We start from the raw sequence: 57671 nt of genomic DNA, 5'->3' as shown, positions 1-57671 counted from the left end.
AAATCAAGTATTAGGCCCAGTACCTCGTGCAGGTTTAGAGAATTTTTCCAGATTAGAAGTTGGACAACCTCTATTCTACTTTTATGGTTATCAAACCAATGGTATTTATCAAAATCAGGCAGAAGTTAATGCTGCCTTAGGTTCAACTCAAACTGTTTATAAACCTGGTGATATCAGATTTGTAGATCGTAATGGCGATCAAGTAATTAACTCAGACGATAAAACAAACTTAGGAAATCCATATCCGGATTTTAATTATGGTTTAAATTTAAATGCAGCTTATAAAAATTTAGATTTCAACTGTTTTATATCAGGGGTACAGGGAAATGATATTTTTAATGCAAATAAATTTGATTTAGAGAGTATGGATCGTTTGTTTGGGGCAAGCACTGACGTTTTAGGAAGATCGATTGTTACTGGGAATGTTGTTACAAATCCTTCAGCTACCCTACCAAGAGCAGGTGGCGTATCTCAAAATGCCGGTTCAGCTAGTGAAAGATACATTGAAGATGGTTCTTATACAAGATTGAAAAACGTTACTTTAGGATATACATTCTCGGGTGACTCATTTAGTAAATATTTTTCAAAAGTAAGGTTTTATCTGAGTGGACAAAATTTGGTAACTATAACTAATTATTCTGGTTTAGATCCTGAAATAACACGTGGTACAGATGGTACTTCTGCTTCTGCCGGAATAGATTTAGGTAGATATCCACAACCTAAATCAGTTATTTTTGGTTTTGAAGTTTCATTTTAATATATATCAATAATGAGAAAAAAAATAAAATATATAGTTGTAGTGTTATCTGGAATTTTGGCAATAAATTCATGTGACACTAAGGATTTAGAATTAACTAATCCAAATGCATTATCACCTGATACTTTCTTTAAGACTGAAAATCAGGTACAATCTTCTGTAAATGCAGCCTACGCTAACTTGCAAACAAGAGGATTGTATGCCAGACATATTTTCTTTGCTTTAGACCTTATGTCTGCAGAAAATCAAGGAAATGGTGGATTAGAAGGTAACAAAAAACCTTTTGCGAATTTTTCTTTCGATGCCAGCAGTGATATTATTCAATACTACTGGGAGGCTTGTTTTTTAGGAATTGCTAAAGCCAATTTCGTATTAGACAATGAAGAAAAGATTCAGGCATTGCCAAACTCAGTCTTAACACAAGAGAAAAAAAATAAATTTTTAGGTGAAGCCCACTTTTTAAGAGCCTATTATTATTTTCTATTAGTCCCTCGTTTTGGAGATTTACCAATTTATACTACACAAACCATCGACGGTGCCGCTAGAAGCCCTAAAGAGGAAGTTTATAAATTAATTACAGATGATTTTGATTTTGCTTCGAAAAACTTATTAAGTAAAGACGTCGAAGAAAAAGGAAGAGCAACCAAAGAAGCTGCTTTTGCTTACTTAGGAAAAGCGCTTCTGTATCAAAAGAAATATGATGAAGCTTTAGCGGCTTTTAATAAAGTCACTGGATTTACATTAGAGCCTAAAGGTCAGTTCTATAATAATTTTATGGATGAAACAGAGCATGGTCCGGAATCCATTTTTGAGATTGAGTATGATGAAGCTCTGGGAGTGGGTGATAAATGGGGTAGTGACACTTCAGGAGAAGGAAAAGCTGAATCGACTCTTAGAGGTCAGGAATATGGTAACCTGGATTGGTATAATGTCTTCCCAACGGATGATCTGTTAGATGAATATGAAGCTGGTGATCTTCGTTTCGGGGATACTTTTTATGTACCGGGATCAAAATATAATAACGGAGCAAATACTATGACGGCTGCAAATTTTGGTAATGGTACTCGAAGAGCTGGCTGGAAAAAATATCAAAATTACTATAAGAGGGTATCCGAATTACAGCAATCGAGCATTAACTTCAAGGTTATGCGTTATTCAGATGTACTGCTTATGAAAGCAGAATGTGAAAATCAAAGAACAGGAGGTTCACAAACGGCTGCTATAGCTTATATCAAAGAAGTTAGGGACAGGGCCGGTTTAACAACTAATATCCCAGCAACAAAGGATGACGTTTTTAACGCCATTATTCATGAACGCAAGGTAGAATTAGCCGGAGAGCAGGTTCGTTTTGATGACCTTATAAGATGGGGGTTAGCAGCTGAAGAACTAAAAGATAAAGGTTTCCAGGTTGGTAAAAGTGAATTATGGCCAATACCAAACAGGGAAACATCTTCTAATCCGAATATAAAACCAAGTGATAATAATCCTGGTTACTAAATGAATTAAGTTAGTTAGGTTAAGTTAGTGTTTGATAAACAGCGTATGCAAATGCGCTGTTTATTTACTATGCAAAGCATAATTATCTGCCATAATATTTAAAAAAACTTTATACACTTATTTCATTTTTCCATAAGAACAGCTACAACGGTTGTAAGTTGCTTTTAGTAATTGCACGAATCAGATTGCCCAATTCTTAAATAATAGTAAGAACACCGATCAGTTTTTATTTCATATGAAAAAAATTGCATTGTTTTTTTTAATCGTGACGTTGTTTTACAATGTTTTAGGATTTTATATCATGTTTGCTGAACAACAACAGCAAGTGTGGGTGAATGCTATGGAAAAGACTGATAATGGAAATTTTGAAGTAATTGAAATTAAAATTAATCCTTACGCCTATGTCGTAGATTCCGGCTTTGAATATGCAAATGAAGATTTTGTAATCGAAAATAAGACTTATCATGTTTTTAAGAAAAGAATCATAAATAACGTTTTAAAATTATATTGTCTAAAAAACTCACATCGTACGGTGCTGGGTTATGATTTAAAAAAAATTGTCGACAGTCAGATATTTGATACCGATTCAAACAAAGAAAATCCCAGTAAAAAATTAATGAAATCCTTTATACAGGATTACATTCCTAATGATCGAATTAATCTAGTTACAACAGCTAAGTTAGTTTACACCGTTACCTTAAATTCATACAATCCAAAAGGAAAACTCCTTTCAGGGTATTTTACGACCAACTACCCTCCTCCTGATATGGTATAATAGTATTTCCAGATGTTGAAATTAAACAGGCCTGATTTTTAACAAATCATCCTCTGGCATTGAATCTTAGTACTTCACTTAAGATTGAATCTGTTTATTCAAGTTTAACATCAACTCTCAATTATTAATTGAAAAGAAAAACTATCAAAAAACCATAAACCACCAAAATGAAAATTCAGAAACTATTATATAAAATACTACTTTTTAGTATTTTAACCACTACCCTATTGGCTCAAACCAAAAATAAAGCTAAAGAACCAACAGGAGAAAATAATATAGCATATAAATGGTCGCAAATTGCAGTTACTGCCACCGGTAATGATACTGACAGATTTAAACCAAGACCAACAGTTACTTCCCGCTATTTAGGACTAACATTTGTTGCTGTTTTTGATGCATGGAGCCGTTATGACCAAAAGGCTATTCCGGTATATTTAAAAGATACTGAAAGAAGACCTGCTAAGGAACAGACACTCAAAAACAAAGAGATAGCTGTTAGTTATGCCGCTTATAATGCGTTATGCGAATATTATTTTTCAGATAAAGATTTATTTACCGACTTTATGGCCAAATTAGGACTTGATCCTAATGATAAATCACTAGATCCCAAAACGCCGGCAGGAATAGGAAATTTAGCAGCAAAAGCAGTAATCGAAGCAAGAAAGCACGACGGTTCAAACCAATATGGAGAAGAAGACGGTTCAAATGGTACTCCCTATTTCAACTATGGAAACTATAAGCCGGTCAATACTCCGGATGAAATGAATGATGTAATGCACTGGCAGCCAAAATATTTCTCAGATGGAAAAGGCGGAAAGTTTGCACCTGGCTGTGCTACGCCGTTTTGGAACAAAGTAAAACCTGTCGGATTAAAATCCGGCGACCAGTTTCGCCCTGGACCACCTCCATCTTTAGATTCTGAACAACTTAAAAACGAAGTTAAAGAATTACTTGATTTGCAATATAATCTTACCAACGAGCAAAAAGCGCTGGTAGAATTTATGCGTGATGGCCCAAAATCAGTGCAGCAGGCAGGTCACTGGCTAAAATTTGCTCAGGATGTTTCCAGACGTGATCATCATACTTTGGATCAGGATGTCAAAATGTTTTTCTATAATCAGGTGACTGCTATGGATTGTTTTATAGCATGTTGGGATACTAAAATGTTTTATGATTTTGCCCGTCCTTATGCCTTAGTTCATCATTATTATAAAGATCAGACTATAAAAGCCTGGGGAGGACCCGGTTTTGGAAATATAGAAATGAAAGGACAAGACTGGAGACCTTACTCACCGGATATATTTTTATGTCCTGCGTTTCCGGGCTATGTTTCAGGACACAGTACAATCAGTGGCGGCTGCGGTGAAGCATTAAAATTATGGACCGGAAGTGACACTTTTGGAGAATCTGCAACATGGAATGAACCTGGTGCAATGACAGAACCAAATAATATTGGAAAACCTGTTGTGCTTAAATTTCCAACCTTTACCGAAACAGCTAATATGGCTGGAATTTCCAGAGTAATGGGAGGTTATCACATCCAGTCTGATAATGTTGAAGGCCTTAAACTGGGCAGAAATGTCGCTCATGAAGTCTGGAAGTTTTATAATCGTCACATTGGAAATAAAAATTTCGAAAAATAGCCGGGTTAGTCCAATCTAAAAGTTCTTATTATGAAAGTTCAACCATTAATACTGCTGTTTATAGCTTCTGTTTTGATACAATCCTGTGATTATTTTTCTAATTCTAATGATAAAATGATTCGGATTTTAGACGCCCGGTATAAAATGTATAATGTAAAAAATAATCCATTTGCCGAAAAAGCAGAAGTCGCTTATTATGACTCAATAATTAAAAGTTCTGATGAAGGTTTTTTTAAATTAATGAACGAATTAAATAAAGGGAACGCATTGTTGAAACTTGGAAAAGAAACTGAATCTGTAACAGTGATAGAAAATGCTGTCAATAGAATTATGAAAATGGGCGGAAAAGTTGACTCTGAATCATTAAAATCATTGGCAATTGCTTACATGAGATTGGGAGAAAAACAAAATTGTGTCAATTACCATAATTCCGAATCCTGCATAATACCTATACAAAAGAGCGGAATATATACAGTTAGACAGGGTTCTCAAAAGGCAATTGAAATTTACAGGAAATTACTGGATATAAACCCTCATGACTATGAGTCCAAATGGCTGCTTAATATTGCTTACATGACTATTGGAGGTTATCCGTTACAAGTTCCGAAGCAATGGTTAATACCTGACCTGAACCAGAGCAATGAAGGATACAGCATAAAACCTTTTCTGGATGTTGCTGCTAATGTTGGCATAAAAAACAGAAACATGTCAGGAGGTGTTATCTTGGATGATTTCAATAATGATAACTATTTAGATATTGTAACTTCTGACTGGAGTCTGAATGGAGCTATGCATTATTATCAAAATGATCAAAAAGGTAAATTTATTGACTATTCCAAAGTATCAGAAATAGGACGCTTTAAAGGAGGTTTGAATATGATACAAGCCGATTATGACAACGATGGTGATACTGATATTTTTGTACTGAGAGGGGCCTGGATGCGTAAATTCGGAAGACAGCCCAATTCGTTGTTACGCAACAATGGAGACGGATCTTTTACAGATGTAACTATAAAAAGCGGATTATATTCTGAGTTTCCTACACAGGCGGGTACGTGGAATGACTTCAACAATGATGGCTATTTAGATTTATTTATTGGAAACGAATCCTCACCTAACGACTCCTTCCCTTGTGAGTTGTACCTGAATAATCAGGACGGAACATTCACTAATGTTGCCAAAGCTGCAAAATGTGATATCATCAGCTATATAAAAGGCGTAACGTCTGCAGATTATGATAATGATGGCGACATTGATTTGTTTCTTTCCGGAATGAATAAAAGGAAAATATTATTGAAAAACACCGGCACTAAAAATGGTATTCCGTTTTTTGCAGATGCTACTGTCGAGGCTGGTTTGGCAGGTCTAACTGTAATGACTTTTCCAACATGGTTTTGGGATTATGATAATGATGGATGGCAGGATATTTTTGTTTGTGGTTATCAATTTAATGGCTCCATTGGCGGTCAGATTGCAATGGAAGCTTTGAATGTACCCAATGAAAGTAGTAAAATGTACTTGTATCGTAATAATCATGATGGTACATTCTCCGATGTTTCTAAAGTTTCGGGTTTAAGTAAAACAGTGTTTGCAATGGGCTCAAATTTTGGAGATATAGACAACGATGGTTTTCTCGATATGTATCTTGGCACAGGAAATCCAGACTACAAATCCCTTATTCCTAATAAATTATTTAGAAATATGGGAAATGGAAAATTTACAGATGTTACTACTTCGGGGCGGGTAGGCAATTTACAAAAAGGCCATGCGGTGGCACTAAATGATCTGGATAATGACGGAGATTCTGATATTTTTATAGAAGTTGGGGGCGCCTATATTGGAGATTCTTTCTATAATTCTTTATACCTTAATCCAGGTCAGAACAACAACCGCTGGATAAAATTGAAATTAGAAGGCACAGATAGCAATCGTTGCGGAATTGGAGCCAAAGTAAAAGTCACTTTCAAAGATAATGGTGTTACAAGATCTGTGTACAGGATATTGAATTCCGGCGGCAGCTTTGGAGCATCAGCTTTAAGAATGGAAATCGGAATTGGACAAGCTGCTATTATTGATCAAATCGAAATTAGCTGGCCTAAAAGCCATAAAAAGCAAGTGCTTAAAAACATTCAACCAAATCAATTTATCAAAATTAAAGAGGGAGAAAAAAACTTTTCAAAAATAAATATCAAAAAAACGGTTTTTCCATCCACTGGAGTAAAATCCTCTATATGTATTTGACATAAAAACCGGGATTTTAGACATTGAAGAAACAAATGATAAATTTTATTATTATAAAAATGAAAAATACAAAAAAAATAAAACTGGCTTTTTTAAGCCTGCTGAGCTTAATATTGCTTGTTAGCTGTTCTGATAAAGAATCAGGTGAAAAGATATTTTCTACTCTTGACCATGCTGATACAGGAATCGATTTCAGCAATAATCTGACAGAAAATGATTCACTGAATTATTTTACTTACTCGTATATATATATGGGCGGGGGGGTTGCTACCGGAGATATAAACAACGACGGACTCGCAGATATTTTTTTTACAGGAAATCAGGTATCTAATAAATTATACTTAAATAAAGGAAATTTAAAATTTGAAGACATTACCCAAAAAGCCGGCGTTGGCGGAGATTCCCGATGGTACACAGGAGTTACAATGGCAGATGTAAACGGTGACGGACGTCTGGATATTTATTGTAGCGTTGGCGGAAAATTTGGCCCTAAAAACAATGAACTGTACATCAATAACGGTAATGGTACATTTACAGAAAAAGCCAAAGAATACGGTATTGATGATATTGGAAACAGTGTTCAGGGCACCTTTTTTGACTATGACAAAGATGGTGATTTGGATCTATTCGTAGCCAACTATCCTCCTACCAAATTCAACTCAGCAACAGGAGATTACGTACAGATGATGATTCATGTTAAAGATAATGAATCCGGGCATTTGTATCGAAATGACGGCAATCATTTTGCCAATGTTACACAGGAAGCCGGAGTAAAGGCTTATGGTTTATCATTAAGTGCAACAATTGGCGACCTCAACAATGACACCTGGCCAGATATTTATGTTTCTAACGATTTCAACTCACCTGATTTCATGTACATCAATAATCAGGATGGCAGTTTTAAAGAAGTTGTAAAAGAAGCAATGCTGCATAATTCTTTCTACGGAATGGGTGTGGATATTTCTGATTTTAACAACGACGGCAACTTAGATGTTTTTCAGGTTGATATGGATGCCAAGGACAATCGCCGCAAAAAAGCAAATATGTCCAGTATGAATCCACAACTTTTTTGGGATGTAGTGGATGCGGGCTTTAATTACCAGTACATGCACAACTGTATGCAGCTGAATACAGGAGTGAATGAAAACGGAATACCACATTTTGGAAATATATCCCGTATCACCGGAACCTCCTCTACTGACTGGAGCTGGGGACCTTTATTCGCAGATTTTGACAATGACGGAAACAAAGATTTGTTTGTAAGCAACGGAACCAGAAGAGAAATCAATAATAATGATTTCTTTAATAGCTTAGAGGCTCTGGATTTACAGCCTAAGGACCTCCTCAAAAAATCTCAGGAAATCCCATCTGAGAAAATCGATAATTTTATGTTTCAGAATAAGGGAAATTTACATTTTGAACAGGCAAATAAAAAGTGGGGAATCGAATATAAAGGCTTTTCAAATGGTGTAGCTTATGCTGATTTGGATAACGATGGTGATTTAGATTTAGTAGTAAACAATATCGATGATTATGCCTCGGTTTTTGAAAACTCAAGTTCGAAAATCAATAATTACATCAGAATTAATTTCAAAGGAAATTCAAAAAATACTTATGGTTTGGGGAACCGTGTTTACATAAAAACAAAAAAAGGAACCCAGATGCAGGAACTTACCTTAACAAGAGGTTTTCAGTCATCAGTAGCGCCTGAATTGCATTTTGGTTTAGCAAAAGACAAAACAATAGACGAGGTAAAAGTAGTCTGGACAAACGGTAAGGTTCAAAAGTTATACAATGTAAAAGCAAATCAAACGCTAAGTTTTAAAGAGCTGGATGCCAAAGAAGAAACGGCTTCAAAACCAATTGCCAAAAATGCTCTTTTTAAAACAGAAAATGCAGTATTCCCGGTTTTTAAACATGAAGAAAACAAATACGATGATTTTAAAGATCAGGTACTTCTGCCTCATAAAATGTCTTCATTTGGACCTGTTATTTCTGTTGGAGATCTAAACAAGGACGGACTTGATGATTATTTCGTTGGAGGTTCTGCAGGCTATACAGGAAAAATATTTTTACAGACTCAAAAAGGGTTTACAGAAAAAAATATTCCGGCTTTTGAGGAAGACAAATTTAGTGAAGATACGGGATCATTGATCTTTGATGCTGATAATGATGGTGATAATGATTTGTATGTAGTGAGCGGTGGCTACGAATTTTTGATAAACGATCCAAAATTACAAGACAGATTATACCTCAACAACGGAAAAGGCGAATTTACCAAAGCGCCAAAAGGAGTACTACCAATGATGCTGACAAGCGGTTCAAAAGTATATCCAATTGACTATGATAAAGACGGGAAACAGGATCTTCTGGTTTTAGGAAGACAAGTTCCGGGACAATATCCGTCACCAACTACAACTTATCTTTTGCAGAATCGCAGTACAGCTACTCAGCCGAAATTCGAACTTTCAAAAAAAGCACCTAAAGAGTTTGTTAATATGGGTATGGCAACCAGTGCTGTAATTACGGACTTTAATAATGATAAATCAGACGATATTATTATTGTTGGCGAATGGATGCCCATACGTGTTTTTCAAAATACGAAAACTGGTTTTAAAGAAGTTACCAAAAACATGGGACTTACTGACGACACATCCGGCTGGTGGTGGAGCATTCAGCAAGGCGATTTTGACAAGGATGGTGACATGGATTACATTGTTGGAAATAATGGTCTGAATTATAAATATCAGGCCACTCCTGATGAAACTTTTGATATTTATGTAAAAGATTTTGATAACGACAAACATAAGGATATTGTATTGAGCTATTACAATGACGGCAAGCAATATCCGGTGCGGGGGCGTGGCTGTTCCTCTCAGCAAATTCCAAATATCAAGAAAAAATTCAAAGATTACGAAAGTTTTTCACAAGCTACACTGGTTGATGTTTATACCGAAAAATCACTTAAAGAAGCCTTGCATTATAAAGTAAAATCTTTTGCAAGCATTTATCTGGAAAACAGAAACGGCAAATTTGTCATCCATAAATTACCTGTCGAAGCACAAATCAGTTCTATCAATCAAATAGCGGTTGATGATTTTGATAAGGACGGAAATCCGGATGCTTTAATTACGGGCAATATGTTTAATTCTGAAGTGGAAACACCAAGAAATGATGCGGGTCATGGATTGCTTTTAAAAGGAAACGGCAAAGGTTCATTCGTACCGGTTTCAGCAGTTAAAAGCGGATTCTTTACTCCCGGAGATGTGAAAAACATGGAAAAAATCAAAGTAAAAGACAAAAATTACTTTCTGGTAACCAATAATAATTCGTTTTTACAAAGTATCCGAATTAATTAAACTCTTTCTTTTTGAATTTGATTTAAATCATTTTCAAACTTAATCAATTTATATACAGCAAAACCTGACGCGAACATATCAATGTTCTGGTCAGGCTATGCTATAAACTTGTAAAAAATGAAACAACGCTATATATTCCGTTTTTTGACATTGTTCAAAAGCGGTAATAGGTTCTCAATACTCTTTTTTTTCTTAGTTCACCTATCGGTTTTTGGGCAAAATAATACCATTGAAGGACAAATTACTGATCATAATGGAGGTGCAATTGCAGCTTCAACTATTCAAATAACCGAAACTAATGAAACTGTCATGACAGACGAAAATGGTTATTTTTCTATTGCAACAAAAGCTAAATATCCTATTGCAATAAAAGTTAGCAGGATGGGATACATCAGTCAAAATTTAGTTGCAGAGTCAGATAAAAGCCTGATAGTTATACTGGAGGAGAACTCCAGCCAGTTAGATGAAGTCGTGATTTCGAGCGGATATTTATCACAAAAAAAATCCGAGTTTTCAGGTTCAGTTTCCACAATTTCTGCCAGGCAATTACAGAACCAGCCTACTACAAGTTTCGACCAGTTATTAGGCGGTCAGGGAACAGGAATCGATGTAATTCAGTCGACAAGCGTATTGAACAACACACCTGTTATTAGGGTTCGTGGCTTAAATACCATTACTTCCGGGCTTTTTCCTCTAATTGTGGTCGATGGAGTTGCTGTTTTTACCGGATCATTGGGCGGATTTATTGGCAACAATCCGCTATCAGGAATCAATCCTAATGATATTGCCTCTGTCGATGTACTGAAAGATGCCTCTGCTTCTGCGATATACGGATCCAGAGCAGCAAACGGCGTCATGGTTATTACCACCAAAAGAGGAAAAAAAGGTAAAACCAGATTCAATTACAACAGCTGGTTCAGCCGAAGTACTCCCTATAATCTGCCTAAATTATTAAATGCTGAAGATTATACGATGATAAAAAATGAAGCCCTGGTCAATGCAGGCAAAGCACCCGGATTTTTTCTTTCTCAAAATGCAGACGGAAGCACCGTAGATACAAACTGGTATGATGTTGCTTACGAACCTGGTTATTCCAGTAATCACAATATTAATGTTTCCGGGGGTAATGAAACGACACAATATTATTTTTCATTAGATTACACCAACCAAAATAGTTTTATAAAGAATAATACGTTTCAAAATTACATGACCCGGTTAAACATCAGTCATGACCTCAATAAGTTTATCAGGGCCGGTGTGAATCTTTCTTACAGCAGGGCAAAAAATGTTGGACCAAATACAGGTGCCGTAGCCGGTAACACTTTATCCTCATCAACCTATAACACAGAGTATATTACGAATGAGCCACTAGGCAGGATGACTTATGTTTTGCCTCCCAATGTACCGGTTTACAATCCGGATGGATCTTACAGCATTCAGAATGGTATAAGTGTGGGCTATGGTGCTAATATCCCGGCTATTATCGGTACAATTAATGCCTATAATTTAGCTATGGTTCAGGAGCTAGATCTTACAACTTCAATTAGCAAATCGCTTTTAGGAAATGTGTATGGAGAGCTTGATATTACCAAAAAACTAACTTTCAGAACGAGCTTTGGTTTAAATACCATTGGACTCGAAAACAGACTATTTTTAAATCCAGTTCACGGAGGTGGTGCCGCTTACAACGGCGTGGCAACCAATATCGCTACTGATTTATCAAGAACTGACTGGGCAAACACGATTACATACAAAGACTCTTTTAATGAACACCATAATTTTATGATTCTGGCAGGTTACGAAAGAATTAAAACAACGCTGGAAAGCTGGGGTGCTACACAAAGCAATGTTACCGACACTTATTATAAAAATTATCAGGGAAGTTATGCTAATATTTCACCAATAGGAAACGACCTTTCAGAAAATGCCTTGGTATCTTATTTTACCAACTTAAACTACAATTATAAAAACAAATATTTCCTGACCCTGAACTACAGAATTGATGGTTTATCAGCATTGTCTGAAGGAAATAAATACGGTAATTTCGGAGGAGGTTCTGTAAGCTGGAATCTTTCGGAAGAATCTTTTTTGAAAGACTCCCACTTAAACGGTTTTCTTAACAACTTAAAGTTAAGAGCCAGCTACGGAATTGTAGGAAACAGTGAAATAGGAAATTACCCTGCTATAGGAACCTATAATTCATCTACTTATGGCGGTGCACCAACATTGGGTTATTCGCAAACTGCCAATCCGAATCTAAAATGGGAAACCAGTTCGAAACTTGATTTAGGACTGAATTTCTCGATGTTAAACAATCGTATTTCAGTCGAGTTTGATTATTACAACAATAAAATCAGGGATTTGATCCTGAAAACGCCACAATCGCTTTCTGCAGGAATTCCGAACAATTATATCAACGAAAATTTGGGCGGCATGTACAACACCGGATTTGAAATTGGGATAAATGCGCTTGCTGTTAATGCGAGAAACTTCAATTGGAACATAAATCTAAATCTTTCTACACTTAAAAATAAAGTAACATCATTAGCGAGCGATGTATTTGTACCAAGTGTATTTGGAGTGCAAAATATAACCAGAGTAGGTTATTCAATCGGATCTGTTTTTGCTGTACCAAATAAGGGTGTAAATCCCGAAAACGGTCAAATGATCTTTATAAACAGTGAAGGCAAAGAAGTACAGTACAATCATATCGGATCACCAAAATGGACGTATCTCGATGGCAGCGCTGCTCCGGCAATAGACAATTACAAAGATGGTGTCATACAAGGACCTTCATTGCCAAAATTATTTGGAGGATTAAACAACACTTTCAATTATAAGAATTTTGTTTTAGCAGTAAACCTGACTTTCTCACAAGGTAACAAACTCTACAACGGAACCCGTGCCACCAATTCAGACCAGCGTTATTTTAACAATGGGGAATTTATAAAAAACAGATGGACAACACCAGGCCAGATTACGGATATTCAAAAGTTGTATTATGGCGATAATGTCTCGGCAGGTTTTTCATTTTCAAGCACTTCAAAAGTAGAAGACGGTTCTTTCGTAAAACTGAAGAATGTTTCTCTGGGATACAATGTACCTCTGGAAGCTTCTTTTCTAAAAAACACATTCAGCTCTGTTTATGTGTATTTGCAGGGAAATAACCTGTACACTTTTACCAAATACAGAGGTTCGGATCCCGAAGTTTCTATCAATGGAAACTCTATCAACTCAGGAAAAGATCAAAATGTGCCGCCTAATGCCCAGGTATATACTTTGGGGTTGAATATTGGATTTTAATTAAAAGCAAAAACAATGAAAAAATATATTTTTATAAGCTGGATTATTTTACTTTTCACCTCCGCCTGCAATGACGATTTATTAGACACTGAGCCTGAAACCAGTATTCCCGAATCAATTGCATTCAGTACTCCGGAGAAAATTCTGGCTCAGACCAATAATTTATACAAACAGCTGCAAAACCAAAGTTTTTACGGAGGCCGGTTCATTGTTTTTAACGAAAAGCGCGCCGATCAGTTTGGACAGAATGACGGAAATGCAGCAACCGGTTCTGCTGTGTGGAATCAAAACGTGGCATCAACAAATGATTTTGTAAATAATGTCTGGTCCATTGGATACACCGCCATTAATGCATCCAATATTTTAATCAGTAAAATGAATGAAACTACGGTAATTTCAAAAGAACTGGCCAAAAATTATAGTGCCGAAGCCAAATTTGTGCGTGCCTTGTGCTATTTTAATCTGGTTCAGACTTATGCCAAACCTTATAATCAGGACAAAAGTGCTTTAGGGCTGCCTTTGCGATTAACACCTATAACTACATCCGGCAATAATGATCTGGCGCGAAGCTCTGTAGAAATGGTGTACACCCAAATCCTAAAAGATTTAGATGAAGCCGAAGCAGATTTGCCAATTAGTTACGCAACACAATTGCTCAATACTTCCAGAGCCAAAAAATGTACAGCTATTGCATTAAAAACAAGGGTTTTATTGGTTCAGAATAATTTTGAGAAAGTAATTGCAGAATCTGAAAAAATCGTTTCTGCTACCCTGCCTTTTCAATATACAGAAGGAAATTTAACTCAAAAATTAGAAACTAATTATGCTGCTATTTTCGGAGGAAGCTACACCGGAACTGAAGCCGTTTTTTCTATTCCTTTTGCGAACTCGACCACCGAAACACCTTCTGCACAATATGCTCTTGCCTATAACTATTTAACACAGCCCATTATTTTTTTGACAGCAGAAGGTATTGTTAGTGATCCGGTATTCAGTTCTGCAACGGATGCCCGTTCGGGGCTTATCGGTAAAAGTGCAGCGAATCAAAAAGTACTAAAAAAATTCAGTGTCACAACAGCACCTTTTAGGGACTATGTGCCGGTAATTCGTTATGCTGAAGTACTATTAAACTATGCCGAAGCAGCTGCTCATACCAATGATTTAGAAAAATCAAAAGCATTGCTCAAAGCGGTAAGAAACCGTGCAGATCCAGGATATGTTTTTCCGGAAGATGAGATTGCAACGAAGGAAGCCCTGATTGCAACAATACAAAAAGAGAGAGATATTGAATTTTTAGGCGAAGGTTTCCGACTAATGGACTTGCAAAGAAAAGTACAAACCCTGCCTGCAAAAAAAGGGACTATAGGTACTGCTCCACTGGTCTTGCCAACCAGCAGCAATTATATCTGGCCAATACCCAGCGGAGAAATATCGACTAATCATTTGATGGAACCCAATCCTTAAAACGTAAAACAGTCTATCTGAGATCAGGTAAAATTTCCATACTGAATAACAAGCATGATGCATTTATTATAACGATTTGAAAATTTGGATTTTTTCTTTTAAGTCTGCTTCATTTATTATATAAAATGCTCGATTTGTAGGATTCCAATACACGTCATTCGGCTACTTTTGAAAACTTTTAACCGGGTTTATTTCCGAATTTATCATTAAATCAATTATTTAATTTAACCAAAAGGTTTTCTAAAACATATCAAATGAGATTACGATTTATGGCTATTGTTTTGTTTTCAGCATTTCAAAGTTCTTTTTCACAAACAGATAATGCTGTTGAGAAAAAAATTCAGCAGTTAATTAAGAAAATGACTCTGAAAGAAAAAGTCGGCATGCTGCATGGGAATTCTAAATTTTACACGGAACAGATAAAACATCTTGGAATTCCGGAATGGGCTTTATCTGACGGCCCACATGGGGTCAGGGCAGAAATGAATCGTCATAACTGGAAATATACGGGGCAAACTGATGATTTCTCTACCTCCTTTCCTCCGGGAACAGCTATGGCTGCAAGCTGGAATCTGGAACTGGCAAAACAGCGCGGAATTGTTTTAGGCGAAGAAGCACGTTTTCGAAAAAAAGACGTTTTACTTGGCCCGGGAATCAATATCATTCGTTCTCCGCTTTGCGGGCGAAACTTTGAGTATCTGAGCGAAGATCCTTTTCTTATTTCCCAACTTTCAATAAGTTATATTAAGGCCTTGCAAACACAGGATGTTGCAGCTTGCGTAAAACATTTCGTAGCCAATAACCAGGAAGAAAATCGTTTTGTAGTAGATGTAACTATGAGCGAAAGAGCTTTGCGTGAAATTTATTTACCGGGTTTCAAATCTTCAGTTGTTGATGCCGGAGCATTGGGTGTAATGGGCGCTTATAATAAATTCAGAGGGGAATATTGTACCGAAAATAATTATCTGGGAAGAACGCTTTTACGAAAAGAATTCAATTTTAAAGGCGTTTACATGTCGGATTGGGATGCTGTTCACAGTACAGAAAAAGCAGCTTTGGCTGGTCTGGACTTAGAGATGGGAACTGAAAAAGAAAACTACAATGACTGGTACTTTGCTGATCCTTTGATTAAAGCGGTACAGGAAGGGCGTATAAAGGAAAGCATTGTGAATGAAAAAGTAGCAAACATTCTGAGGGTTATGATTAAAACCAAAGTTCTGGATCCTCAAACCCGTATAAAAGGGTCTATAAATACAAAAGAGCATCAGCAGGCAGCCTATCGTTCTGCTGTAGAAGCAATTGTTCTGTTAAAAAACGAAAAGCAAACACTGCCCTTAAATATGAGTACCTTAAAATCAATAGCTGTTATTGGTGATAATGCTACCCGTACACACTGCGGAGGAGGATTTAGTTCAGAAATCAAAGCTTTATATGAAGTAACACCTCTTCAGGCTATAACAGATAAATACGGAAAGTCGATGCAGATTAATTTTGCACAGGGCTATGAGAAACAATCTCATGTTGTGGAACGAAGCAGCGCCGGGCAGTTAAACACAGATAAAGCAGACTGGAAATTAATCGATGAGGCAGTGGCTCAGGCCAAAAAATCTGATGTCGCAATTGTCTTTGCAGGTTTGAACCACGATTTTGATTCGGAATCGTTTGACAGGCTACATATGCGTTTGCCTTATGGACAGGAAACTTTGATTCAGGAAGTAGCGAAAGCAAATCCTAAAACAATTGTCGTGATTATTGCCGGTTCTCCACTTGAATTGGCGGGTATTGAATCCCGTGTTTCTGCCTTAGTGTGGGGATGGTATGGCGGAATGGAAGCCGGCAACGCAATTGTTGATGTATTGAGCGGCAAAGAGTTTCCTTCAGGGAAACTGCCTTTTACAATTCCGGTTACCTTAAGCCAGTCTCCAGCCCATGCGTTAGGAGCCTATCCCGGACATGACTTAAAAGTGAATTATGATGAAGATATTCTCGTGGGTTATCGCTGGTTTGATACTAAACAAATTGAGCCTCAATATCCTTTTGGCTATGGCTTGTCTTATACTTCTTTTGAAATTTCGAATGTCACGGCTGACAAAAAAGTTTATGGCGTTGATGATGAAATAACAGTAAAATTCAACATTAAAAATACAGGAAAAACAAACGGTGCTGAAGTCGTTCAATTGTATGCAGGTCAAACTGCACCGTCTGTTTTAAGACCTAAAAAAGAGTTAAAAGCATTTGATAAAATATTTCTGGCGCCGGGAGAACAAAAAACTGTAGACTTAAAAGTAAAAGTAAAAGACCTGGCGTTTTACGATGAAAAAACTTCAGGCTGGAAAACTGAATCGGGAGAGTTCATGCTTTATACCGCTACATCAGCCAAAAATATTGTGAATAGTCTGGCAGTGACTATCCAATAACAATTTTTTAAACTGATTAAACCAATTTTAAATAATGAAAAGAGCTGCTTATTTGCAGCTTTTTTCATATTAACTATAAGTAAATCACATAAATATTAATTCAAAAGAAGTACGCCGCCGTTGCACGGAATCATAATTTCTGTCTCCTTGCTGTTTTTTAAAGTGATTTTTTTTGTTTTTCCATTTAACTTTTCATCATCATAATAACATTTTAATAATGCTCCGGCTGCAATCATTGGCAGTTTAATTTTAAGCTTTAAGGTTTCTTTTTGGGCATTCACCCCTGCTATATACCATTTTGTTCCTTTTCGGCGTGCAAGTAAAACGTATTTGCCGGGATATCCATCTAAATAACGAACTTCATCCCAGGTTGTCGGTACTTCTTTCATAAAATTAACTGCCCACTCCGGAGCATCAGCTAAATTATTAGGCGCTAAAGCAAAATGCTGAACCCCACTTTGAAACAACACAGCGGTTGCTAAAGCAAATACATCCGAAGTTTTTCGTTTTGATCCTTTATTGGGAGTGTTATCTGCATTGTAAAATTCATTAAGGGCACTTCCTCCAAAATCCATGCTGCCTACAGTATTCCGGATAAAAGTATGCATAGAGGCGTTCATTGCTTCATTATTGCAGCTTGCTTGTCCAAAATACAGGTTTTCACTGGCTAAAACTGCTTCACTGGAGGCGTAGTTTGGATACATACGCTCCCAGCCTCTTGGCAATGTGCAGCCGTGAAAAATAACCATTATCCCAAAATCATTGGCATCGGTCAGGATATCTTCATACAACTTTATAGTGACCTGTTTATCGCCTCCAAAAAAGTCAACTTTAATTCCTTTTACGCCAATACTTTTCATCCAGGCCATTTCCTGACGGCGGATTGTCATATTGTCCATCATGCCTCTCGGTCCCTGGGGAGCGTCATTCCAATACCCATTGGAATTATACCACAAATACAAACCAACACCTTTTGCTGCACCATATTGAGCCAGTTCAGCAATTTTATCCTTTCCTATCTGAGTATCCCAAAGTGCATCAATCAAAATGGTTTCATATCCCATGGCAGCACTAAAATCGATGTATTGCTTCTGTACCGGAAAAGTAGTATTACTATCCATTTTCATGATCCAGCTCCAGGTTCCTTTTGTATATTGGTATTCTCTTGAAGCCTGATACTTTGGCTTAACCAAATCAAACGGAATAGTCGTTTCTACAATTGGTGCAAGGGTTTCTCCAATTGTAATAGTGCGCCAGGGAGTTTCACCAATTAGCGGTATTCCCGGAGCAACTGTTCCGTTTCCGTTATTCTCTCCCTGCATTGGAAATCCGATTGTATATAATCCTTTATCATGTCCGATCAGCCTGCTTGCGCAATAACCACTGTCCACACCAGTTTCTGATATCAAAACCCAACCCTTATTATTTACTTTAAAAAGACAAGGAAATGTATATCCCTCACCTATACCGTTTTTACCCATTGGAGCATCTAATGTGTACGACGTTTCATAACTTGGGGCTGTCCTTGCATATCCTGTCATTGGCTTGCTCTGCGGACAAAGAAATGTAGTTGTTCCTTCAGGCAGAAGAAAACCGGAAGCCTCTTCTTGTACCACACAAGAGCGGGCATCTTTTTGAGGATACACTTTATATTTAAAAGCTACATTATTATTGCTTACCCTGAATATTACATCAATTGCGGCCGTATTATTTTTGCTAAAAGACAATACACCTTCATTCGCTTCATAATGTACAAGACTTTGCTTTATATTAGGAAGCTGATAGGTTTCATCTATTTTATTTTGTACTGCAGCTGCTTTTAAAATTAATCCTGATGTAAAATCTCCAACATTGGTTTTCAGACCCAAAGGTGAATTTTCTAAGAAGACTTTTTCATTATATGAAATACTGTACAAAGGCATTCCATTCTCTACAGAAACCGAAACCCTGAGTTTTCCATCGGGACTGTTTACAATTGATTGTGCACTTAATTTTAAAAAACCAAACACACATAAACATACGATATACTTGAAATTCATAACACGTTAGATTAATTACTCAATTGAATTGCAAAGGAAAAATAATAATCAGAAATTATTTTTATAATTTAAAAACAGAATAATTTATAACAAACAATTTTAATTTTTAACACTGCCATCAGGAATCACATCACTTTGAGGTGGTCCTAAATAAGAAGGTTTCAATCCTCCGGTGTCTATCAAAATTTTCTGCAAAACTATCCCGGGATCCAGCACCCGAAAACGTAAAACATGTTTTCCTGCTCCTGAAACGGAATGTTTAGTAACAGAATGTATCAGATGTTCTGCCTGCCACTTCCCTAATTCACCACGGTAATGCCCATTAAAATTTATGATCTGTGGCTTTTCTTTATCAAAAGAAACTTCATAACGAAGACCTTTGTTGCTGTTAAAATTAAGTGTCGGAGCCAAAAGCAATTCTACAGTAAAGTCTCCCGTTGAAACAAAATCTATTTCGTATTCGACAAAGATGTTATCGTTATTTGACGGATATCTATTTTGTGGAAATGTTGTGATACCGCTTCTCGTTTTTCCAAAATCCGGTATTACCTCCCAATGAATTTTATCAGAATTGTTTAACGCAGAAAAATTTTCTGCTTCTATAGAAACATAACCGTCTTTTTCCCGGAATACTTTTACTCCGGATTTTTCTTTTTCCGAAATATAAGTCACATCTGGCAGAATATTTTTGGGTTCATCATGCCAGCTGGTATATCCAATTCGCATTTGGTCCATAATATGCGTCCACTTTCCACCGGAAATTTCATTATTGTATTTGTGCTGAAGAATAGAATCACGGGCAAAGAAGGTTTTTACTTTCGCCGCAAAAAAATTGGCCTCTCTGTTTTTTTCGGCAGCCAGTTGTTTATTTTTTGCCTGAGCAAAATACATTTCATACAAATTACTGCATGCATCTATAGGATATAATACAAGCTGAAAATAAGCATCTTTAAATTCGTTGGGAATATCATTGTATATGCGATAAGCATCAAGAGATAAATTTTTGTAATCGTTAACTACCCTTTCAAATTCATTGTAATTTGCAAGACTGTATATTTTACTAGTCAGCATTTCCGGAGTAACGCGACGATTGTATTTTGGATAAGTGTTTAACAATTCGGCTATTTCTTTAGCGTGCTTTTCTCCAAATTGCTGACTTGCCCAATTTTTAGTATAATCAAAAAGATTCTGCGAATTGAATTGTTTTGGATTCCACGCCATGTCCAAAAAGAAACTGACAGGGAATTCCATTGGCTTCAAATCGCCTACATTCACAATCCAGATTTTATCGACACCGTGTTCATAGCTTAGATTCATTTGTTCCCAGACTCTTTGTATCGGACTTATATTGATCCATTTCGAGTTTCTTGGTCCTCCAACGTAATCAAAGTGGTAGTACATTCCGTAACCGCCTTTGTGCAAAGGTTTCGCAGGATCCGGAAGCTTGCGGACATTTCCCCAGTTATCATCACAAAATAATAACGTTACATCGTCAGGAACCCGCATTCCTTTGTCATAATAATCCTGAACTTCTTTGTACAAAGCCCAAACTTGAGGCGTTTTTTCGGCTTTTTGACCCGTTACTTTTTCTATGATACTGCGTTGATTTTTTACAATGTTCTCAAGCAGTGTTATGTTTGTTCCTTCGCCCATGGCTTCATCCCCGTCTCCACGCATTCCAACTGTCACTAGTTTTTCCCAGTTTTTACTGCGTACGATTCCGCTTTTCCAGAATTCGTCTAAAACGGTTTTATTTTTAGCATAATCCCAAACATTTGGAAGGTTGTTTTTTTTAATGTAGCGATGCCAGTCTGTTTGCGCCAGGGCCATTGGTTCATGGTGCGAGGTTCCAACGATAATTCCCATTTCATTAGCGAGAGGTCCGCTTGCTGCATCATCATCATAAAAAGCATTTCCCCACATGGCTGGCCAGATATAATTGGCTTTAAGCCGAAGCAATAATTCAAAAACCTTTTCGTAAAACTTACTGTTAAAACCACCAAAAGTTGCTTTAGACCAGCCACTTAATGCCGGTGCCTCATCATTGATAAAAATCCCTCTGTATTTTACGGCTGGTTCACCATCAGTATAGGTTCCTTTTACGAAATAAATATTTTCTTTTGGCGCAACAGGTACATCAGCCCAATAGTACCATGGAGAAACCCCGATTTGTCTGGACAGTTCATAGATGCCATAGATTGTTCCCCGTTTGTCGCTGCCAGCAATTACAAGAGCTTGCTCCACTCCGCTGAATGGATTTTTCACACTTTGTATAACGAATTTTTCGTTTTTCCCTTTAAGAAGCTTCCCGTCTATTTTTTTCTGTTTTATTAAATCGTCAATAATAGAATTGGTTCCTGTTATCCCAATTATGATCAATGACGATGAAGAACTTGGTATTTGATTAAAAACAGCTGGCTTCTGACCTGTTACTTTTTCAAAATCGGACTGCAAATTGCTTATTGCGCGTACAATACCTGGATCTGTTCCGGTATTCACAAAAAAAGAAAGAGGTTTTGATTTCTCTTTCAGAACAAGAATATCATCACTCTTTTTATCTGTTATAAAAGGCTGGGAGGCATTTGACGTTTCGGATATACAAATGGTGAGCAGTGTTATGATAAATATTGAAAATCTATTCATTGTATTTTATTAAAAATGAATTATAAAAAATTACTCCTTCTATTTGAACAACAGAGGCGCAAACATAAATAAATCGTGTCTCCATACCGGCCAGGTATGACCTCCCGGATATTCACTGTACTTATATTTAATACCTATCTGGTCAAATTTGCTCATCATTATTTTGCAGTTTTCAAAAGCTATATCTTCTTTGCCACCCATCGAAATCCAAAATTCTTTAATATTAGAATTAATAGTAGCGGTATTGTTTTTCATAAATTCATACTGAGGTCCGGACAGCGTTTGATTATTGGACCACCAGCCTGAACTGAATACACCTATATACGAAAACATATCTGAGTTTTTAACACCCGTATAAAGAGTCTGCAATCCGCCCATTGATAAGCCGGCTAAAGCTCTGTTTTTACTATCGGACGCAACTTTAAAATTACTTTCGACAAATGGTATTGCTCCCGACTTCAATTCATTTTCGAAAGCCTTCAGGGTATTTTCATTGAAACCTTCAGATCCACCCATATTGCCGTCAATCATTGCTATCACCATTGGTTTTGCTTTATTTTCAGCTATCAGATTGTCTAAAATTAAATTAGCCTTACCTTGTGTTGCCCAGCCTCTCTGATCTTCACCACCACCATGCAGCAGATATAAAACAGGATATTTTTCTGCAGCATTTTCATAACCCGGCGGAGTGTAAACATACATTTCTCGCCATGAATTAGCAGCTTTTGAAAAATATTTCTTAATCCTTACATCACCATGAGGAATATCTTTTAAGGCGTAGAACTCACCTTCTTTATTCGGGATTTCAATTCCGCTGGCCATACGTCCCATACCATAAAAACTTTCGCTTGACGGATCGGCAACAGCAACACCATCAATAAGCAGTGAATAATAATTAAAACCTTTATTAATAACATCAGTAGTTACATTCCACGTTCCCTCTTCATCTTTTATAAGGTCATATTTTTTCCCTAAATCAATTTGCACTTTTGTGGCTTCCGGTGCCATAACTTTAAAAACTACCCGATTGTCCGGTAATACCTGAGGGTATTTTGCATTGCGGATATTCGTTTCTGGCTGAGTTCCCAACAGAGTATATTTTGCAAAATTTGAAGTATCTACATTTTTAAACAAAAACTGTGAGAACATATACAAGCCGTTTTTCCATACCTTAAAATCATGAACTCCCGGTTCTATGTAATACACATGCGGAACATCATTTTTATATAAATAATCGTGGGTACGTTTGCTGTTGTTAATAAGCCAGTCGTTATCACCACAGGAAATCCAGAGCAGTTTTAATTTCTTTTTGGCTTCTTCAGGATTAGGAAGCAGTTCTTTTGGCAGTTTAGTATTTGGAGCTGCAGAAAATGCGCCAACCCAGGCAAATTTATCTAAATTACCTAATCCGAAATTCAGGGACTGCCCGCCTCCCATGGACAAACCTGCAATAGCCCGGTGTTCTCTGTCTTTCAGAACCGGAAATTTTTTTTCTATAAAAGGAATCAGGTCATTCAACAAGTCTTTTTCGAAAGTAGAAAATGCCTGTACTTTATCGGGAGCCATTATATTGCCAGTAGCGCTGTCGTCTTTCATTGCCCTTCCGTTTGGCATCACCACAATCATAGGTTCTATTGTTCCTTCTTCGTAAAGGTTATCCAGAATAACCTGCGGATTACCTCCGTTGAGCCATTCTTTTTCATCACCTCCTATTCCATGTAAAAGATATAACACAGGATATTTTTTCTTTTTATTAAATCCCGGAGGTGTGTACACAGTAGCTTTTCGGATAGAGCCCACAGTTTTAGACTCATAAGTAATAGTCTCTATTTTTCCGGACGGAATGTTTGCATTTAACTGATCAAAACCAACGGGAGCCTGTATCCGCAAAGACATTCCGCCATCTGAGATTTTATATCCTAATAAAGAAAGCATTTTCTGTGCATAACGTCTTCCTAATTCTCTGTAGCCTGCTGCATTGAAGTGCAAAAAGTCAGGCTCGGCTGTACATCCTTTAGATGAAATTACATAAGAGTTAGTTATTGTCTGAGGCAGTGCAGCAATGATTTTATTCATACTCCCACATTTGCCGTTCTGGTCTTCATGAACTGTCTCTCCGGAAAGCAGTGGCACTTTTTTTGGATCCAGATTGAGGTCTTTCATTAAATTATCATAAACAATTTTTACTTTTTCAGGCCAAAGTGTATCCCCGGTATTAGATTCTCCCTGATGGAGCAAAATCCCTTTAATAACTCCTTTTTTTTGTGCTATTTTCGCCATTTCAACAAGTCTCCCATAAGGATTTCCGTTGTATTCTTTAAGTATGTCTTTCATCCAGTCCGGGGCAGTTGCCACATATTCGGCTGACTTATCCTTATCAAAAAGTTCAATTTTGCATCCTCCAACGGCTACGTTAATAACGCCCACTTTTATTTTTTTTGGAAGACTGGCTATCAGATTTCTTCCAAAATAATCAACTGGGGTTAATCCGGTATTACATCGGCATAAAGGAGGAACTGCAGTGTACCAGTTCCCCATTTTACGTCCTGTCTCAGTGCAGTTAACCGCTGCCAGAACCTGAAATCGATCATCAATCCCTACTTTGTCCTGAGCCTCTATTTTTGCATATCCTTCCATATTAGACTGGCCAAAACTCAGATAAACGTGAAAATCAGGATCCTGAGAGTATCCTTTCTGTGCTACTGAAAAAAGGATTGCAAATGCTAAAAATTTAGTTATTAATTTCATACAGCTATTTTTTTGTTAAATCATTTAAAGTCCTGTTTAAAAAGATCCAGATCTACAGCTTCTCCCATTCTGAGGTAGCCTGATTCGTTGGGATGCAAAAAGTCGCCGTCATGCATATCGGACAAAATAGTTTTCTCTTCGGTTTGAGAAACCATTACTTTATCAAAATCAATTACGGCATCAAAATTACCTTTGCTTCGAATCCATTCGTTGATTTGGTCTCTGGCATCTTGTTTAAAAGGCGCATCGTAAAATGATTTTTTGAAAGGTAAAATCGTACAGCCATACACTTTTATGTTTTTTGCATGCGCTTTATCAATCATGAGTTGATAAGCATCGGTCATTTCTTTTACAAGAGAAGGAACATCTTCTGCTTTTTTCAGGCTTCCGATATCGTTAATTCCTTCCAGAATCATCAGCCATTTTACTCCTTGCTGAGAAAGAACATCTCTATCAAAACGGTTTAAAGCAGTTGGTCCTAAACCTCCTTTTAAAACACAATTTCCGCCAATTCCTAAATTTAAAACACCAATATTTTTAGTAGCATCATTAGCCAATAAACGTGAAGATAAAATGTCTGTCCAACGATTTTGTCTGTTGGTTCCGGAACCGCGCCCATCTGTAATTGAATTTCCTAAACAAACAATACTTGCCGATTCTTTTGTAGCCATCACATCGATACCCATAATAGAATACCAGTGATCTGTTTTAATTGCTCCGGAAAAATCTACATTATTTATTTGGTCGCCTTGCAAAATATACGAAGTGGTTCTGGACCCCGGATGGCCAGAGGTTTTCTTAGAAGTTGCTCCATAATGAATGGTAATTGCTAAAAGTTGACCGGCTTTCAGATCATAATCAAAATTATCTGAAAAAATCTGCTGATTAGGATTCATTGTGATTCCTGAATTTCCAATAAAACTAAGCAGTTTTTGACTTTTGGAATCAATAACTGAACCCTCAACTGCATTGGCAACACTTACTGATTTTATAACCGTTGATTCATCACTAAAGATATTAGAAAATCTTAGTCGCAATTTTTTTCCACCAATAGAAACCCTGACAATTTGGCGAATGGTATTATTGGTCAAACCTGGTGCCGGGGGCATATTATTGGGTTCTACCAACTGTTGCGCTGTTGCCCATGTACCAACCCATTCTTTATTTTTTAATTTGTCTGCTCCAGTTGTAAACGACTGATTCGACTTACATCCCATAACCAAAAGCAAGAGAGGTATAAACAATAAACTATTAAAATATTCTCTTTTCATATATAGCTGTTCCTACTATTTATCAGTTCTAATTTTTTGGCTGAGCATCATTTGCAGCTGTAGCATACAACCCAACCAGCGCTCCTGTAAAACCTCCGGCTACATTTGTTGAAAGTATATCTCCGGAAACGCTTCCTCCTAAGTTTTCAAAATCGGCACCGTTTAAAGAATAACTAAATTCATAACTGTCTCCCTTGGCTTTTACCTGAAGACGAACTGGCTTTTTAATTTCAATTTTAGTGCTGGCAATAATTTCTGACTGCCCTTTTTCTGTTCTTTCCAGCAAAATATAGGTATCCTTTCCTTTTTTTGTTATTCCAAAAACATAATTAAAACGCTCATTTTGTAAACATACAATTCCTGCCAGATCCTTTTCAGATGCCGGTTTATAATCTATTGTTGCCGCAAAAGAAAAAGTGTTGTGCATTTGTCTGTGAAAAAGCGTCGAAGTTGGTTTCATTTCTTTAATATTTACTGCGAAAGGATTAACATGAAGTCCTTTTTTAGTTATCGAAATGAAATTTTCACGAGGCCCCCTGAGTCCTATCCATCTGTAATCTAATTTTTCAGAAGTAAAATTATCGGTAAACGTAAAATTCCCATTTGGAAAAAATCCAGCTTTGCCAGCTTTATTTTCAGTAACTCCTTTAGGCATTTTTATTTTTGGTTCAAGAGGCACTAATCCATTTTCAAAAACAGGAAAAAAGCCTGACCAGTCCACAGGCAGCATAAAAGTTTCGCGTCCGGTATTAACCCTGTCCTTGTCATTAGGACGAACTCCTAAAAATACACCATAATATTTATTATCAGGCCCAAGAACCAAGTCTGCATGACCAGCCCAGTCAACTTTATTGGCTCTGTCCTTTGGGAAATATCTTTGGGTCAGAATCGGATTATTAGATGCCGGTATAAAAGGCCCTTTTGGATTATCACTGACAAAAACAACTTCGCTATGGTTTCCGCCAGTCCCTCCTTCAGCGCACATCAAATAATAACGCCCGTCTTTTTTATATAAGTGAGGTGCTTCGATCCATATTGGTTTTTTAGAAAGATCGACGCCTCCATCTACTATAATTTTATCAGTGCCCGGAATTACTTTATCATTTTCAAGATCATATTCCCAAATTTTAATAACGCGATGACCTTCGTATAATTGTTTTCCTTTATCAGGAGCATCGTTGTGAACCACATAGCCTTTTCCGTTATCATCAAAAAAGATGCAAGGATCGATTCCTTCAAAAGCTAATTTTATCGGACTTCCCCATCCTTTCATAGGGTCTTTTGTTTTCACTATAATATTACCCAAACCTCCCGAAAATGCTGTTACAATCATATAAAAAGTGTCATTATGAGGATTATATGTTATCCCTGGAGCATATACCCCGGCACTAATACCGGTATCATGAGGGTTAAATTCTGAAACCTTGTTTAATACTCCCCCTAAGTCAGTCCAGTTTACTAAATCTTTTGAATGGAAAATTGGGACACCCGGAAACATGGCAAATGAGGAACAAACCATATAATAGTCATCTCCTTTTCTGGTAATGGCCGGATCCGGATAACACCCCTGTAAAACCGGAGAGTAAAATTCATCTGGTTTCAATGGATTATTTTTATAGATGTCATCATCGCCCTGATAAATAACATTGGAAAAAATCGGGCCTCTTTCAGTCTTTATTTTTGGAAGAGTATCTGCTTCATTAAAAGAAAAAAGAAACAATAATGATATTGATAATAAGAAAAATATGGGCTTCTGTTTCATTTGTACTGGTTTATTTTTAACATTTATTTGAAAATGTCCTATATCTAAAAGTATTCAATTTTATGTCAACTACATTAGTGTTTATTATCTATAAGTATAACACCTGATAAACCTGCACTTCATGTGTTGAATTCAGAATTTAAAAGCCGGGGAAATTAATCCCCGGCTTCAAACTAAGCAAACTTACATAACTAACTTATAAGCCATTCTGTAAAATTAACACTTATAACTACAGTTAAATTTGCTCATAGTATTATCAATTAGTTATATCCTGGATTTTGATATTCTGCTTTTTCAGCAGCACTCATTTCCATTAAATCTATCTGACCCTGTGGAATTGGGCGTAAATAATGATATGGTTCAATAGTTCTGGTAACAACTTGTGGCGTGTGCTGACCGTAGTTCGATCCACCAATTGAGTAAGTACCTGCAAGTTCATTCCATTTTTGAGTTCTTACTAAGTCGTACCAGCGGTATCCCTCGCCGTAATATTCTCTGGAACGTTCCGCCAAAATATAATTAATAGTAATTACAGCCGGAGTTGCACTGGTTAATACAGCACTGTTGTCTGCACTCTTCGCTGTATTGCCATTGTTATCCCAACGCCATTTTCCTGCACGGGCACGTATTACATTTATCAGGCTTCTGGCTGTCATAGAACCGGTCGCTCCTTTTACTGCAGCTTCTGCGGCAACAAAATAAAGTTCAGAAAATTTAGCTATCGGGAATGGTCTGGTACTACCAGCATTCGGCTGTCCTAATCCTCCTGCATTGTCAGTACGGTATGGACCTAATTTCCATAAACCCGGATAAACTATTCTGCTTATTCCGGATGGTGAAATAACATAATCTGCTCTTCCTGGTAAAACTCCTGCACCAACACCGCTGTCACCCGCTCCGGCAGGATAAGTAATTGGTGTAGCCGGTTCATCATTTAGGAAAGTTAAAATTGCTCCATTTGGTGCTACAGCTAATCCATTAGCATTATTAAGCGTAGCTACATTTGTTAGTCCTGTTCCCAGCAAATTCCAATTTCCGCGATAAACAGAAGTAAATGTTCCGTCATATCTTGAATCATTAGTTTTATCGGCAAAAGTGTTTGTAAAAACTTCAATAGGCGGCACCATTCTTACCCATGGACGTCCTAAGAATTGATCAGCAGCTCTTTGCACAGACGATACAGAAGCTGTTCCGTTTTTACTTCTTATAGCGGTGTAATTAAAGGTACCCATCCATCCTGCAAAATTATCAGGCGAGCCTCCGCTTCCGTAAGTTAGACTGGCTCCATTGTAATATTCACTTTCTTCAGTGTGATCAGCATAAAGCATCATTTCTTTATTGCGGTCATTTGAGCCTAAGTTAACATCATAATAATAATCCAACAATCCATATGAACCCGGATTATTAATTCCTTCTAAAGCGATGTCATAAGCTTTCTGAAAATACCATTGTGCGTTGTGTCCATCAGGATCTGTTCTTGGCGTATCCGGATAAGTTGGAATATTATTTGGATTTTCTAACCACCAGGCATAAGTCAGGTAAGCTTTTGCCAAAAATAGGCGGGCTAATGTTTTAGTCGCTGTACCTGTTAATCTTGGTGCATCAGGTAAATCATTTACAGCTATTACCAAATCCGGAAAAATAGCTTTAGTGTAAACTTCTGATACCGTGTTTCGTTTAGAAGATCTCGACGGTTTAGTGTTAAATTTCAGTTCACCTGCTCCCAAATCCAAAGGAACACCACCAAAATTCTGTACCAATAAAAAGTAATCAAATGCCCTAAAAAATCTGGACTCAGCAATAAGACTGTTTGCAACACCTACAGATGCACCGTTTTCAATAATTCCACTGGCAGTATTGATATCATTGTATGAATTGTTCCAAACTACATCAGCTCTGCTTGAATTTGGATTAATTACTCCAACACCTGATAAATCATGATCTTTGAAGTTTCCGTCAGCCTGTTGTCCATAAGTATTTTCATCTGTACCGGTCTGAACAGAATTGTAATAATAGGCCTGTCCGTATATCCAGCGTAAATGAGCATAATGTGAAGTTAATCCCTGTTTTACACCTGCTTCTGTTTTAAAATAGCCCGGTTCATAAAAGTCATGTGGTTTTTCTTCTAAAATATCAGAGCAGCCTGCAAGGGAGAACAATACTACTGATCCTATAATTAATTTTTTATAAATATATCGTTTCATGGTTGTTCCTGATTAAAATGTTAAGTTAAGTCCGAATAAATAATTTCGGGTTGAAGGTGTGTTTGTTCCAATAACCAAAAACCTGCGTTGGTATGAATTGACTGCCTGGTTTTCATCTCCAAATGAATTTGTTTCAGGATCCATTCCAGACTGCTTGTGGTACGGAGAGAAAAGTACAAAAGGATTTTGTGCGGTAACATACAGTCTTAGTTTTTCAATACCTAAATCTCTCATAAACTGCTGATCCAATGTATAACCAAGTGTTATCGCTCTGATTTTTACATACGATGCATCGAAATAGCCCATTGTTGACATATATTTTGGGTTATCACCGCTTCTAATACCTCTTGGATTAGGGAATTCGGCATCTCTGTTATCCGGTGTCCAGTAATCTACGTCAACATTACTTCTTCGACCGTTAAGAAGGTTAAGATAACTTGCTCCTCCATAAAGTGTACTGATTAAGACACCACCACTTTTAAACGCTCCAACGGCAGAAAAATCAAAACCTTTATACGTTAAATTTGTATTGAAACCTCCCTGAAAATCAGGATCAGTGTCTATAATTTGTCTGTCGCTTGCATTAATTGCACGTGTTGGTGACCCATCCGGATTAAAATCGCCTGTATATTTCACTTTAATAGATCCTACTACAGTTCCTTGTTGATTGATTCCAGTTGGTCCAGGCTCATATATTGACATGTAAGGATCACCCTCTTGCCAAATACCCACTTTTTGATAATCGTAAATAGAATTGATATTATGACCTACAAACCAGGAATTCCCCTCATCTCTTGTAGCTCCAGAAGCAAGTTTGACCAACTTGTTATCGTTTGCATATAAGTTAAAACCAACTGTCCAGGTCAGTCCTTTTGGATTATCAAGAATTACTCCGTTTAATGCTATTTCAAAACCTTTATTCTCAGTCTCTCCAACGTTTCCAATATAACTGCTCACACCTCCTGTTGGCGGTAGATTAACACTTTGCAGAACATCAGTTGTGTGTGTTGTATAATATTCAACTGTACCAGATAAACGATTATTGAAGAATCCGAAATCTAATCCGTAATTCCATGTTGTAGAGAATTCCCAACCTAAATTCGGATTCGGTGCTTGTGTAACATATACTCCTGTAGAGTTTGTACTTCCAAAATTATAAGGTCTTGTACCCAATGCACCTAAAGTAGAGTACGGAGCTACAGCCTGATTAGAAGTTGTACCATAACCGGCACGCAATTTTATCAAATTAACCCATGAAAGCTTTTTCATAAAAGATTCATTTGAAACTGTCCATCCTGCAGATACAGCCGGATATGTAAACCATTTATTACCTGGTGCCAGTCTTGAAGAACCATCTGAACGAACTGTTCCGGAAATAAAATATTTATTATCATATGAATACATTAATCTGGCCATATAAGAAGTTAAACCCCATTGAGTATAATCTTGTTCTCCAGGGTTTATAACTGCTTCTTCTTCACTTTGCCCTAAGTTGTAAAACTGAAACGCATCAGAAGTAATTCCGTTTCTTGTTATACGGGAACTGTTGCTTGTACGCTGTTCATTCGAATACAACCCGACAAAGTTAATAGTGTGTCTGTCAGCAAAAGTTTTATCATAGGTCAATAAATTCTCAATAAGCCATTGGGTAGCCAATGAGTTGCTAATAGCTGCATTTGAAATTGTTGTTGGATTTACATCAAACACTCCGTATCCTTCATAATATCCACTATTAGAAGTACGAAAGTTCAATCCGGTGTTCATACGGTATTTTAAACCCTCTACACCTGGTATCTTTACCTCTGCGAAAATATTATTATAAGAACTAAAAGCTCTGGTCTGGTTAACATACGATTCTCCCAAATCTTCAATCGTATTTCTTGTATAAACCCAGTTTTCATCAGCTGCCATTCTTACTGTTCTTTTCAGGGATCCATCTGCATTATAAGGATTGGCCAAAGGAGATGTACCTAAGATAGTTCCTGTTCCAATATTATCACCATTTGTAACAGTATAATTACTATTGGTAGTAAATCCCATACGAAAAATTTTTCCAATCTGCTGATCTAAACCTCCTCTAAGACTGAAACGCTCATATTTTTGACCCGGCAAAACAGATTCTTCTTTATAATACCCTAAACCCGCATTATAAGAGCCACGCTCTGTACCCCCAGAAACGCTCACATCATGACTAACCATTTCACCAGCCCCATAAAGAGAATCCTGCCAGTCTGTATTAGTATCTCTGGATTCATCAACTCCGTCTGTATACAAAGTTGAATAATCACGAAGTGCTGCAAATTTGGCACCGTCCATCATATCGTATTTACCAAAAACCTGCTTGATTCCGGTAAAACCGTTATAAGAAAATGTAGCTTGTTGATTTTTTCGACCTTTATTCGTTGTAATCAATATAACTCCATTTGCCCCTCTTGAACCATAAATAGCAGTTGCAGAGGCATCTTTTAAAACATCAACGGATTTAATATCAACAGGATTGATGTCACCTATTTGTCCGCCAAACGGAACACCATCAAGTACAATCAGAGGATCATTATCCCCGGTAAGTGATCTGGTTCCACGGATTCGGATCTGCATAGCGGCTCCTGGTTTTGACGATGTTTGAGTTAACTCAACCCCTGCCAGCCTTCCTTGCAATGCTTGTGTAATATTGGCAGACTGTACTTCATTTAACTCTTTTCCTCCAAGGGAAGCTACAGATCCTGTCACCGCTTCTTTTCTTTGTGTTCCGTATCCAATAACAACAACTTCTTTTAAAACGGCTGAATCTTCTTCGAGGCTTACATTAATTTGCGTTTGCCCATTCACTGCTACTTCTTTGTTTTTTAAGCCAATAAAGCTAAAAACAAGTACTCCGTTTGACGGAACATCAATAGTATAGGTACCATCAAAACCGGTACTTACCCCAGTTTTAGTACCCTTTAAGTTTACATTAGCTCCAGGAATAGGACCATTGGCATCAGATACTGTTCCTTTGACTTTCGTTTGCGCACCCGCATTGAGTGAAAAAGCAAACATTAAGATCAAAAAACAAAAGCATTTCAAATGCTTCGATTTAATTGTAACAAAATAGTTAGTCATAAAAATTGGTTTAATAATTAAAATTCATTTTTGGTTTAGTCTTAAGTGTATTTGAAACAAATGTAAAAAAAAACAATTAACACACAATCGGTTGTTTAATATTTTTTTTAGATAATTAGTAATAATTAGTAAATAAAAAACAGTCTGTGTAATATTTATATCAAATAAATAGAATATTAATATTTATAGAATTAATTATCCTTTTAAAAATAATGATTTATAGAGGAATTTATTAATTAGCTGAATAAATGATAAATCTTTGTTTTCTGAAAAAAAAGATAGAATTAAAAAGTAAAATATTGTTAAATCCTCACCAACAAACAAAACAATTGGTTGCACACCAACAAAAAAGAAGTCTTTTCAAACAAGTCAAAAACCTTATAATTAAAGCAGAATACAATCGGTTGCTTTAGTTATATGCAAAAAGCTCCTTAATATCATTAATTGTACTAAGGAGCTTTTGTTTTTCCAATAAGCTTCACTATTTTGTTTTTCCAATAAGCTTCACTATAAGTCAGAGGTAAGCAATATATTATTTAGCTTACTCTACATTTTTACAAAATCTACTGAAAAAAAATTATTGCAGAATTAACCTTTTACGACTATCACAAAGAGTAATAATCGAATTATCAGGATTAAATTTAATTTTTCAAAGTTCTCAAATCATAAAATCTAATTATGATATAAACGCTGCACAAACTATTTTTTGGTTTCTTTCAGCGTCATCACACTCTGATAGGCTTTTTTGGGTTTTAAGTCTTTATCAAATAACAATGGGTAATTTGTCCTTCCTTTTATCGGCCAGTCATTTAGCCACGATTGTCCGTCATGAACCCCCCAAAATGTTACGCGACTGATTTTATCCTGATGCTTTAAAAACAATTTAAAGATCGAGGCATAACGTTCAGCTAATTTTACCTGAACAGAATCCGGAAGTTTTTCCGGGTAAGGATTCATTTTGGCACTTCCTTCAAAATTCTGGTTCACATCAGCACCTTTTAAATCCCATGGATTTGGCAAAACGGTAATATCTAATTCGGTAAAAGCAACTTTTAAGCCAAGGGCAGAATACGCCAGAATACTTTCCTCAATCATCTCTATAGAAGGACTTTCTAAACGCCAGTGTGCCTGAATTCCTACTCCGTCGATCTTCCCTCCACCTGCTTTGATTTTTTTTATCAGATTAATATTTCCTTCTCTTTTGGCTGGCTCTTCATTATTATAGTCATTATAATACAAATCTGTTTTTGGATCAGCAGCAGCTGCCAGTTTAAAAGCGTCAACAAGATACTGCTCTCCAAGCGTATTCAAGAAAACAGATTTTCTTAATGTTCCATCATCATTCAGGGCTTCATTTACTACATCCCATGAATCAATCCTTCCTTTATATTTAGAAACTATAGTTGTAATATGATCCTTCATAAAAGCTTTCATTTCTGTACTGTCCTTAATTTCGGTCATCCATGGAGCCAATTGACTGTGCCAGATTAAGGTATGACCGTGAATAAACATTTTATTCTTTTCGCCATAAGCAACAAATTTATCAGACAATGCAAAATCGTATTTATCTTTTGCAGGATGCACAAACATCGATTTCATTATATTTTCTGCCGTTATTGCATTAAACTCTTTTTTTATAAGGGAATCTTCTTTTGCATTTTTTTCTTCAATTTGATTTGCGTCTAAAGCTGTTCCAATATAAAAATCATTTTTATAACTGTCTTTCAGGGAAACAGTATTTTTTTCTTTTTGAGCATTACAGCTGCTCAGAAGTATTGCAGGTAAAAGCAGTAAATAATGATTGATTCTTTTCATTTGATAGGTTTTAAGGTTATAGTTAATTTAAGCGCCGAAAGTATTGTCTTTTTTACGGAATAAGTAAGAAAATTATATTAGTTCCCCGGTGCAAAAGGAAATTTTAATGATTTAAAATAATCTAAAGACTGACTAGCTTTCTCCACTCCGGCCGGTAGTTCTTTACCCGAATATTGCTGAAAATAAAGCAAGCATGCGTCCCGCCACCATTTTGCTTCTTTATATTGGATTTCTAATAACATCTGCACCTCTTTGAAACGCTCTTGATCCACATATTTTTCGGTTTTATTCCAAATATTTTGCATATTCTTTACCTGGTCAACGCCTTCCTGATACTTCAAAGCTAGTCCATCCCATAACGTTTGCCCATTTTTTAATTTAAAATCCCAGGAAACATGATGAAACCATAATAAATCTTTTTCAGGACAGGTTTTTGCGTTATCAAATAATTTTTCAATTTCAGGTGCATATTGTGCTGTGGCATTTGTTCCGGTTTTAGAACGGTCAAAACCAATTCCGTTTTTATCAGCTTTATGATAATACACCGGATTCCATTCCGGTCTTGACAAATTAGAAACCCATGGACCCGGACCATAATGATGCCCTGTATCCATAATATGATGCAAACCAAGAGGTGTCATATAACTGACAACTGCTTCACGCGATTCAATCATCATTTTTTTAACTGGTTGAATAAAATTTTCATCATTCGAAAAAGTGCATCTCAGCCATTCATCAGCAATAGCTTCCGAATCTAAATCAGGATTCCAGGCGAGTCTTCCAAAGCCGTACCAGTTTGCCTGTGCAAAAGGATGTCCCGTCCAGTTTAAATCATTTCCTATATTGGAAACTCCGGCAATTCCGGTCAGTTTCGTTTTTGTAAAAGAACCGTCAATCACTTTAGCAACCGTCGTTCCTTTTCCTTTTTGATAAGTGTCGGCTTCTAAAACTTCCTGAAATAATTTAGGCAGAAAAACCAAATGTGTACTGAAACCTAAATATTCCTGAGTGATTTGAAATTCCATCATTAAAGGCGTTTTCGGCATAGCGCCAAACATAGGATGAAAAGGTTCCCGGGGCTGAAAATCGATTGCTCCGTTTTTTACCTGCACAATCACATTGTCTTTGAATTTTCCGTCATAAGGAACGAATTCGGCATAAGCCTGTTTTGCCCTGTCATTGGAATCATGTTCAGAATAGACGAACGCTCTCCACATAATTATCCCGCCAAAAGGTGCAACAGCATCGGCGAGCATGTTTGCCCCATCAACATGATCTCTTCCGTAATTTTGTGGCCCTGGCTGACCTTCAGAATTTGCTTTTACCAGAAAACCTCCAAAATCCGGAATTCTTTTATAAATTTCTTTGGCCTTATCTTTCCACCAATTCACAACTTCTGCATCTTTTGGGTCTGCTGTTTTTAATCCCCCTATTTCAATTGGTGCTGAAAATCGGGCAGTTAAATACACTTTTATTCCGTAAGGTCTGAATATGTTTGCTAAAGCTTCAACCTTCTCTAAATATTGAGGCGTCAAAATTAAAGCGTTTGCATTTACATTGGTCAGGACAGTTCCATTTATTCCAATAGATGCATTTGCCCTTGCGTAATCAATATAACGCTGGTCAATAAAATCAGGCAGTTTCTGCCAATTCCATAATGAAAAACCGGCGTAACCACGTTCTACGGTACGATCTAAATTATCCCAGTGATTTAAAATTCTGATGTTGGTTTTTGGGCTATCAGCAATGTTTAGATTTTGTATTGGCTTATTCGTTTGAATTAATCTTAAAAAATTATAAACGCCGTATAAAACTCCAATATCTTTTTTGCCGGTAATAAGAATATGTTTTTTGTTTTTTACAGAAACAGATTTGATAATAAAACCTTCGTCATGTATCAGGTCAAAATCAGAACCAATTGCTTTTTGAAGTTCAGGATTTAAAACCGATTTTGAACCTATAATTATTTTATTTTCTCCATCTGGTTTTGTTTCAGTCATAATTTTATTTCCCAGCATCTCACTCAAAGCAACCTGTAATTCATTTACAGCAATTTTTGAAGTTTCTGTATTTTCTAATGCTGTTACTCCTTTTATATTGGATAAGTATCCTGAAATTATTTTTGAATCCGTTTTCTTTTCATATTGCAGCCATAACTTGTAGTCTTTCTGTGCTAATGTTGGCCAGCTAACCAAAAAAAACAATATGCTCAATTTGAAAAAAGTCTTTTTAATATAATTCATTATTACCGTTGTTTTATTTTAAGTCTGTTACAAACAATATTTATTTAAAATGATGATTTAGCAATATAAATTCTAAAAAAACATCGTATCAGAAAAATTTTACTGTCCGCAATCGGTTGTGCTAAAATACAAAAATAAAGCAATAAAAAAATAAAATTTCAATTTTGAAACGGATTTAAAAAACATTAACAAAATAAATCCTGTTAATCAAACCGAAGCGTTTAAAAAAGTTAATGCAAAACATCCTGAAATGTAATTTGAAGATTATAGTTTAAATTTTCCTCGAAGATTCTCTTACCAGTACCTGAGTATTTAAAAAAGTGATTTCTTTAGCATCTTCTTCTTTAACAGATTTCAGATTTTTGATAATTAATTCCGCAGCAGCTTTACCCATTTTCTCTGCCGGATGGGTTATTGTAGAAATATTAGGCTCAATTATTTCAGAGATTGGATCATTATTAAAGCCTATTACTGCAAACTGATCCGGAACTTTAATGCCTCTTTTTTTAGCAGTCTGCACAGCGCTTACCGCCAGAAGATCGCCTGGAGCAAAAAGCCCGTCAGGCGGATTTTTCAGATCAAATAATTGATTACAAGCCTTTACCCCTTCTTCATAAGTTATTTTTTTCAGACTTATAATCAGATTGTTTTCTATTGGAATACCATGTTCTGCTAAAGCATCTGTGTATCCTCTTTTCCTTTCATTATACAAAGAACCAAACTCCGAGACTGGTGTTAAATGCGCGATTCTTTTGCATCCTTGTTCTATAAGATGCTTAGTAGCTTTATAACCCGCTAAATAATTATTGATTACGACACGAAAAGTATCATAATCTTTAGGAACCCTGTCAACAAACACCAAAGGAATATTGTTATTGGAGAACTGTTTGAAATGTGAAGTATCTTTAGTCTCCATTGCCAGAGAACAGATAACACCGCTTACCCGGTTACTATACAACGATTTTGCCATATCTACCTCCATCTGGTATGAATCATGTGACTGCATAATAATAACGGAATAATCCGATTTTTGAGCTGCAATCTCAATGCCGCTGATTAAAGACGACAAAAAAGGCTGCGTAACTGTAGGAATCAAAATTCCAATGGTTTTTGTTACATTACCCCGAAGGCCAGCTGCTAAGGTGTTCGGCACAAAACCCATTTCTTTGGCAGTCTGCTTTACTTTTTTTATAGTCTTATCACTGATGCTGTGATGGTCTTTTAGAGCCCGTGAAATTGTTGATGCTGCAAGATTCAGTTTTTGAGCAATATCATAAATTGTTACGTGTCTGTGTTCTTCCATGAAATTAAGTACTAAGGCTGTAAATGTACTTATTTTAATGATATTACAATCTATGCTGCATCTATTTAAGATATTATAATAATTATTGTTAAAATATAAGCTAACACAGTAGCAAATTGTTATTTTTTAAGTCCTCAGAGTGAACATAATTTTTTTATTCTAAAAAAAAGTTATTACTTTACACAATCGGTTGTTTAAAAGTGTATTTATAACCAAGTATCGAAAAATTTAAACTAATGAAAACAAAAAAAATCACATATATACTTGCACTCGTCTTTTCATGTTATTGTTTCGGACAAGAAAAAAAAGATAAGTTCAGGTTTCAAAATACCAAATTAAGTTTTGAAGAACGGGTAAATGATCTGGTTGGCCAATTGACATTAGAAGAAAAAGTATCCCAGATGCTCAATTCCTCACCGGCGATTCCGAGATTACAAATACCTGCCTATGACTGGTGGAATGAGACTTTACACGGAGTAGCAAGAACCCCCTTCAAAACAACCGTTTATCCTCAGGCAATAGCAATGGCGGCGACATTTGATAAAAATTCACTTTTTAAAATGGCCGATTATTCAGCACTCGAAGGAAGAGCCATTTACAACAAAGCAGTTGCATCAGGTCGCACCAATGAACGCTATTTGGGACTGACCTACTGGACACCAAACATCAACATTTTTCGTGATCCACGCTGGGGACGCGGACAGGAAACGTATGGAGAAGATCCGTATCTTACAAGTATTCTGGGCGATTCATTTGTTAAAGGCCTGCAGGGAGACGATCCTAAATACCTAAAAGCTGCTGCATGTGCCAAACATTATGCAGTACACAGCGGACCTGAGTCTTTGCGTCATACTTTTGATGTTGACGTCACCCCTTATGAACTTTGGGATACCTATCTGCCTGCGTTTAAAAAATTAGTAACCGGGTCTAAAGTAGCCGGTGTTATGTGCGCTTATAATGCTTTTAGGACACAGCCGTGTTGTGCCAGCGATATTTTGATGACGGATATTTTAAGAAATCAATGGAAATTTGATGGTTATGTAACCTCTGACTGTTGGGCAATCGATGATTTTTTCAAAAACCATAAAACACATCCGGATGCTGAATCGGCTTCTGCAGATGCTGTTTTTCACGGAACAGATATCGACTGTGGTACTGATGCTTACAAAGCTTTGGTTCAGGCGGTAAAAAATGGAAAAATAAGTGAGGAACAAATTGACATTTCTGTAAAACGCCTCTTCATGATCCGTTTCAGGCTTGGAATGTTTGATCCTGCTGAAATGGTAAAGTACGCTCAAACCCCGGCATCTGTTTTAGAAAGTACGGAACATAAGCAACATGCCTTAAAAATGGCAAGACAATCCATGGTTTTACTTCGAAATGAAAAAAATACACTGCCACTAAATAAAAACCTGAAAAAGATTGTGGTACTTGGTCCTAACGCGGACAACTCCATATCCATTCTGGGAAATTACAACGGAACACCCAGCAAGCTAACAACAGTTTTACAAGGAATCAAAGAAAAAGCAGGTGTCAATACAGAAGTCATTTATGAAAAAGCAGTCAACTTTACCAATGATACTTTGCTAGTATATCAAAACCTTAAAAATCAATACACTTATGAAGGAAAACAAGGCTTTAAAGCTGAATATTACAATAATAAAAATCTTTCCGGTGAGCCTGAAGCAGTACGAACAGAATCAGAAATCAATAACTTCTGGCAGGAAGGCGAAATTGTTGTCAAAAACATTAAAGCAAACCGCTTTTCTGCACGTTATACGACAAATTTTACAGCCGAAAAGGATGGCTCCATTACTTTTGAACTGAGTGCAGATGATGGATATCGTTTTTTAATCGACGGAAAAGAAGTTCTAAATGCATGGGACAAAAACAGATGGGGAGAAAGAACGTTTAAATTGATTACGAAAAAGAATGCTGTTTACAAATTAGTTTTAGAATACTGGCAGGGTGAAGGAAAAGCTAATGTTGCATTAAATACCGGTAATTTTGAAAAAACAGATTTCAAAAAAATAGTCGAAAAAAATAAAGATGCCGACGCATTTATTTATGTGGGCGGAATATCCCCACAGCTCGAAGGTGAAGAAATGCCTGTGAACTTTCCGGGCTTTGCAGGTGGTGACCGTACCTCTATCCTGCTTCCAAAAATCCAGACCGAGTTAATGAAAGCTTTGAAAACCGCAGGAAAACCAGTCGTTTTTGTCATGATGACCGGCAGTGCCATAGCCATCCCGTGGGAGGCTGAAAATATTCCTGCAATACTCAATGCGTGGTATGGAGGCCAGGCTGCTGGAAATGCAGTAGCCGATATTCTTTTCGGGGATTATAATCCTGCGGGAAGACTGCCTGTTACGTTTTATAAAAGCGATTCAGATCTGCCCTCTTTTGTGGACTACAGTATGGATAATAAAACCTATCGCTATTTTAAAGGCGAACCGCTTTATGGTTTTGGGTATGGACTTAGTTATACCACATTTAAATACGATCAGTTAAAGATTTTTTCGAAAATAAAGAAAGGTCAGCCTGTTTCTGTTTCTGTCAGAGTAACGAACACCGGTAAATCAGAAGGAGAAGAAGTTGCCCAATTGTATATCATCAATCAGGATTCATCCATAAAAGCGCCTTTAAAGAGCCTTAAAGGATTTGAAAGGCTTCGTTTGAAATCAGGTGAAAGTAAAACAATCAACTTTACACTTTCTCCGGAGGACCTTTCTTCGATTACGGCAGAAGGTGATATAAAACAGCTTTCCAGCAAAATTAAACTTGCAATTGGGGGCTGTCAGCCAGATGAAAAAAATGAAATTAAAAACAATATCGTAACCCGGATTATTCAAATAGATTAGTAATAAAAATAATCGGTTGGGTGCAATTAGTTTTAGATGATAATTTTAATCAGTTCGAGTGATCCCGATTTTTCATCGGAATTGTATCGGGAACAGAAAAGTTATCATTAAAATGGTTCCCGATATATTTTTTGTTCCGTTTCTCTACACAAAAAACACTCGAACTGACGTTTTTAATAATTACACCCTACTGGTTAAAAATATTCAGCTTCATCAATAAACTCAAGATTACATTAATTAACACAAATATGAACAAAACAATAGACCACTTATCAGCAGATAATATTAGAGCATTAGCCATTTCAATGGTAGAAAAAGCAAATTCAGGCCATCCCGGCGGATCTATGGGAGGAGCCGATTTTATGCATATTCTTTATACCGAATATATAAAATATGATCCAACGGACATGCAATGGATTTTCAGGGATCGGTTTTTTATGGATGCAGGACATCTTTCGGCTTTAATGTATGCGCAGTATCATTTGCTTGGGAATTATGAAAAGACAGATCTGGAAAATTTCAGGCAATGGGGTTCTGTTACGCCGGGACATCCTGAAATTGATGTAAAAAGAGGTGTCGAAAATACATCAGGCCCTTTAGGACAAGGACATGTAATGGGTGTGGGTGCCGCCATTGCAGCAAAGTTTCTGTCGGCCAGATTTGATAATTTATTCGATCATAAAATTTACGGATTCATCACAGACGGAGGCATTCAGGAAGAAATCTCTCAGGGTGCAGGCCGTATTGCCGGACATTTGGGACTAAATAATTTTATCATGTTTTATGATTCAAATGATGTGCAGCTATCCTCAATGACCGATGAAGTAACTACCGAAGATACTGCTATGAAATACGAATCCTGGGGATGGAAAGTAATTACTATTGATGGTCATAGCCATACTCACATTCGTTCTGCACTTAATGCTGCCCATGCAGAATTGGAAAGACCGACACTAATTATCGGAAGGACCATTATGGGCAAAGGATGCGTAACTGCCGATGGAGCAATGTACGAAGGGCAATGCGAGCTGCACGGAAAACCAATTGGAGGAACCAAAGCATGTTTTAAATCAACATTACTCAATTTAGGAGCAAACCCAGATGACTCATTTGCTGTTTACGAAGAAGTTGCTGCGCATTACAAAAATGTTTTAGCAACAAAAACAGCAGAAGCAGCAGAGAGAAAAGCAAAAATTGCTGACTGGCAAAAGCAAAATCCTGAACTGGCAAAAAAAATCCGGCAGTTTTTTAATGGTGATCTGCCGGAACTCGATTTCAGTTCGATAGTGCAAAAAGCCAATTCAGCTACACGTGATGCATCGGCAGCCGTTTTGGGATATCTGGCAGAAAACGTAGAAAATATGATTGTCTCATCTGCTGATTTATCCAATAGTGACAAAACAGACGGTTTCTTAAAAAAATCATCAGTTCTTAAAAAAGATGATTTTAGCGGTGGATTTCTTCAGGCTGGAGTCGCAGAACTTACTATGGCTGCCATTGCAAACGGAATCGCCATTCACGGAGGAGTTATTCCGGTTGTAGCTACCTTTTTTGTATTTTCTGATTATATGAAACCTGCCATTCGTCTCGCAGCAATTCAGGAACTGCCGGTTAAATATGTCTGGACACACGATTCCTTTCGCGTAGGCGAAGACGGGCCAACACATCAGCCAATTGAACAGGAAGCCCAGATTCGATTATTGGAAAAAATCAAAAACCACTCCGGCGATCAAAGTTTATTAGCCCTGAGACCTGCAGATGCCACTGAAACCTCTGTAGCATGGCAGATGGCGTTGGAAAACAAAAAAACACCAACCGGATTAATTCTTTCCAGACAAAACATTGCAGACATTCCAGCTTCAGGAAATTCAAGATTTGAAGATGCCTCTAACGCGAAAAAAGGCGGCTATCTTGTTAAAGCTGTTGAAAATCCAGATATAACCTTAATCGCCAATGGATCTGAAGTAGCTACACTTATTGAAGCTGCAGCTGAACTGGAAAGCAGTATTAAAATAAAAATAAACGTAGCTTCTATAATTTCTGAAGGTCTTTTCAGGTCGCAGCCAAAGGAATATCAGGAAAGCGTTATTCCGGCAAACGCATTGGTTTTCGGTTTGACAGCAGGGCTTCCTGTTAACCTGGAAAATCTTGCCGGAAGCCGCGGAAAAGTTTTCGGACTGGATCATTTTGGTTACTCAGCTCCTGCCTCAATTCTTGATGAAAAATTTGGTTTTACCAGTAAAAATGCATGCGCAGAAATCATTAAATATTTAGAAGAAAATCAATAATCTGAACATTAATAAATAAAACACTCTTCTTTTTTACATCATTTTAAAAGCCTGTTTTTAATAGCAGGCTTTAAATTTTTATTACAGTTAACTCGTTGGGTAAAATTGAACAAAATAGCTTCATTCAAGCATTAAATCTAATTTGATCTGCGAAAATCCTTTAAAATCTGCGTGAAATACTTTTGCGTATTAATTTTTCACGCAGATTTACACAGATTAAAGCACATTTATATCAACCTGATGCGTTAGAATTGGAAAAGGAATAATTTCACCCAACGGGTTACAGTTAAATTTCTTATACAATTCTATTTATTACATATCCTTCGCTTTTATCGTAACTTTGCAGCCTGTGAAAATCAATTCAAAAAGTGGAAATACCAAAAGTGGATAATGAAGTATTAAACTGGACTGTCTGTCAGGAATGTCGGGGTCGCGGTAAAAAAAATCGAAGGATAAGCAAAAAAGTACGGCTTCTTTACCAGATCGCATTGGATGAATTTGAAAAAATGCAAGGCAAAGGTACAGCTCCGCTTCCACCTAAAGGAAATCCATATTCATGCCCGAAATGTTCCGGATCCGGTTTACTCGCTTCTGCCATCCCTCCTGTAGCAGATACAGAATTGCCACACATTGCTATCATTGGTGGCGGAATAGGCGGAATGGCCCTTGCGGTTGCCTGTTTGCATCGTGGAATTCCGTTTACACTTTACGAACGTGATAAAGACTTTAATGCACGTTCTCAGGGCTATGGCCTCACTCTACAACAAGCCAGCAAAGCAATTCAGGGATTGGGCATTTTATCTTTAAAAGAGGGTGTAATTTCTACCAGGCATCTGGTTCATACTCCTGAGGGAAAAGTAATTGCAGAATGGGGAACCAGAAAATGGATCCAGTCAGAGATAAAAACGTCTTCCAAACGTACAAATGTACATATTGCAAGGCAGTCTTTACGATTAGCTTTGCTGGATCAGCTCGGAGGAAATGATCGGATACGCTGGGGCCATCAGTTAATAGATTTCAGGCAATCTGAAGGTGAAGGAGTCGAGCTCAGTTTTGAAGTCGATGGAAAGATCAGGAACGCAAAAGCAGATCTTTTAGTGGGAGCCGATGGTATCCGGAGTTCTGTACGAAAATTACTGATTGGCGAAGACATTACCCCTTTGCGTTATCTGGGCTGTATTGTGATATTAGGTATATGTCCATTAAGTCTTACCGAACACCTTAATAGCCCTTTACTGGACTCTGCCACAATATTTCAGACCGCCAACGGCAGCGAACGAATCTACATTATGCCCTATACGAAAGATTCGGTGATGTGGCAGCTCAGCTTCCCTATGTCTGAAGATGATGCAAAATCATTAAGCGCGAAAGGACCTAAAGCATTAAAGGAAGAAGCCTGCCGGAGAACCCGGTGGCATGATCCTATTCCTCAAATTGTATCGTCAACCAGTGAAATTTATATTTCCGGCTATCCTGTTTATGACCGCAAATTACTTAAAAACGAATTACTGGAAAAATCAGGACCTGTCACTCTGATCGGAGATGCTGCACACCCAATGAGTCCGTTTAAAGGACAAGGTGCCAATCAGGCTTTGCTGGATGCTCTTTTATTAGCGCGAAGCATTTTTAAAGGATGCAGGCCAGTATCTGACTGGAGGAAAACAGGAATACGGAAAAGTGCACTAATAGAATTTGAATCAGAAATGCTGGAACGCAGTGCTGTTAAAGTACAGGATTCAGCAGAGGCCGCACAATTCCTGCATTCTGAAATCGTACTCCATAAAAGTGATGCGCCGAGAAGATGGTTTGGAAAATAAAATACAAAAAATCAGTTATACAGATCGCTTTTATTCAGTTTTTCTTCAAAATTCATTCGTAAATTGCAACATGAAGATTTTAATAATAGAAGATGAGCGCGAAATTGCGCAAAGTATTCAGGCGTACTTTAAAACAAACGGCATCCAGTGTGAAACAGCCGAAAACTATAATTTGTCCCTCACTAAAATTGACAGTTACGATTATGACTGCATATTATTAGACCTTATGCTGCCTGACGGAGATGGCTTTGATATCTTAAAAGAATTAAAATCAAAAAACAAAACAGAGGGTGTTATTATTATTTCGGCAAAAGAAAACCTGGAAACCCGTTTGGAAGGTTTTAATCTCGGGGCAGATGATTTCCTCACCAAGCCTTTTCACCTTGCTGAATTACTGGTTCGGATGCAGGCACTTATACGTCGGAAAAACTTTAAAGGCAGCAACAGTATTGTTTTTAATGAAATTGTAGTCGAAATTTTCTCAAAAACCGTAACTGTGAATGATACAAAACTGGATCTTACTAAAAAAGAACTGGATTTACTGCTCTTTTTAATTGGCAACGAAAATAAAGTGTTATCTAAATCAGCTATTGCAGAACATCTTTCAGGCGACATGGCCGATATGCTCGACAACCATGATTTTATATATGCACATATCAAAAATCTCAAGAAGAAACTAACACAAGCCGGCAGCGGAGATTACATCAAAACTATATATGGTTTAGGATATAAATGGGAAAATGAATAATAAAAAACTGCTTCATAAAACCACCAACAGCTTTCTTATGTATGCTGTCATCATATTAATGACAGCGGCTCCGGTATTTTATTATATCTGTCAATGGCTTTATATTTATGAAACCGATGAAGTACTGCTCTTCCATAAAGGTGATTTTATTAAGCAGAGCCATCAAAATTATACAGCCGATGATATCGCAGCATGGAATAAATACAACCAAAATATTACAATTGTTGCTGACATGGGAGTAAGAAAAGACTCAATCGTAGGCAAAATGCTGTTTGAACCTGAAGCCAATGAAGAAGAACCGTTCCGGATTTTGTACGCTCCGGTGGACATCAACGGAAAAAGATATACTTACATAGAAAAACGAAATCTGGTCGAAATGGAAGGAATGGTTTTTAGTGTTGCTGCCATGTTTCTGTTTATCATTATGATCTTGTTAACTGGAATCATCTGGATTTCAAAACGATTAGCCGCCACAATCTGGAAACCTTTTTACAATACACTCAGTCAGATACAGGATTTCGAAATTGACAAAAACAATCCGCCGCATTTTATTTCAACCGATATAGACGAATTTTACCGCCTAAACAAAAGCCTGGAACGCTTAATTGAAAAAAATACAGCCATATACAAAAGTCAGAGGGAATTTGTAGAAAATGCCGCTCATGAACTCCAGACTCCTTTGGCCTTATTCCAAACCAAAATTGATACGCTGCAGCAATTAGATTTAACCAGAGAACAATCTGAATTAGTTACATCTCTGAATAATGATGTTTCAAGAATCAACAGGCTCAACAAAAACCTGTTACTGCTTTCTAAAATTGATAATGGAATTTATCCGGAACAGGAAATTATTGTTTTAAATGACTATATTGAAAAACATCTCGACTTCTTTACCGAACAGGCTCAGCCAAAAAATTTAACAATTACTACAAACCTTAGCAATACCTTAAGTATCAAGGGAAACAAAGCCTTGGCAGAAGTGTTACTCAATAACTTATTCCTGAACGCTATTCGGCATAATGTAAAAAACGGTGTAATTGAGATTGTAACAGAAGATAGTGCCCTAAAGTTTATCAACACCGGTCCTGAAATACCGCTGACAGAACAGACTATTTTTAATCGTTTCTCAAAAGTAAATCCTTCTTCACAGGGCAATGGGCTTGGTTTGGCTATTATTAAAAAAATATGTGACATCAGCCATTGGGATATCCGCTATTCATTCAATAATAATCTGCATATTTTCGAGCTTACCTTCTAAAATTCAGACTTACTACAGAATCGGGTCAGAGCTTTGTACTATTCTTTTTTAAATAGTACGAATGAAACCAAAAATTATTCTGTTGTTATCTTTTTTTCTGATAACAATAGTGCAGGCAGTCGCTCAAAAAAAAATTGTAACCATTTCCGGAATCATAAAAGACAGCAGTTCTAAAATTGCTGTTCCGTATGCTAATATCGTTTTGAAATCTCCAAAAGATCAAAAGATATTCTTTGGTACGGTAAGCGGTGATGATGGGCGGTTTACAATTGCAGCTGTAAATTCGGGAAATCATATTTTAGAAATTAGCTCAACCGGTTTTAAAACCAAATCGAAAACCTTATTCATAGATACACTTTCTGATTATTTGGACCTCGGAAATATCGAAATTGATGAGGATATCAATGTTTTATCAGAAGTAATTGTCAGCGGAACAACAAAACAGTATCCCGTAATTATGGACAAAAAAGTATTTGCTATTGCTGATAATATTACCCAAAGCGGCGGTTCGGTGCTGCAGTCTATGCAAAATCTTCCGGGCGTTACCATCAATAATGGTAAAATCCTGCTTAGGGGAAATGATAAAGTAATGGTTTTGATTGATGGCAAACAAACTGCTCTAACGGGATTTGGAAACCAGTCAGGACTGGATAATATTCCGGCATCTGCAATTGAAAAAATTGAAATCATAAATAATCCATCTTCAAGATATGATGCAAACGGGAATGCAGGAATCATCAACATCATTTATAAAAAAAATAAACAGGAAGGGCTAAACGGAAAAATAGGCATCGGCTCAGGTTATGGGGCATTATGGGAGCGCCAGGAAAATCTTCCTGACATCAGGCCTCAATATCAGATGACTCCCAAAATCAATCCAAGTCTTTCGTTAAATTACAAAAAAAACAAACTCAACACCTATTTACAAGCCGATTACCTTTATACGGAAACACTCAATAAAAATGAGTTTGTTACCCGTACCTACGATGATGGAACGGTAATCAACCAACAGACCAAACGAAACAGAAATACACACTTCACCACTATTAAAAGCGGAATCGACTGGAATTACGACGACCGGAATACTTTTTCTTTTTCGGGTCTTTTTGGGAGCGAAAAAATTATAGACCATGGCGATCAGCCTTTCTTCAACAAGGATTATTCGGAGCGTTTGCGTTTGTGGCAGTTTTTAGAAGACGAACTCAAAACCACTATCATGGCCAGTGCTTCTTATCAGCATAAATTCAGTCAGGCAGGACGCAAATTAAATGCAGGGATTAATTACACCTATCACAGAGAAGATGAAAAATATTTCTTTGATAATATAATGCCCACTTTTACAGGTCACGATGCTTTTAAACTGCTATCAAATGAGAAAGTGATAGACCTCGACTTTGATTATGTACAGCCCCTGAAATACGGCCGTTTTGAGACCGGAATAAAGTTCAGAAACCGTGAAATCCCTACGAATATGCAATTTTTTCCGGGAGAAAATTCGCTTCTCGATGCTGATGCCGGAGGATGGGCTACTTATAAAGAAATTATTCCGGCACTTTATGGAAGCTATATTTACGAAACTGAAAAAATTGAAGCAGAACTGGGCCTTCGTTATGAATACGTTCATCTTAAATACGACATAAATCCTGATCATCCGACTTATAAAAGTAACGGGTACAGTTATACAGAACCTTTTCCGAGTGTAAAACTGGCTTATAAAATCGATGATAGCAATAAAATTACCGCTTTTTACAACAGACGTGTGGACAGGCCAAATGAGGTTGATATCCGAATCTTTCCGAAATACGATGATGCCGAAATTATCAAGGTAGGAAACCCAGGCCTGCGTCCTCAATTTACAACTGCTTTTGAAACAGGCTACAAAACCGATTTTGAAAAAGGATATTTTTTAGGTTCATTTTATTACAGGGTTATAAATGATGCTATTACCCGAATTGCCACAACAGTTCCCGGAAACCCTCTTATTTACAATGTTTTTCAAAATGCTATGGAAAGTTCGTCTTTTGGCGCAGAACTGGTTTACGCAAAAGAACTCAGTTCCTGGTATTCTTTTAATCTGAATGGGAATTTCTATAAAAACACGATAGATGCTTTTACGGTGACCAATTTGTATCCTGTATCATCAACCTATCATAGCGATCTTCAGGAAATAACTTCGGGGAATTTAAAATGGAACAATACTTTTCTGTTCAGTAAAACACTTTCGGGACAAGTTTCTATGGTTTATCTGGCACCGGATATTATTCCACAAGGAAAAATAGATTCTCGTTTTTCTGCGGATCTGGGTCTAAAAAAACTGGTACAAAAAGGAAGAGGCGAAGTATTCCTGAATGCCACAGATATTTTTAACACCCTTGTCATAAAGAAAGAAATACAGGGCGAAGGATTCAGCTATACCAGTAAAGATTATTATGAAACACAAGTGATTCGCTTTGGGTACAGTTATAAATTCTGATTTCATAATAAAAACTAAAATTCAAAATAAATTCAGAATTGGGTTATAAAATTTGCCCTTATTTAATTAATGATTATGAAAAAATTACCTTCTAAATACGGTAGATATTCACTGTTGCTTCATTTTGTGATCTGGTTTTTAATCCTTTCACAATGTTTAAGAATCTGTTTTTTTATCTGGCAGTTTAACGAAGTTTCCCTAAATGTAATTGATCTTTTAAGAACACTTATAACAGGTCTTTTCTTTGATTTGGGAACTGTAGTTTTCATCTCCATCTGCAGTATTTTGTATTACAGCATTATGCCCAATAAATGGATTGGTTCTGTTTTGGACAAAGTCCTGGTTTATTTCTTCACATCACTAACCGTCTTTATACTTGTTTTTACATTTTTTGCCGAATTGACATTTTGGGATGAATTCAAAACACGATTCAATTTTATTGCCGTTGATTATCTGATTTATACACATGAAGTTGTTGCTAACATCAAACAGTCCTACCCGCTTCCGGTTTTAATTGGAGGTGTTTTACTGCTTACCGTGGTATTTTTGTTTCTTTTTTATAAAAACAAAGCTTTCACAACTACTTATAATACTAAAGCCAGTTTAAAAACCAGACTTTCGGTTTTATTACCCACCGTTTTTACAGCCCTGTTTTTTGCTTTTTTTATTACTAACAATCATGCAGAATGGTCTTCGAACCGGTATAATTCTGAAATTTCAAAATCGGGGATCTATTCTTTTTTTGCTGCTTTCAGAAACAACCAGATGAAATATGTTGATTTTTATACTTCAATCCCTAATACCACAGCTTTTAAAATTATCAGAAAAAAACTGGCTTCTCAAAATGTTGTTTATTTAAAAAAAAATTACTCCATCCACAGAAATATTATTGAGAACACACCTTTCCTTAAAAATAAAAATGTTGTTTTTATACTTGTAGAAAGTCTCAGCGGAAGCTTCCTGAAAGAATTTGGAAACAAGGAAAACATCACTCCGTTTCTGGACAGCCTTGCACAGAAAAGTGTCTTCTTTGAAAATTTATATGCCACCGGAACCAGAACTGTAAGAGGCATGGAAGCAGTGACTTTGTGTATTCCCCCTACTCCGGGACAAAGTATTGTAAAAAGACCCGACAACCAAAATCTTTATACAGTGTGCAGTGTATTCAAATCCAGAAAATATGACTGTAACTTTTTCTATGGCGGAGACGGTTACTTTGACAATATGAACGCATATTTTGGCGGTAACGGCTTTGCTATTTACGATCGCGGCCGGGGTAGTGTTTTAAGTGACGAAATCAACACGGTCCGTAATAATATAAATGATGACGAAGTAACTTTTGAAAATGCATGGGGAGTCTGCGACGAAGATATTTTTAATAAACTGCTGAAAGTTGCCGATGTACAATACAAAAACAGAAAACCGTTTTTCAATTTTGTAATGACTACCTCCAATCACAGGCCATATACCTACCCTTCCGGAAAAATTGATATTCCGTCAGGCACAGGCCGTGAAGGTGCTGTAAAATATACCGATTTTGCACTGAAGGAATTGTTTAAAAAAGCCAAAACAAAACCCTGGTTCAAAAACACCGTATTTGTAATCATTGCAGACCACTGTGCCAGCAGTGCAGGAAAAGATGAAATTGACGTAGCAAATTATCATATTCCGGCATTTATTGTAAATCTTCCTGAGGAGCAGAATCAAAAAATCACCAAACAATGTTCGCAGATTGATCTCTGGCCGACACTGTTTTCACTTTTTCATTGGAATTACGAATCTGATTTTTTTGGAAAAGATGTACTGGCACCAAAATTCGAAGAACGTGCCTTAATGGGCACCTACCGAAAACTGGTTTTGATGAAAAAAGAAAAAGTAATGATTCTTTCTGACCAAAAAAAACAGGTATTTTATTCCTGGAACAAAAAGGATAACAGCCTGACTGCGATTCCAATGAACCGCTCTTTTCTGGAAGAAACTATTTCCTGGTACCAGACTGCTGATTATCTCTTTACCAATAAGCTTTTAAAGTAAATTAATGACACATATTCATTTTATCATAAATCCAATTTCAGGCAGCGGAAAACATAATCTTTCCGCTTCTTATATTGGAAATCAGTTTCCGAAAGAGAAATATCATGTTCAGGTAGATTATACAAAACAAAAGAAACATGCTTTCGAACTCACAAAAAAGGCAATTGTAAAAAATCCGGATTATATTATTGCCTGTGGCGGTGACGGGACTATCAATGAAGTCGCTTCGTGCCTTGTTGGAACCTCAATAAAATTAGGAATTATTCCGGTAGGTTCAGGAAATGGACTAGCATCCAACTTAAAGATTCCGAGAGATTTTGACAAAGCAATAGCTGTAATCAAAAAAGGACATTCGACTCTCATCGATGTAGGGCAATTAAATCATAAATACTTTTTTAGTAATATGGGGATTGGTATTGATGCCCTTATTATCAAAAAATATGAGCGTGCGGGAAAAAGAACTCTTCCGGCCTACATCAAAGCTTCAATATCTGCCGGGCTTCAATTTAAATCGCAAAAAACTTTGATTTCCTTTAACAACCAAACTATTGAAACTACCCCGTTAATGCTGTTCATATCCAATTCTAACGAAATGGGGTACAATATGAGCCTCACACCAAAAGCCAGTCTTCATGATGGATTGCTGGATATGATTGTAATTCCTGAAATTTCATTTTTTGAAAAAGCAATACTTGGCTATAATGTTTTGAAAAATTCAATTGAAAAATTTAAAAAATCCAAACATTATATGGTAAAGGAAATTCAAATTGAAATGCCTTCTAAAATTTTTATTGATGCCCAGATTGATGGAGAACAGCATAATTTAAAGACCAATAAGCTAAAAGTTAACATCCTTCCCGCGTCACTGCAAGTTTTGACAGAATAGAAATCAATCCTATTCCCACAGATCAGTACATTTTTTCTGTGGGAATTTTATTTTTCAATTATATCAGTCTAAAATCGTCTGACAAAACTGCATCCTAGCTCTTTTCCGTTATAAAATGGCATAATCATCGAAGTACTTTTATTTTCTTTAGAAGACCTAAAAACCTTTTTCTGCAGATAAGGATAAATCCAATAAGCGGTTTTCGTAGATAATATTCCAATACCGGCTCCAGCGACAACATCTGTAAGCCAATGTCTGTCGTTGTACATTCGAAACATTCCTGTCGCTGTCGCTACCGCATATCCTGCCACACCATACCAGACCGACTGGTCTTTGTATTCCTGATACATAAATTCGGCACCGGCAAAAGCAGTAGCAGTATGCCCTGAAGGAAAAGAATTGTTAGAAGATCCATCTGGTCTTTGAACCCTGGTGATACTTTTTAAGACAAAAACCGAAGCGCTCATCATTAAATAAGAACCGGCTAAAATAACAGAACGGTCTTTTAAGTTGTTTTTCCCTTTAACGCCAAAAGCATTTAAGCCATACACAGAAACAGCAGGTGCCCATTGAGAAAAATCATCAATAGATACTTTATGATCAATATCCTCATTGACCTCTTCTTTAATTTCTGCATTATAATCTTTGAGCTGATCACTTTCCAAACCAATAAAACCATAACCTATAAGAACTCCGGGTACGATTAATTGTTTGTAATTAAACTTTAAATTGTGTAAGGTATCTTGTCCTGCTATTGTATCATTCTTTGTGTTTTGAGCGCAGATAGAAGTGGTTCCTAAAACGAATAAAAGGACTGTTTTTAGCATTTTAAATAAATTTAGAAATTAATAATACACTTGTAAATAAAAAGTAGTTTTTCCTCATGGAAACAGATTATTAAGTTCAAAATTTCGTTTAATTTGAGATTAGAAATAAATAAAAAGTAAAAGGAACAATGTTTCTAAAACTGATTATTTTAAGACAAAGTTGCATGTCAATTTTGAAGAAATTCTGTTTTGTGTATTTTTTAAATAAAAAATGAAGGATAAAAAAAACCACATCTTTATAAAGTGCGGTTTTTCAGCTGTTTAATCAAGTTTTAACGCAATTAAAATTTAATCTAAATGATCCCAGAAGGATTCGAACCTTCGACCTACGCATTAGAAGTGCGTTGCTCTATCCAGCTGAGATATTGAGCCATTTGTTTTAAACTTATGGCAAAGTTTGTCGGGGTGGCAGCATTCAGCACAGGCCGCACAATTCCTGCATTCTGAAATCGTACTCCATAAAAGTGATGCGCCGAGAAGATGGTTTGGAAAAGACAGTGAATAATGGATTTTTAAAACCAAAAAAATCGGCAACAAAAAAGACTAGTCTTAAATGACTGAAACATATTCAGGACTATTCTCTAAAAGCACTTTAACTATTTTGAAGCCAGAATACCTATTTTTAGTGCCTCAATAGCATCTTCGAGCGTTATAGTAAGTTTGTGGTCCTTATCCTCAATTTTTTGTATCAGGTCAGCTAAAATTAATTGTACACATTTACCATAAACCTCTGCTTTAGTCTGATGAATTTCGAAATTACCTGACACCAGTTCCTCAACATGGTAGGCTGTTCCACCGCAATATGTTACCCTTTTATCAGCAGTAGATGAATCATCAGTTCCCCATCCTTCTGATCCTGAAACCTCTTTTTCATTCGTAAGTGATTCCGTTGTACTAATGTTCCAGCCCGGAATACCCTTCAGTTGCTCTTTTGTTTTTTCATTCACAAGAGCTTTTACATTTCCTTTTATTGGCATCCAGCCTTCTATCTCTATTCTGGCCAGATCATAAGCCAGATGTATAGTTGTTTGTTCGAATAAGCCAGGTCCCGAAAAAGCATGGTAATAACTTGCTATTAGTCCTTCATTATACAGTACCATTGCCGATACCCTATCCCGTTGTGATTCATTACGACTATGCGAAGTTCCAAATACTTCTGCATATTGCTGACCGCTTAAAGCTTTAATAATATCAAAAAAATGTACACCGTGTTCTATAAAAATACCACCTGACTTTTTTTCGTCCCAAAACCAGTGGCTGGCGGGCAAAGACTCGTCCTGAGCGTAGTTATTCACTACAGCATGCCTGAGTTTTCCAAATGCACCGCTCTGACTTAATTCCATCAAACTTTGAATAATAGGATTGTAACGAATCATATGATCGACTGTTATGACCATGCCCGTTTCTTTTTGCGTTTCTAAGATTTGTTTTGCTTCATCTTCGGTAATTGCTACCGGCTTTTCCAGCAGCACGTGCTTTCCTGATTTCATCGCTGCACAAGCCATTTCAGCATGTAAACCCGGAGGTGTAACAATACTTACAATTTCTATTTCGGGATCATTAATCATGTCTTTCCAGTCCTGATATCTGTTAATACTGGTTACATCATTTGGATGGGATCCCGAATCAGCAATACCTGCAACTTCAACATTTTCCATTTTTGCCCACCACTGGTGCAAAAATTTTCCAAATCCTCCATAGCCTATTATTCCTATTTTATATTTCTTCATGTCTTTATAGTATTTGTTATAATTTATTACAAGCTTTTATATAAATTTCCCGAAAAGGCAAACAACGCAGTAAACAATACAATTTAAATTCGTTTTTTTAAAATTCTATTGATTGCTCTTATGAACCTTTTCTGGTGTAAATCATTCGCTATTAATAAATTTACCATTATTTTCATTACTTACAAATGGACATTAAGTTAAAATTTACCCAACTAAAAGACTGCTGACAAATACCTGCAGTTTCGTAAATCTGAATATGGATATCTTTGGATATTGTCTTAAAATCCTGCTTTTACACATTTACATCAATTTTATTCTGAAATAAAGAAAAATTTGATTTCGAACCATCAAAAAACAATAAATAAATCTACACATAATTTAAATTGTGATTTGAAGATAATAGAATTTATAATCCGTAAAAACCTTAGACATTTTTTACTATATTTGAGATGCATTGTTTTTTATCACAATCAAAACACTGAAATTCAATAAATTGAAAAATATCTGATTTTAAAAAGCAGGATATAAACTGTGTTTTTCAGGTATGCAGAAACAATCCGTCTGTCTGAATTTTTTACTTAAAAAACATGAAATTTGAATTAGGGTGCTGTCGATTATATACTTTTTAATTTGATGTAAATGAAAAAATCTTTATTTCTGTCCGGCATACTTTTATATAGTATGATCCTGCTCTTTTGCTCCTGTGAAAATGATGACAGCACTGTATCATACGATAAAGGAAATAATCAGTACACGAATATGTGGATTAATGAGCAAATGAAAAAATACTATTATTGGAATGAAGACTTGCCTGTTTTTACAAATTTATCGATAGATCCGAAAGATTATTTAAGAAAATTACTGAACACAGATGATCATTTTTCTTACGCCTTAAATCCTGCCGACGCACAAGCATCTCCCAAAAGCATAAGGAATGCCTACGGATTTGATATTTCGTTTTTGGAGTACAACGGACAGACTTTTGGCGTGGTTTTATTTGTACTAACCGATTCGCCAGCCGAAAGAAGCGGACTGAAAAGAGGACAGTTTATAAAAAGCATTAACGGCACACCAATAAATTATCAGAATTTCGAAAATTTATATCTCGATTTAGCTTCTTCAGGCAGCGCACTATTAGAATTAACAGAATATTCTTCAGCAACAGGTTTCTCAGCAGTAAAAAATATAGCGATAATACGCAGCTTTACTTTTGCCCGGCCTGTAAAACATGAAGTTATCCTTTATAACAACCAAAAGGCGGGATATATAGAAATCTCTCATTTTGATGCTGGGCTTGCTGCCTCTTTTCTTCAGATTTTCAAAGAATTTCAGGAGCAGTCTGTCTCCAAAGTTATAGTTGATTTAAGGTATAATGGCGGTGGCGATATTTCATCGGCTGCAGCCTTAAGTGTAATTTTGGCACCAAATATCAAAACAGATGATTTATTTATTAAACTGAGAGGAAATAAAAACGGCAGTTTGGTAAATCAAACATTTAAGGAAGTTTTAGAAATGAATGAATCGCAGGTAAGTTTTGAATCATTAAGAAGTGTCCATCCTTCGATTCAGGAATTGTATGTTTTATGCGGCAATCATACAGCATCAGCCTCCGAAATAATACTGAATAACTTAAAGCCTTTTATGAAAGTAATATCGATTGGTGAAAAAACAAAAGGAAAAGACGCTGCAGGATTTGCTATTGAAGATAACAGGCTGGCAGATAAAAAAGGCTGGGTTTTGTGTCCTGTAATTTACAAATTATTTAATGCCGCTAATGAAGGTAATTATGCATTAGGCATAAATCCTACTGTTGAATTAAATGAAATACAGGAAATTGAGATTTTTCCTTTGGGTGACGTACGTGAAACTTTACTGAATCAGGCTTTAAGCGGAGAAAAAAACTTGAGGCAAAAAAAACATTCAATGGTTAAAAAGTTACTGTTGAATAAGCATTGTATTGATGCAGATCCTTTTTTACGCCTTCATCTATAATTTTTTATATCAAGAGAAGATCACATCGGCTGAACTCAGTTTTTAAGAACAAAAAAATATAAAGGCTTTAATTTTCTAAAGGCTTTATATTTTTGGTAGTGTCTCACTAACTGTGTAAGTTGAAAAGTTATTCTGAAAAATATTTGAGCTCTTTTAAAAAGCCCAAAAATT

The 57671-nt window shown here is 36.6% G+C and carries 30 protein-coding genes (1 of these 30 running past the window's edge); 18 read left to right on the top strand and 12 right to left on the bottom strand.

The features are described from left to right. From GXM17_RS13085 to GXM17_RS13045, 9 genes are all read left to right on the top strand, one after another. A protein-coding gene (locus tag GXM17_RS13085) for a SusC/RagA family TonB-linked outer membrane protein (RefSeq protein WP_244307399.1) crosses the window boundary here: on the top strand, positions 1–757 show its end. Its footprint begins 2255 nt before the window's first position; 757 of the gene's 3012 nt are visible here — the last part of the coding sequence; the start codon falls outside the window, past its left edge; the stop codon is at positions 755–757. A gap of 12 nt (positions 758–769) precedes the next feature. Further along, positions 770–2254, top strand: coding sequence for a RagB/SusD family nutrient uptake outer membrane protein (locus GXM17_RS13080; protein WP_163399772.1), 1485 nt, complete (start codon positions 770–772; stop codon positions 2252–2254). Positions 2255–2489: 235 nt separating this feature from the next. Continuing rightward, positions 2490–3029 (top strand): hypothetical protein, encoded by a 540-nt coding sequence (locus tag GXM17_RS13075; protein ID WP_163399771.1) that lies wholly within the window; start codon positions 2490–2492, stop codon positions 3027–3029. 167 nt (positions 3030–3196) lie between these two features. Continuing rightward, a complete protein-coding gene (locus GXM17_RS13070; protein WP_163399770.1) occupies positions 3197–4672 on the top strand; it encodes a vanadium-dependent haloperoxidase in 1476 nt (491 codons plus the stop codon). Between the two features lie 30 nt (positions 4673–4702). Beyond that, positions 4703–6913: an FG-GAP-like repeat-containing protein gene (locus GXM17_RS13065; RefSeq protein ID WP_163399769.1), complete on the top strand. Its 2211-nt coding sequence runs from the start codon at positions 4703–4705 to the stop codon at positions 6911–6913. 59 nt (positions 6914–6972) lie between these two features. Next, complete coding sequence (locus GXM17_RS13060; RefSeq protein WP_163399768.1) at positions 6973–10272, top strand: VCBS repeat-containing protein; 3300 nt, start codon at positions 6973–6975, stop codon at positions 10270–10272. Positions 10273–10389: 117 nt separating this feature from the next. Next, the gene (locus GXM17_RS13055) at positions 10390–13575 is read left to right on the top strand and encodes a SusC/RagA family TonB-linked outer membrane protein (protein WP_163399767.1); all 3186 of its coding nucleotides are present in this window, start codon (positions 10390–10392) and stop codon (positions 13573–13575) included. Between the two features lie 15 nt (positions 13576–13590). After that, entirely contained in the window at positions 13591–15039 is a 1449-nt protein-coding gene (locus GXM17_RS13050) for a RagB/SusD family nutrient uptake outer membrane protein (RefSeq protein WP_163399766.1), read from the top strand. Between the two features lie 254 nt (positions 15040–15293). Further along, positions 15294–17456: a beta-glucosidase gene (locus GXM17_RS13045; RefSeq protein WP_163399765.1), complete on the top strand. Its 2163-nt coding sequence runs from the start codon at positions 15294–15296 to the stop codon at positions 17454–17456. A gap of 95 nt (positions 17457–17551) precedes the next feature. Here GXM17_RS13045 and GXM17_RS13040 read toward each other — a convergent pair whose 3' ends face one another. The 10 genes from GXM17_RS13040 to GXM17_RS12995 form a co-directional block, all read right to left on the bottom strand. Beyond that, the gene (locus tag GXM17_RS13040; RefSeq protein WP_163399764.1) at positions 17552–19495 is read right to left on the bottom strand and encodes a glycoside hydrolase family 97 protein; all 1944 of its coding nucleotides are present in this window, start codon (positions 19493–19495) and stop codon (positions 17552–17554) included. Positions 19496–19594: 99 nt separating this feature from the next. Further along, on the bottom strand, positions 19595–22138 hold the full coding sequence (locus GXM17_RS13035; RefSeq protein WP_163399763.1) for a glycosyl hydrolase 115 family protein: 2544 nt from the start codon (positions 22136–22138) through the stop codon (positions 19595–19597). Positions 22139–22177: 39 nt separating this feature from the next. Further along, positions 22178–24886: an alpha/beta hydrolase-fold protein gene (locus GXM17_RS13030; protein ID WP_163399762.1), complete on the bottom strand. Its 2709-nt coding sequence runs from the start codon at positions 24884–24886 to the stop codon at positions 22178–22180. 20 nt (positions 24887–24906) lie between these two features. Then, entirely contained in the window at positions 24907–26157 is a 1251-nt protein-coding gene (locus tag GXM17_RS13025) for an SGNH/GDSL hydrolase family protein (protein ID WP_163399761.1), read from the bottom strand. A gap of 28 nt (positions 26158–26185) precedes the next feature. Then, entirely contained in the window at positions 26186–27919 is a 1734-nt protein-coding gene (locus GXM17_RS13020; protein ID WP_163399760.1) for a glycoside hydrolase family 43 protein, read from the bottom strand. 260 nt (positions 27920–28179) lie between these two features. Next, the gene (locus GXM17_RS13015; protein WP_163399759.1) at positions 28180–30123 is read right to left on the bottom strand and encodes a RagB/SusD family nutrient uptake outer membrane protein; all 1944 of its coding nucleotides are present in this window, start codon (positions 30121–30123) and stop codon (positions 28180–28182) included. Positions 30124–30135: 12 nt separating this feature from the next. Continuing rightward, positions 30136–33225: a SusC/RagA family TonB-linked outer membrane protein gene (locus tag GXM17_RS13010; RefSeq protein ID WP_163399758.1), complete on the bottom strand. Its 3090-nt coding sequence runs from the start codon at positions 33223–33225 to the stop codon at positions 30136–30138. Between the two features lie 699 nt (positions 33226–33924). Further along, positions 33925–35040 (bottom strand): endo-1,4-beta-xylanase, encoded by a 1116-nt coding sequence (locus GXM17_RS13005; protein WP_163399757.1) that lies wholly within the window; start codon positions 35038–35040, stop codon positions 33925–33927. A 77-nt stretch (positions 35041–35117) separates the two neighbouring features. Continuing rightward, a complete protein-coding gene (locus GXM17_RS13000) occupies positions 35118–37283 on the bottom strand; it encodes an alpha-glucuronidase family glycosyl hydrolase (RefSeq protein ID WP_163399756.1) in 2166 nt (721 codons plus the stop codon). A 271-nt stretch (positions 37284–37554) separates the two neighbouring features. Next, on the bottom strand, positions 37555–38586 hold the full coding sequence (locus GXM17_RS12995) for a LacI family DNA-binding transcriptional regulator (protein ID WP_163399755.1): 1032 nt from the start codon (positions 38584–38586) through the stop codon (positions 37555–37557). Positions 38587–38822: 236 nt separating this feature from the next. On the opposite strand from GXM17_RS12995, the gene GXM17_RS12990 reads away from it, so the two are divergent. The 8 genes from GXM17_RS12990 to GXM17_RS12955 all read left to right on the top strand — a co-directional run bounded on the left by GXM17_RS12990 (position 38823) and on the right by GXM17_RS12955 (position 52951). Then, a complete protein-coding gene (locus GXM17_RS12990; protein WP_163399754.1) occupies positions 38823–41447 on the top strand; it encodes a glycoside hydrolase family 3 C-terminal domain-containing protein in 2625 nt (874 codons plus the stop codon). Between the two features lie 248 nt (positions 41448–41695). Then, a complete protein-coding gene (locus GXM17_RS12985; RefSeq protein ID WP_163399753.1) occupies positions 41696–43735 on the top strand; it encodes a transketolase family protein in 2040 nt (679 codons plus the stop codon). 374 nt (positions 43736–44109) lie between these two features. Beyond that, on the top strand, positions 44110–45552 hold the full coding sequence (locus GXM17_RS12980; RefSeq protein ID WP_163399827.1) for an FAD-dependent oxidoreductase: 1443 nt from the start codon (positions 44110–44112) through the stop codon (positions 45550–45552). A 70-nt stretch (positions 45553–45622) separates the two neighbouring features. Beyond that, entirely contained in the window at positions 45623–46300 is a 678-nt protein-coding gene (locus tag GXM17_RS12975; protein ID WP_163399752.1) for a response regulator transcription factor, read from the top strand. Further along, complete coding sequence (locus tag GXM17_RS12970; protein ID WP_163399751.1) at positions 46293–47558, top strand: sensor histidine kinase; 1266 nt, start codon at positions 46293–46295, stop codon at positions 47556–47558. Before GXM17_RS12975 ends, GXM17_RS12970 begins: the two co-directional genes overlap by 8 nt. Positions 47559–47619: 61 nt before the next feature. Continuing rightward, positions 47620–50031, top strand: coding sequence for a TonB-dependent receptor (locus tag GXM17_RS12965; protein ID WP_163399750.1), 2412 nt, complete (start codon positions 47620–47622; stop codon positions 50029–50031). Positions 50032–50106: 75 nt separating this feature from the next. Next, a complete protein-coding gene (locus tag GXM17_RS12960) occupies positions 50107–52065 on the top strand; it encodes an LTA synthase family protein (protein WP_163399749.1) in 1959 nt (652 codons plus the stop codon). 4 nt (positions 52066–52069) lie between these two features. Beyond that, a complete protein-coding gene (locus tag GXM17_RS12955; protein ID WP_163399748.1) occupies positions 52070–52951 on the top strand; it encodes a diacylglycerol/lipid kinase family protein in 882 nt (293 codons plus the stop codon). Between the two features lie 68 nt (positions 52952–53019). Here GXM17_RS12955 and GXM17_RS12950 read toward each other — a convergent pair whose 3' ends face one another. Further along, positions 53020–53778: a phosphatase PAP2 family protein gene (locus GXM17_RS12950; RefSeq protein ID WP_163399747.1), complete on the bottom strand. Its 759-nt coding sequence runs from the start codon at positions 53776–53778 to the stop codon at positions 53020–53022. Positions 53779–54374: 596 nt separating this feature from the next. Beyond that, a complete protein-coding gene (locus GXM17_RS12945) occupies positions 54375–55508 on the bottom strand; it encodes a Gfo/Idh/MocA family protein (protein ID WP_163399746.1) in 1134 nt (377 codons plus the stop codon). A 639-nt stretch (positions 55509–56147) separates the two neighbouring features. Here GXM17_RS12945 and GXM17_RS12940 point away from each other — a divergent pair. Beyond that, positions 56148–57500 (top strand): S41 family peptidase, encoded by a 1353-nt coding sequence (locus GXM17_RS12940; protein WP_163399745.1) that lies wholly within the window; start codon positions 56148–56150, stop codon positions 57498–57500. Positions 57501–57671 lie beyond the last annotated feature (171 nt).

This window comes from Flavobacterium fluviatile (assembly GCF_010645065.1).
GTDB lineage: Bacteria > Bacteroidota > Bacteroidia > Flavobacteriales > Flavobacteriaceae > Flavobacterium > Flavobacterium fluviatile.
This window is presented reverse-complemented; position numbering and strand designations above follow the sequence as displayed.

Coding starts and splice junctions, on each gene's coding strand:
- GXM17_RS12985 (WP_163399753.1), top strand. CDS start 41,696: ATGAACAAAACAATAGACCACTTATCAGCAGATAATATTAGAGCATTA.
- GXM17_RS13065 (WP_163399769.1), top strand. CDS start 4,703: ATGAAAGTTCAACCATTAATACTGCTGTTTATAGCTTCTGTTTTGATA.
- GXM17_RS13055 (WP_163399767.1), top strand. CDS start 10,390: ATGAAACAACGCTATATATTCCGTTTTTTGACATTGTTCAAAAGCGGT.
- GXM17_RS13020 (WP_163399760.1), bottom strand. CDS start 27,919: ATGAAACAGAAGCCCATATTTTTCTTATTATCAATATCATTATTGTTT.
- GXM17_RS13080 (WP_163399772.1), top strand. CDS start 770: ATGAGAAAAAAAATAAAATATATAGTTGTAGTGTTATCTGGAATTTTG.
- GXM17_RS12965 (WP_163399750.1), top strand. CDS start 47,620: ATGAAACCAAAAATTATTCTGTTGTTATCTTTTTTTCTGATAACAATA.
- GXM17_RS13060 (WP_163399768.1), top strand. CDS start 6,973: ATGAAAAATACAAAAAAAATAAAACTGGCTTTTTTAAGCCTGCTGAGC.
- GXM17_RS12950 (WP_163399747.1), bottom strand. CDS start 53,778: ATGCTAAAAACAGTCCTTTTATTCGTTTTAGGAACCACTTCTATCTGC.
- GXM17_RS12995 (WP_163399755.1), bottom strand. CDS start 38,586: ATGGAAGAACACAGACACGTAACAATTTATGATATTGCTCAAAAACTG.
- GXM17_RS13025 (WP_163399761.1), bottom strand. CDS start 26,157: ATGAAAAGAGAATATTTTAATAGTTTATTGTTTATACCTCTCTTGCTT.
- GXM17_RS12975 (WP_163399752.1), top strand. CDS start 45,623: ATGAAGATTTTAATAATAGAAGATGAGCGCGAAATTGCGCAAAGTATT.
- GXM17_RS12990 (WP_163399754.1), top strand. CDS start 38,823: ATGAAAACAAAAAAAATCACATATATACTTGCACTCGTCTTTTCATGT.
- GXM17_RS12955 (WP_163399748.1), top strand. CDS start 52,070: ATGACACATATTCATTTTATCATAAATCCAATTTCAGGCAGCGGAAAA.
- GXM17_RS12960 (WP_163399749.1), top strand. CDS start 50,107: ATGAAAAAATTACCTTCTAAATACGGTAGATATTCACTGTTGCTTCAT.
- GXM17_RS13045 (WP_163399765.1), top strand. CDS start 15,294: ATGAGATTACGATTTATGGCTATTGTTTTGTTTTCAGCATTTCAAAGT.
- GXM17_RS13050 (WP_163399766.1), top strand. CDS start 13,591: ATGAAAAAATATATTTTTATAAGCTGGATTATTTTACTTTTCACCTCC.
- GXM17_RS13015 (WP_163399759.1), bottom strand. CDS start 30,123: ATGAAACGATATATTTATAAAAAATTAATTATAGGATCAGTAGTATTG.
- GXM17_RS13035 (WP_163399763.1), bottom strand. CDS start 22,138: ATGAATAGATTTTCAATATTTATCATAACACTGCTCACCATTTGTATA.
- GXM17_RS12940 (WP_163399745.1), top strand. CDS start 56,148: ATGAAAAAATCTTTATTTCTGTCCGGCATACTTTTATATAGTATGATC.
- GXM17_RS13040 (WP_163399764.1), bottom strand. CDS start 19,495: ATGAATTTCAAGTATATCGTATGTTTATGTGTGTTTGGTTTTTTAAAA.
- GXM17_RS13070 (WP_163399770.1), top strand. CDS start 3,197: ATGAAAATTCAGAAACTATTATATAAAATACTACTTTTTAGTATTTTA.
- GXM17_RS13010 (WP_163399758.1), bottom strand. CDS start 33,225: ATGACTAACTATTTTGTTACAATTAAATCGAAGCATTTGAAATGCTTT.
- GXM17_RS13030 (WP_163399762.1), bottom strand. CDS start 24,886: ATGAAATTAATAACTAAATTTTTAGCATTTGCAATCCTTTTTTCAGTA.
- GXM17_RS13000 (WP_163399756.1), bottom strand. CDS start 37,283: ATGAATTATATTAAAAAGACTTTTTTCAAATTGAGCATATTGTTTTTT.
- GXM17_RS12970 (WP_163399751.1), top strand. CDS start 46,293: ATGAATAATAAAAAACTGCTTCATAAAACCACCAACAGCTTTCTTATG.
- GXM17_RS12945 (WP_163399746.1), bottom strand. CDS start 55,508: ATGAAGAAATATAAAATAGGAATAATAGGCTATGGAGGATTTGGAAAA.
- GXM17_RS13005 (WP_163399757.1), bottom strand. CDS start 35,040: ATGAAAAGAATCAATCATTATTTACTGCTTTTACCTGCAATACTTCTG.
- GXM17_RS13075 (WP_163399771.1), top strand. CDS start 2,490: ATGAAAAAAATTGCATTGTTTTTTTTAATCGTGACGTTGTTTTACAAT.